General features: G+C 73.9%; 52 protein-coding genes and 1 pseudogene (1 of these 53 running past the window's edge). 25 read left to right on the top strand and 28 right to left on the bottom strand.

The genetic code is table 11. From position 1 onward, the window contains the following. The first annotated feature begins 135 nt into the window (after positions 1–135). On the top strand, positions 136–1,311 hold the full coding sequence (locus tag ABFY03_RS27655; RefSeq protein ID WP_319008776.1) for a trypsin-like serine peptidase: 1,176 nt from the start codon (positions 136–138) through the stop codon (positions 1,309–1,311). Positions 1,312–1,392: 81 nt separating this feature from the next. On the opposite strand, the gene hflX is transcribed toward ABFY03_RS27655, so the two are convergent. The 6 genes from hflX to miaA form a co-directional block, all read right to left on the bottom strand. Next, positions 1,393–2,886, bottom strand: a complete 1,494-nt coding sequence (gene hflX / locus ABFY03_RS27650) for a GTPase HflX (RefSeq protein WP_319008775.1) — start codon at positions 2,884–2,886, stop codon at positions 1,393–1,395. A gap of 144 nt (positions 2,887–3,030) precedes the next feature. Beyond that, positions 3,031–4,572 carry a M1 family metallopeptidase gene (locus ABFY03_RS27645; RefSeq protein WP_346171056.1) on the bottom strand — a complete coding sequence of 514 codons (1,542 nt, stop codon included), beginning with the start codon at positions 4,570–4,572 and terminating at the stop codon, positions 3,031–3,033. A gap of 362 nt (positions 4,573–4,934) precedes the next feature. Continuing rightward, entirely contained in the window at positions 4,935–7,079 is a 2,145-nt protein-coding gene (locus ABFY03_RS27640; protein ID WP_346171055.1) for a RelA/SpoT family protein, read from the bottom strand. A gap of 229 nt (positions 7,080–7,308) precedes the next feature. Continuing rightward, positions 7,309–8,184, bottom strand: coding sequence for a diaminopimelate epimerase (gene dapF, locus ABFY03_RS27635; protein ID WP_319008772.1), 876 nt, complete (start codon positions 8,182–8,184; stop codon positions 7,309–7,311). A 138-nt stretch (positions 8,185–8,322) separates the two neighbouring features. Further along, a complete protein-coding gene (locus ABFY03_RS27630; protein ID WP_031014138.1) occupies positions 8,323–8,775 on the bottom strand; it encodes a hypothetical protein in 453 nt (150 codons plus the stop codon). 108 nt (positions 8,776–8,883) lie between these two features. After that, on the bottom strand, positions 8,884–9,822 hold the full coding sequence (gene miaA, locus ABFY03_RS27625; protein ID WP_319008771.1) for a tRNA (adenosine(37)-N6)-dimethylallyltransferase MiaA: 939 nt from the start codon (positions 9,820–9,822) through the stop codon (positions 8,884–8,886). 182 nt (positions 9,823–10,004) lie between these two features. On the opposite strand from miaA, the gene ABFY03_RS27620 reads away from it, so the two are divergent. Both ABFY03_RS27620 and ABFY03_RS27615 read left to right on the top strand, forming a co-directional pair. Then, complete coding sequence (locus tag ABFY03_RS27620; protein WP_346171054.1) at positions 10,005–10,388, top strand: hypothetical protein; 384 nt, start codon at positions 10,005–10,007, stop codon at positions 10,386–10,388. A 28-nt stretch (positions 10,389–10,416) separates the two neighbouring features. Further along, positions 10,417–10,680: an antitoxin gene (locus ABFY03_RS27615; RefSeq protein WP_319008769.1), complete on the top strand. Its 264-nt coding sequence runs from the start codon at positions 10,417–10,419 to the stop codon at positions 10,678–10,680. A gap of 69 nt (positions 10,681–10,749) precedes the next feature. Here ABFY03_RS27615 and ABFY03_RS27610 read toward each other — a convergent pair whose 3' ends face one another. Then, complete coding sequence (locus ABFY03_RS27610; RefSeq protein WP_319008768.1) at positions 10,750–11,451, bottom strand: class III extradiol dioxygenase subunit B-like domain-containing protein; 702 nt, start codon at positions 11,449–11,451, stop codon at positions 10,750–10,752. Positions 11,452–11,490: 39 nt separating this feature from the next. After that, positions 11,491–13,020 carry a tRNA (N6-isopentenyl adenosine(37)-C2)-methylthiotransferase MiaB gene (gene miaB, locus ABFY03_RS27605; RefSeq protein WP_319008767.1) on the bottom strand — a complete coding sequence of 510 codons (1,530 nt, stop codon included), beginning with the start codon at positions 13,018–13,020 and terminating at the stop codon, positions 11,491–11,493. Between the two features lie 117 nt (positions 13,021–13,137). On the opposite strand from miaB, the gene ABFY03_RS27600 reads away from it, so the two are divergent. From ABFY03_RS27600 to ABFY03_RS27580, 5 genes are all read left to right on the top strand, one after another. Then, positions 13,138–14,166 carry a GlxA family transcriptional regulator gene (locus ABFY03_RS27600; protein WP_346171053.1) on the top strand — a complete coding sequence of 343 codons (1,029 nt, stop codon included), beginning with the start codon at positions 13,138–13,140 and terminating at the stop codon, positions 14,164–14,166. 75 nt (positions 14,167–14,241) lie between these two features. Beyond that, a complete protein-coding gene (locus tag ABFY03_RS27595; RefSeq protein ID WP_319008765.1) occupies positions 14,242–14,862 on the top strand; it encodes a cysteine hydrolase family protein in 621 nt (206 codons plus the stop codon). A 134-nt stretch (positions 14,863–14,996) separates the two neighbouring features. Further along, positions 14,997–15,659, top strand: a complete 663-nt coding sequence (locus ABFY03_RS27590) for a DedA family protein (protein ID WP_346171052.1) — start codon at positions 14,997–14,999, stop codon at positions 15,657–15,659. Positions 15,660–15,669: 10 nt separating this feature from the next. Then, positions 15,670–16,833 (top strand): sensor histidine kinase, encoded by a 1,164-nt coding sequence (locus ABFY03_RS27585; RefSeq protein WP_346171051.1) that lies wholly within the window; start codon positions 15,670–15,672, stop codon positions 16,831–16,833. Then, entirely contained in the window at positions 16,824–17,468 is a 645-nt protein-coding gene (locus ABFY03_RS27580; protein WP_346171050.1) for a response regulator transcription factor, read from the top strand. Before ABFY03_RS27585 ends, ABFY03_RS27580 begins: the two co-directional genes overlap by 10 nt. Before the next feature lie 6 nt (positions 17,469–17,474). Here ABFY03_RS27580 and ABFY03_RS27575 read toward each other — a convergent pair whose 3' ends face one another. After that, positions 17,475–18,644, bottom strand: coding sequence for a four-carbon acid sugar kinase family protein (locus ABFY03_RS27575; RefSeq protein ID WP_346171049.1), 1,170 nt, complete (start codon positions 18,642–18,644; stop codon positions 17,475–17,477). A gap of 616 nt (positions 18,645–19,260) precedes the next feature. On the opposite strand from ABFY03_RS27575, the gene ABFY03_RS27570 reads away from it, so the two are divergent. Then, positions 19,261–20,259: a TAXI family TRAP transporter solute-binding subunit gene (locus ABFY03_RS27570; protein WP_346171048.1), complete on the top strand. Its 999-nt coding sequence runs from the start codon at positions 19,261–19,263 to the stop codon at positions 20,257–20,259. A 16-nt stretch (positions 20,260–20,275) separates the two neighbouring features. Here the strand turns inward: ABFY03_RS27570 and ABFY03_RS27565 are convergent, their stop codons facing one another. Further along, a complete protein-coding gene (locus tag ABFY03_RS27565) occupies positions 20,276–21,673 on the bottom strand; it encodes a sensor histidine kinase (protein ID WP_346171047.1) in 1,398 nt (465 codons plus the stop codon). A gap of 18 nt (positions 21,674–21,691) precedes the next feature. Beyond that, positions 21,692–22,417 (bottom strand): response regulator transcription factor, encoded by a 726-nt coding sequence (locus tag ABFY03_RS27560; protein WP_319008758.1) that lies wholly within the window; start codon positions 22,415–22,417, stop codon positions 21,692–21,694. Between the two features lie 282 nt (positions 22,418–22,699). Here ABFY03_RS27560 and ABFY03_RS27555 point away from each other — a divergent pair, with 282 nt between their 5' ends. The 8 genes and pseudogenes from ABFY03_RS27555 to ABFY03_RS27525 form a co-directional block, all read left to right on the top strand. Further along, entirely contained in the window at positions 22,700–23,485 is a 786-nt protein-coding gene (locus tag ABFY03_RS27555; RefSeq protein ID WP_319008757.1) for an amino acid ABC transporter ATP-binding protein, read from the top strand. Positions 23,486–23,538: 53 nt separating this feature from the next. Continuing rightward, on the top strand, positions 23,539–24,360 hold the full coding sequence (locus ABFY03_RS27550; RefSeq protein ID WP_031014154.1) for a glutamate ABC transporter substrate-binding protein: 822 nt from the start codon (positions 23,539–23,541) through the stop codon (positions 24,358–24,360). Between the two features lie 117 nt (positions 24,361–24,477). After that, the gene (locus ABFY03_RS27545) at positions 24,478–25,152 is read left to right on the top strand and encodes an amino acid ABC transporter permease (RefSeq protein WP_319008756.1); all 675 of its coding nucleotides are present in this window, start codon (positions 24,478–24,480) and stop codon (positions 25,150–25,152) included. After that, positions 25,149–26,039, top strand: coding sequence for an amino acid ABC transporter permease (locus tag ABFY03_RS27540; protein WP_346171046.1), 891 nt, complete (start codon positions 25,149–25,151; stop codon positions 26,037–26,039). The genes ABFY03_RS27545 and ABFY03_RS27540 overlap by 4 nt, the downstream gene beginning before the upstream one ends. 332 nt (positions 26,040–26,371) lie before the next feature. Continuing rightward, positions 26,372–28,120 carry an FAD-dependent monooxygenase gene (locus ABFY03_RS27535; protein ID WP_346171045.1) on the top strand — a complete coding sequence of 583 codons (1,749 nt, stop codon included), beginning with the start codon at positions 26,372–26,374 and terminating at the stop codon, positions 28,118–28,120. 32 nt (positions 28,121–28,152) lie between these two features. Beyond that, positions 28,153–28,239, top strand: a complete 87-nt coding sequence (locus ABFY03_RS37950) for a putative leader peptide (RefSeq protein WP_369293336.1) — start codon at positions 28,153–28,155, stop codon at positions 28,237–28,239. Between the two features lie 140 nt (positions 28,240–28,379). After that, positions 28,380–28,940, top strand: a complete 561-nt coding sequence (locus ABFY03_RS27530) for a cupin domain-containing protein (RefSeq protein ID WP_319008753.1) — start codon at positions 28,380–28,382, stop codon at positions 28,938–28,940. Beyond that, positions 28,931–29,320: pseudogene (locus ABFY03_RS27525) on the top strand (rhodanese-like domain-containing protein); the annotation flags it as partial. The gene ABFY03_RS27530 and the pseudogene ABFY03_RS27525, both read left to right, overlap by 10 nt. Before the next feature lie 101 nt (positions 29,321–29,421). Here ABFY03_RS27525 and recX read toward each other — a convergent pair. The 4 genes from recX to ABFY03_RS27505 all read right to left on the bottom strand — a co-directional run bounded on the left by recX (position 29,422) and on the right by ABFY03_RS27505 (position 32,930). Beyond that, entirely contained in the window at positions 29,422–29,988 is a 567-nt protein-coding gene (recX, locus tag ABFY03_RS27520) for a recombination regulator RecX (protein ID WP_319008752.1), read from the bottom strand. Between the two features lie 4 nt (positions 29,989–29,992). Then, entirely contained in the window at positions 29,993–31,126 is a 1,134-nt protein-coding gene (gene recA, locus ABFY03_RS27515) for a recombinase RecA (RefSeq protein ID WP_319008751.1), read from the bottom strand. Between the two features lie 197 nt (positions 31,127–31,323). Continuing rightward, positions 31,324–31,920 (bottom strand): hypothetical protein, encoded by a 597-nt coding sequence (locus ABFY03_RS27510; protein WP_319008750.1) that lies wholly within the window; start codon positions 31,918–31,920, stop codon positions 31,324–31,326. Positions 31,921–32,156: 236 nt separating this feature from the next. Beyond that, positions 32,157–32,930 carry an SGNH/GDSL hydrolase family protein gene (locus ABFY03_RS27505; RefSeq protein WP_346171044.1) on the bottom strand — a complete coding sequence of 258 codons (774 nt, stop codon included), beginning with the start codon at positions 32,928–32,930 and terminating at the stop codon, positions 32,157–32,159. A gap of 101 nt (positions 32,931–33,031) precedes the next feature. Here ABFY03_RS27505 and ABFY03_RS27500 point away from each other — a divergent pair, with 101 nt between their 5' ends. The 4 genes from ABFY03_RS27500 (at position 33,032) to ABFY03_RS27485 (ending at position 37,235) form a co-directional block, all read left to right on the top strand. Beyond that, positions 33,032–34,237, top strand: a complete 1,206-nt coding sequence (locus ABFY03_RS27500) for a sensor histidine kinase (RefSeq protein WP_346171043.1) — start codon at positions 33,032–33,034, stop codon at positions 34,235–34,237. Beyond that, positions 34,234–34,911: a response regulator transcription factor gene (locus ABFY03_RS27495; RefSeq protein WP_346171042.1), complete on the top strand. Its 678-nt coding sequence runs from the start codon at positions 34,234–34,236 to the stop codon at positions 34,909–34,911. Before ABFY03_RS27500 ends, ABFY03_RS27495 begins: the two co-directional genes overlap by 4 nt. 173 nt (positions 34,912–35,084) lie before the next feature. Further along, positions 35,085–36,371 carry a cytochrome ubiquinol oxidase subunit I gene (locus tag ABFY03_RS27490; protein WP_319008746.1) on the top strand — a complete coding sequence of 429 codons (1,287 nt, stop codon included), beginning with the start codon at positions 35,085–35,087 and terminating at the stop codon, positions 36,369–36,371. 84 nt (positions 36,372–36,455) lie between these two features. Beyond that, positions 36,456–37,235, top strand: coding sequence for a cytochrome d ubiquinol oxidase subunit II (locus ABFY03_RS27485; RefSeq protein WP_319008745.1), 780 nt, complete (start codon positions 36,456–36,458; stop codon positions 37,233–37,235). Positions 37,236–37,259: 24 nt separating this feature from the next. On the opposite strand, the gene ABFY03_RS27480 is transcribed toward ABFY03_RS27485, so the two are convergent. Continuing rightward, a complete protein-coding gene (locus ABFY03_RS27480) occupies positions 37,260–38,399 on the bottom strand; it encodes an AI-2E family transporter (RefSeq protein WP_319008843.1) in 1,140 nt (379 codons plus the stop codon). Positions 38,400–38,629: 230 nt separating this feature from the next. Next, on the bottom strand, positions 38,630–38,824 hold the full coding sequence (locus tag ABFY03_RS27475; protein WP_031015116.1) for a DUF3046 domain-containing protein: 195 nt from the start codon (positions 38,822–38,824) through the stop codon (positions 38,630–38,632). A gap of 79 nt (positions 38,825–38,903) precedes the next feature. Between ABFY03_RS27475 and ABFY03_RS27470 the strand changes: the two genes are divergently transcribed. Then, positions 38,904–39,854 carry a hypothetical protein gene (locus ABFY03_RS27470; RefSeq protein WP_319008744.1) on the top strand — a complete coding sequence of 317 codons (951 nt, stop codon included), beginning with the start codon at positions 38,904–38,906 and terminating at the stop codon, positions 39,852–39,854. A gap of 48 nt (positions 39,855–39,902) precedes the next feature. On the opposite strand, the gene ABFY03_RS27465 is transcribed toward ABFY03_RS27470, so the two are convergent. The 3 genes from ABFY03_RS27465 to ABFY03_RS27455 are packed head-to-tail and all read right to left on the bottom strand — an operon-like array spanning position 39,903 to position 41,942. Then, positions 39,903–40,229 carry an AzlD domain-containing protein gene (locus ABFY03_RS27465; protein WP_346171041.1) on the bottom strand — a complete coding sequence of 109 codons (327 nt, stop codon included), beginning with the start codon at positions 40,227–40,229 and terminating at the stop codon, positions 39,903–39,905. Continuing rightward, positions 40,226–41,011, bottom strand: coding sequence for an AzlC family ABC transporter permease (locus ABFY03_RS27460; RefSeq protein WP_386723581.1), 786 nt, complete (start codon positions 41,009–41,011; stop codon positions 40,226–40,228). Before ABFY03_RS27460 ends, ABFY03_RS27465 begins: the two co-directional genes overlap by 4 nt. 10 nt (positions 41,012–41,021) lie before the next feature. Then, positions 41,022–41,942, bottom strand: a complete 921-nt coding sequence (locus ABFY03_RS27455) for an AraC family transcriptional regulator (protein ID WP_346171040.1) — start codon at positions 41,940–41,942, stop codon at positions 41,022–41,024. 124 nt (positions 41,943–42,066) lie between these two features. On the opposite strand from ABFY03_RS27455, the gene ABFY03_RS27450 reads away from it, so the two are divergent. The 3 genes from ABFY03_RS27450 to ABFY03_RS27440 all read left to right on the top strand — a co-directional run bounded on the left by ABFY03_RS27450 (position 42,067) and on the right by ABFY03_RS27440 (position 48,453). Continuing rightward, positions 42,067–46,749: an Lhr family ATP-dependent helicase gene (locus ABFY03_RS27450; RefSeq protein ID WP_428838195.1), complete on the top strand. Its 4,683-nt coding sequence runs from the start codon at positions 42,067–42,069 to the stop codon at positions 46,747–46,749. A gap of 88 nt (positions 46,750–46,837) precedes the next feature. Next, entirely contained in the window at positions 46,838–47,656 is an 819-nt protein-coding gene (locus ABFY03_RS27445) for an Fpg/Nei family DNA glycosylase (RefSeq protein ID WP_319008740.1), read from the top strand. 32 nt (positions 47,657–47,688) lie between these two features. Then, positions 47,689–48,453, top strand: coding sequence for an SDR family NAD(P)-dependent oxidoreductase (locus ABFY03_RS27440; RefSeq protein ID WP_346171038.1), 765 nt, complete (start codon positions 47,689–47,691; stop codon positions 48,451–48,453). On the opposite strand, the gene ABFY03_RS27435 is transcribed toward ABFY03_RS27440, so the two are convergent. The 8 genes from ABFY03_RS27435 to ABFY03_RS27400 all read right to left on the bottom strand — a co-directional run. Further along, positions 48,401–48,655 (bottom strand): hypothetical protein, encoded by a 255-nt coding sequence (locus ABFY03_RS27435; RefSeq protein ID WP_078868431.1) that lies wholly within the window; start codon positions 48,653–48,655, stop codon positions 48,401–48,403. The two genes, ABFY03_RS27440 and ABFY03_RS27435, sit on opposite strands and share 53 nt — an antisense overlap. 135 nt (positions 48,656–48,790) lie before the next feature. Continuing rightward, positions 48,791–49,261: a Dps family protein gene (locus ABFY03_RS27430; RefSeq protein WP_319008738.1), complete on the bottom strand. Its 471-nt coding sequence runs from the start codon at positions 49,259–49,261 to the stop codon at positions 48,791–48,793. 158 nt (positions 49,262–49,419) lie between these two features. Then, a complete protein-coding gene (locus tag ABFY03_RS27425) occupies positions 49,420–49,803 on the bottom strand; it encodes a helix-turn-helix domain-containing protein (protein WP_030495036.1) in 384 nt (127 codons plus the stop codon). Positions 49,804–49,912: 109 nt separating this feature from the next. After that, a complete protein-coding gene (locus tag ABFY03_RS27420) occupies positions 49,913–50,434 on the bottom strand; it encodes a CinA family protein (RefSeq protein ID WP_319008737.1) in 522 nt (173 codons plus the stop codon). Continuing rightward, the gene (gene pgsA / locus ABFY03_RS27415) at positions 50,431–51,105 is read right to left on the bottom strand and encodes a CDP-diacylglycerol--glycerol-3-phosphate 3-phosphatidyltransferase (RefSeq protein WP_346171037.1); all 675 of its coding nucleotides are present in this window, start codon (positions 51,103–51,105) and stop codon (positions 50,431–50,433) included. Before pgsA ends, ABFY03_RS27420 begins: the two co-directional genes overlap by 4 nt. Continuing rightward, positions 51,102–52,625 carry a 30S ribosomal protein S12 methylthiotransferase RimO gene (gene rimO, locus ABFY03_RS27410; protein WP_346171036.1) on the bottom strand — a complete coding sequence of 508 codons (1,524 nt, stop codon included), beginning with the start codon at positions 52,623–52,625 and terminating at the stop codon, positions 51,102–51,104. Before rimO ends, pgsA begins: the two co-directional genes overlap by 4 nt. Before the next feature lie 82 nt (positions 52,626–52,707). Further along, on the bottom strand, positions 52,708–53,529 hold the full coding sequence (locus ABFY03_RS27405) for a helix-turn-helix domain-containing protein (protein ID WP_319008735.1): 822 nt from the start codon (positions 53,527–53,529) through the stop codon (positions 52,708–52,710). Positions 53,530–53,796: 267 nt separating this feature from the next. Further along, positions 53,797–56,025, bottom strand: partial view of a DNA translocase FtsK gene (locus ABFY03_RS27400; protein ID WP_346171035.1) — the 3' portion only. 588 nt of this gene lie beyond the right edge of the window; only the last 2,229 of its 2,817 coding nucleotides appear in the window; its start codon lies off the right edge, out of view; the stop codon is at positions 53,797–53,799.

Below are 56,025 nucleotides of genomic sequence, written 5' to 3'. Positions count from 1 at the left end.
GAACCGGCGCCGGGGCGCGTACCGTCCCCTCCGGCACCGGCATAGTGGGGGCCGTCGTTCCCGTGTCCGTCCGACACGGGTGCGACCGAACGCTCAGACATGCACCAGTAGATGTAGTCCCAGGGGGATCACGAGATGCGATCGATTCGTCCGCTGCTGATGGCGGCGTCCGCCGTCGCGGCGCTGACGCTCACGACGACGGCCTGCGGCCCTACCGAGGAGAACGCGGGAGACAAGCCCAGTGCGCCGGTGAACGAGAACCCGGTCGACAAGATCAAGATTCCGGAGGACCTGAAGCAGCGGCTGAAGGACCACGGGATCGACATCGACAAGTGGCGCCAGGGCGAGTGGCGGAACTGGGACAAGGACAAGTGGCTTCGTGAGGCGAAGGACTTCGTCAACCCGATCATCGAGGACCTCTGGGACCCGGACCGTATGCGGGACGCCGAGCGTCCCGAGCGGCCGGTCGAGGAGGAGGACATCTCGGGCGACGAGGGTGTCACCGACCCGACGCCCGACCCGGTGAAGGCGAAGCCGGTGCAGGCGAAGTACCACGACAACTCGCCCGCCTCCGGCAAGGTCTTCTTCGACGGGCCCGACGGTTCCATGGTCTGCTCGGCGACCGTGGTGAAGGACCCGGCCCACCCGGGCAAGTCCAACCTGGTGTGGACCGCCGGCCACTGCGTCCACAAGGGCAAGGAGGGCGGCTGGTACCGGAACATCGCCTTCGTCCCGTCCTACAACGACGCCGCGATGGAGACCTCGGCGCTGGAGAAGGCGTCGCGTGAGCAGATCGCCCCGTACGGCGTGTGGTGGGCGGACTGGGTGAAGACCTCCGACGAGTGGATCGCGCAGGGCGCGTCCACCGGCGGCGCGGGCGCCCCGTACGACTTCGCGGTCATCCAGGTGACCCCGGAGAAGGGCGCGTCCGGCAAGTCGCTGGAGGAGACCGTCGGCACGGCCCTGCCGGTCGAGTTCAACGCCCCGGCGGTGCCGAAGATCGCGTCGATGACCGCGACCGGCTACCCGGCGGCGCCGCCGTTCGACGGCCAGAAGATGTTCCAGTGCGCCGACAAGCCGGGCCGGCTGTCGCTGAAGGCGGAGCAGCCGACGATGTACCGCATCGGCTGCACGATGACGGCCGGTTCGTCCGGCGGCGGCTGGGTCGCCCAGGGCCAGGACGGGCAGCCGGCGCTGGTGTCGAACACCTCGATCGGCCCGTCGACGGCCGGCTGGCTGGCGGGTCCCCGACTGGGTCCCGAGGCCAAGGCCATCTTCGACGAGGTCAGCAAGAAGTACGCCGGCCAGTAGGCAGGCGCGCGTGAGCGCGTGCGAACGGCGCCGGCCCCCTCCCGTGATCGGGAGGGGGCCGGCGCCGTGTACGGGTCGTGCTCAGTGCGCGGCGGGGACGTACGGCGCGAGCGCCGCCGCCAGCTCCTCGTGCACCCGGGCCTTGAGCAGGGTGCCCTCCGGGGTGTGCTCCTCGGAGAGCATCTCGCCCTCGGCGTGGACGCGGGAGACGAGACCGCCCTGCGTGTAGGGCAGGAGGACCTCGATCTCCACCTCCGGACGGGGCAGCTCGCGGTCGATCAGGGCGAGCAGTTCCTCGATGCCGGCGCCCGAGCGGGCGGAGACGGCCATGGAGTGCTTCTCGACGCGGAGCAGTCGCTGGAGGACCAGCGGGTCGGCCGCGTCGGCCTTGTTGACGATCACGATCTCCGGCACGTTCACCGCGCCGACGTCGCGGAAGACCTCGCGCACGGCGGCCAGCTGCTCCTCCGGGGCGGGGTGCGAGCCGTCCACCACGTGCAGGATGAGGTCGGCGTCGGCGACCTCCTCCATGGTGGAGCGGAACGCCTCGACCAGGTGGTGCGGCAGGTGCCGGACGAAGCCGACGGTGTCGGCCAGGGTGTAGACCCGGCCGGACGGCGTCTCGGCCCGGCGGACGGTCGGGTCCAGGGTGGCGAACAGCGCGTTCTCCACCAGGACGCCGGCGCCCGTGAGGCGGTTGAGCAGGGAGGACTTGCCGGCGTTGGTGTAGCCGGCGATGGCGACGGACGGCACCTTGTTGCGGCGCCGCTCCTGCCGCTTGACGTCGCGCCCGGTCTTCATCTCCGCGATCTCCCGGCGCATCTTCGCCATCTTCTCGCGGATGCGGCGCCGGTCGGTCTCGATCTTGGTCTCACCGGGACCACGGGTGGCCATGCCGCCACCGCCGCCGCCACCCATCTGCCGGGAGAGCGACTGACCCCAGCCGCGCAGGCGCGGCAGCATGTACTGCATCTGCGCGAGGGCGACCTGCGCCTTGCCCTCTCGGGACTTGGCGTGCTGGGCGAAGATGTCGAGGATCAGGGCGGTCCGGTCGACCACCTTGACCTTGACGACGTCTTCGAGGGCGATGAGCTGGCCGGGGCTGAGCTCGCCGTCGCAGACGACGGTGTCGGCACCGGTCTCGATGACGATGTCCCGCAGCTCCTGGGCCTTGCCGGAACCGATGAAGGTGGCCGGGTCGGGCTTGTCGCGGCGCTGGATCACGCCGTCGAGGACGAGGGCGCCCGCCGTCTCGGCGAGGGCCGCGAGCTCCGCGAGGGAGTTCTCGGCGTCCTGCACGGTCCCCGAGGTCCAGACGCCGACGAGCACGACGCGCTCCAGGCGCAGCTGCCGGTACTCGACCTCGGTGACGTCCTCGAGCTCGGTGGAGAGGCCGGCGACGCGGCGGAGCGCCGCGCGCTCGGAGCGGTCGAACTGCTCGCCGTCCCGCTCTCCGTCGATCTCGTGGCTCCAGGCGACGTCCTCTTCCATCAGGGCATCGGCCCGAAGGCTCTCGGTGCGGCGCGACTGCGCGAAGCTCTGCTCGTCCTGGGAAGGGGAAGAAGAGGAGGTCATTGGATCCTTACGTCGGTTGGAACGATGGTGTCGGGTACAACGTGCGGCGGCTCCGGAAGATTCCCTCGCGGGATCCGCCGGCCGGCCGCGTCGCCGACCTGAAAATGGTGACACGGCCGCCGGGCGCCCGTCACCCGGGTTTCCTCAGTGCTTCGCGTCCGCCGGTGGGAGGCTGCGCCAGTCCGGGTGGCCGGGCATCGGCGGGGTCTTCTCGCCGTAGAGCCAGGCGGTGAAGAAGGCGTCGAGCTCCCGTCCGGAGACCTGTTCCGCGAGGGCCCTGAAGTCGGCGGTGGAGGCGACGCCGTCCCGGTGGTCGGCGACCCAGCGCCGCTGCAGGCGGTCGAAGGCCTCGGTGCCGATCTCGTGCCGGAGGGCGTAGAGGACGAGCGCGCTGCCGTCGTACACGACGGGGCGGAAGAGGCTGATCTTGGCGCCGGGGGCGGGCGGGCGGGGGGCCGCGGGCGGTCCCCCGGCGGCGCGCCAGCCGTCGGAGGCGGCGTACGCGGCCTTCATGCGCTTCTCCAGGGACTTGCCGGCCTTCTCGTCGGCGTACAGCGCCTCGTACCAGCTGGCGTGTCCCTCGTTGAGCCACAGGTCGGACCAGGCGCGCGGCGAGACGCTGTCGCCGAACCAGTGGTGGGCGAGCTCGTGGACCATGACCGCGTCGACGTACCACTCGGGGAAGCGGGGGTCGGTGAAGAGCCGCCGTTCGAAGAGGGAGAGGGTCTGGGTCTCCAGCTCGAAGCCGGTGGTGGCGTCGGCGACCAGCACGCCGTAGGTCTCGAAGGGGTACGGGCCGACCTTGCCCTCCATCCACTCCAGGTGGCCGGGGGTGCGGCGCAGCCAGGGCTCCAGCGTCTCGCGGTCCTGGGTGCGGATCACGTCCCGGACGGGGAGGCCGTGCGGGCCGGTGCGGTGCAGGACGGTGGAGCGGCCGATGGAGACCTGGGCGAGTTCGGTGGCCATCGGGTGGTGGTGGCGGTAGGTCCAGGTCGTGGTGGCGCCGTGGTCGGCGCGGCCGGCGGGCAGGCCGTTGGCGACGGCGGTCAGCTCGCGCGGGGCGGTGATCCGGAAGGTGAAGGCGGCCTTGTCGGAGGGGTGGTCGTTGGAGGGGAAGACGCGGTGGGCGGCGTCGGCCTGGTTGGCCATGGCGAGGCCGTCGGAGGTGCGGACCCAGCCGCCGTTCTCGGCGGGGCCGCGCGGGTCGCTGGTGTGGTGGACGGTGACGGTGACGGGTTCTCCGGCGTCGATCGGGACGGCGGGGGTGATGACGAGGTCCTCGCCGCTGGTCTCGTACGCGGCGGGCAGGTCGTCGACGGTGACGGCGGAGACCGTGCCGTGGGTGAAGTCGAGGTGGAGCCGGTCGAGGTCGGCGGTGGCGAGGGCGTCGACGCGGGTGACGGCGGTGAGCGGCTCGGTGTTCACCCCGGAGTAGGTGAGGGCGATGTCGTAGGCGAGGACGTCGTAGCCGGGGTTGCCGAGGTGCGGGAAGAGCGGGTCGCCGATGCCGAGCGGGGCCGGGGCGGGCAGGGCGGCGGCGATGAGGCCGGCGGAGGCGGCGACGAGGACGGCGGCCCGGCGCCAGGGCCGGCGGGCCGGCCGCGCGGAGACGCCCAGGGGCGGGGCGGCGGGCGGGGTGACGTCGGTGGTGGGGGCCGGGCGGAGGGGCCGGGAAGTGAGCGGCATGGGCCAGGGCTACCAGTGCCCCGCCCCGCGCCCAGCGCCGACGCGCGCACCCGCCACCCGAAGGAGTCACGCGCCCCCGCGCCCGCCGGGCGCGCCCCGGCCGTCCCCGCGCCGCCCGCACGCGCGCGTGCCCGCACCCCGCTCCTCCGCGCCCCTTCCCGGCGCCCCTCACCCGCGCCGCGCCCCACCGCGCCGCCCTGCGCGCCCCGCGCCGCCGCCGGCTCGTCCGCACGGGCGCGTGCGGGCACGCCTCTCCTCCGCCCCCCCTTCCCGGCGCCCCTCACCCGCGCCGCGCCCCACGGCGCCGCCCTGCGCGCCCCGCGCCCGCACGCACGCGCGCGTGCTTCGTCCCGGCCCGCGTCTCAGAGCCGGTGTGTGCGGCCCACGTCGTAGACGCCGGGGACGTCGCGCATGGCCCGCATCAGCTGGGGGAGCTCGGCGGCGTCGGCGAGCTGGAGGGTGTACGTGTGGCGGACGCGCTGCTCGCTCGGTGGCTCGACGGTGGCGGAGACGACCTCGGCGCCGGCGGTGGCGATGGCCTCGGTGAGGTCGGCGAGCAGACCCGGCCGGCCGAACGATTCGGCGACCAGGGTGACCCGGCAGTGGGCGGCCTCGCCCCAGCGGACGGGAACGGAGGTCCGGCCGAGCCGCCGCATGACGTCCACGGCGGGACAGCCGGTGCGGTGGGCGGTGACGGAGCCGCCCCGGACCCGGAAGCCGGTGATCGCGTCGGGCGGTACGGGGGTGCAGCAGCCGGCCGGGCGGACCGGGGCCGGCGGGCCGCCGTCGAGGTCGGCGTGGAGCTCCGCGCCGGAGCTGCGGTCGGCGGCGACGCTCAGCGGCGGGCGGGGGGCGGCGGCGGGCTGGTGGGCGGCCTCCGGGTGGGCCTGGAGCCAGCGGGTGATCGCGATCCGGGCGGCGGGGGTGCGGGCGTGGTCCAGCCAGGCCGGGGAGGGCCCGGAGCCGGCGTCCTGGGCGAGGAGCAGCTGCACGGTGTCGCCGTCGGAGAGGACGGTGCTCAGGGGGGTGAGCCGGCCGTTGACCCGGGCGCCGAGGCAGGCGTGGGCGGCCTCGCCGTGCTGGGCGTAGGCGGCGTCGACGCAGGTGGCGCCGGCGGGCAGGCCCAGTGTGCCGCCGTCGGCCCGGAAGACGGTGATCTCGTGGTCCTCGGCGAGGTCGGCGCGGAGCGAGCTCCAGAAGGTGTCGGGGTCGGGGGCGGACTCCTGCCAGTCGAGGAGGCGGGCGAGCCAGCCGGGCCGGGTGGGGTCGGTCCGCTCGCCGTCCTCGGCGGGCTCGGGACCTTCGGCGGGCTCGACGGGGTCGGGCGCGGTGCCGTGCGGGCTGCCGAGGGCGACGACCCCGGCCTCGGCGACCTTGTGCATGCGGTGGGTGCGGATGAGGACCTCGGCGACGCCTCCGTCGGGGGCGGCGATCGCGGTGTGCAGCGACTGGTACAGGTTGAACTTGGGGGCCGCGATGAAGTCCTTGAACTCCGAGATCAGCGGGGTGAAGCAGGTGTGGAGCTCGCCGAGGACCGCGTAGCAGTCGGCGTCCTCGGCGACGAGGACGAGGAGCCGCCCGAAGTCGCAGCCGCGCAGGTCGCCGCGCTTGAGCCGGACGCGGTGGACGGAGACGAAGTGGCGCGGCCGGACGAGGACTTCGGCGGCGATGTCCGCCTCGCGCAGGACGGCGGCGACCTGGTCGGCGACGGCGGCGAGCGCGTCCGGGGAGCCGGAGCCGGTGGCGTCGGCGATGAGCGCGCGGGTGGCCTCGTACTCCTCGGGGTGGAGGATGGCGAAGACCAGGTCCTCCAGTTCGGTCTTGAGGGCCTGGACGCCGAGCCGTTCGGCGAGCGGGATGAGCACGTCGCGGGTGACCTTGGCGATGCGGGCCTGTTTCTCGGGCCGCATCACGCCGAGGGTGCGCATGTTGTGGAGCCGGTCGGCGAGTTTGATCGACATGACCCGGACGTCGTTGCCGGTGGCGACGAGCATCTTGCGGAAGGTCTCGGGCTCGGCGGCGGCCCCGTAGTCGATCTTCTCCACCTTGGTGACGCCGTCGACGAGGTACGCGACCTCGTCGCCGAACTCCCGGCGCACCTGATCCAGCGTCACCTCGGTGTCCTCGACGGTGTCGTGGAGGAGGGAGGCGGTCAGGGTGACGGTCTCCGCGCCGAGTTCGGCGAGGATCAGGGTGACGGCGAGCGGATGCGTGATGTACGGCTCGCCGCTCTTGCGGAACTGTCCCCGGTGCGAGGTCTCGGCGAGCACGTACGCCCGGCGCAGCACCGACAGGTCGGCCTCGGGATGGTGGGCCCTGTGCGCCTCGGCGACGTGGCTGATGGCGTCGGGCAGCCGGTCGCGCGGGGCGGGGCCCGCGGTGGCGCCGAGCAGGGCGGCCCGGCCGAGCCTCCGCAGATCCAGCCGGGCGCGTCCGCGCCTGCGGACGCCCGTGTCGGTGGCTGCGGCCTCGGCCGCGCTCACGGGGTTCGTGGCCTCTGCGCTCATGGGGCACCTCCGGCGACGTCGACCGGCGGTGGACGGGCGGGGAGAGCCCGGGGGGCCGGTGCTTGATGCTACCGACCCCACCACGTGGCGCAGTCACGCTCTCGCCCAGCGTGAATCGGATCACCCATTCGAGCGACACGAGAGTCGTTGACTGTTTCGATTACGCCCTCCGGAGAGGCCCGCCGGGGGCCCTGGACGCGCCCGGGGAGCGCCCGCCCCGGGCCCGCTCTCAGCCTTGGGCGAGCCAGGAGGGCTCAAGGGTGCCCTCGGCGACGATGACGGCCGGTCCGGTCATCTCGATCTCCCCGTCGGGGTGCTCGGTGATGACGAGGGTGCCGCCGAGGACGTCGACGGTGTACGTGACGGGGGCGCCGGTCTCGGCCGGGTCCGCGCCGTCGCGGCGGGCGGCGGCGACGGCGACGGCGCAGGCGCCGGTGCCGCAGGAGCGGGTCTCGGCGGCGCCGCGCTCGTGGACCCGCATGGCGACGTGGCGCGGGCCCCGGTCGGCGACGAACTCGATGTTGACCCCGTCCGGGTAGACGGAGGCGGGCTCGTACGGCGGCTCGTCGTACAGCGTGCCCGCGTGCGCGAGGTCCTCGACGAAGGCGACGGCGTGCGGATTGCCCATGTTCACGTTCCGCGCGGGCCAGCTGCGCCCGTCGACGGCGACCGTGACGCCCTCGTCGGAGAGGACGGCCCGGCCCATGGAGACGGTGACGGAGCCGTCCTTGTCGAGGTGGACGCGCTTGACCCCGCCGCGGGTGGCGACGGCGACCTCGCCGGCCGTGACGTGACCGGCGTGCTCCAGGTAGCGGGCGAAGACCCGGACCCCGTTGCCGCACATCTCGGCGACCGAGCCGTCCGCGTTCCGGTAGTCCATGAACCACTCGGCCTCGTCGGCCATGGCGCGGGCCTCGGGGTGGGCGGCGCTGCGCACGACGTGCAGCACGCCGTCGCCGCCGAGACCGGCGCGGCGGTCGCAGAGCCGGGCGACGAGCGCGGGGGGCAGGTCGATCTCGTTCTCCGCGTCGGGGACGATCACGAAGTCGTTCTCGGTGCCGTGGCCCTTGAGATAGCGGAGCGGGGTGGTCTGCGTGCTGGTCACGAGATCAACTGTACGGTGCCGCCCCGACAGCCGTTCCGGTTGTCCACAGGGCGGGCCGGAAGGGGCCCGGGCGGTGCCGGCCGGGCGCGGCTCGGCGGAGCAGGCCGGGGGCGGCTCAGCGCTGCCGGGCAGGGTGGCTCAGCGGAGCCGGGCGACCCGCCAGACCGCGAGCGCGACGAGGGCCGCGATGGTGGTCACGTACAGGGCGAGGACCCGCCAGTCCGGCCGCTCGCCGGAGCCGCGCTTCGGCAGCCCCGGCCAGGTGTAGCCGACCTTGCGGGCGGCCATCATGCCCCAGCCGGCGGCGCAGAAGCTGATGAGCAGGCCGAGCATGGCCACGACCGCGCCGCCGTCGCCGGAGCCGAAGGCAAGCGGGAAGGCGAACATCAGGGAGCCGACGGCGGCGAGCCCGACGATCGGCGCGAGCTGCCAGATCCTCAGCAGGCGCCGCGGGCGCAGCTCGACCTCCACCTCGCCCGCGTCGACCTCGACCGCCGAGCCCTCGGCGTCGTCGGGCCCGTCGGGCGTCAGCCCCGGGGCAGCCCCGGGCACCGACTCGTGCTGTTCTCTGTCGCGAGGGCCGGCCTCCATCGCCACGCGCCCTCCCCACTCGGACTCCACTTGGTCGATCGATGCTCGATGATGGCACGCTCGCGACCGCCGAAATGACGGGCAGGGCGTCCCGATGCCATCACGTGATCAGGCTGTAACCGCTCGTTCGACCAACGACAGCGCCTCCCGCGGGAGTTCCCCGCGGTGATCGGCGGCCCCGCTGAGCCAGTGGACCCGCGGGTCGCGGCGGAACCACGAGTCCTGGCGGCGGGCGAAGCGCTTGGTGGCGCGGACGGTCTCGGCGCGCGCCTCGTCCTCGGTGCACTCCCCCGCGAGCGCCGCGAGCACCTGCTGGTAGCCGAGCGCGCGGGAGGCGGTGCGCCCCTCGCGCAGCCCGAGCGCCTCCAGGGCGCGGACCTCGTCGACGAGCCCGGCCTCCCACATCCGGTCCACGCGCGTGGTGATGCGCTCGTCGAGTTCGGGGCGGGCCACGTCGACGCCGATCTGGACGGTGTCGTAGACCGACTCGTGGCCGGGAAGGTTGGCGGTGAAGGGCTTGCCGGTGATCTCGATGACCTCCAGGGCGCGCACGATCCGGCGTCCGTTGCTGGGGAGGATCGCGCGGGCCGCCTCGGGGTCGGCGGCGGCCAGCCGGGCGTGCAGGACGCCGGAGCCGCGTTCGTCGAGCTCCGCCTCCAGCCGGGCCCGGACCTCGGGGTCGGTGCCGGGGAACTCCAGGGCGTCCACGGCGCCGCGCACGTACAGGCCGGAGCCGCCGACGAGGACGGGGGTACGGCCCTCGGCGAGCAGCCGGTCGATCTCGGCGCGGGCGAGCCGCTGGTACTCGGCGACGCTGGCGGCCTCGGTGACGTCCCAGATGTCGAGGAGGTGGTGCGGGATCCCGCCCCGCTCCTCGGGCGTCAGTTTGGCGGTTCCGATGTCCATCCCGCGGTAGAGCTGCATCGAGTCGGCGTTGACGACCTCGCCGCCGAGCTGCTGGGCCAGGAAGACTCCCAGATCGGACTTTCCGGCCGCCGTGGGGCCGACGACGGCGATGACCCGCGGTGCGGGAGCTGCGCTTCTCACCGTCCCAGTCTCGCAAACCTCGGGAGGGGTCCCCGAACGAGCGACGTGACAGGAGGGCGTGGGGCTCGTTGCCCGAGCGTGGTTCCGGCCGACGTTCCGTGGTGTTCCGGCCACGTTCGGGCCGTGTTCCGGCCGCCGCTTCCCCACGCGGCACCCCCTGACGAGTAGGCTGAGGAGTGAATATGGGCGTTTTCGCTATGTTTCGCCGGAAGAGGAAGGGCACGGCGGAGGACGTGGCCGAGGTGTCCGCGGAGGCAGCGGCGACCGAGCCCGGTGTGACGGAGGAGTCCGGCGCGGCGGAGACCGCCGAGGCGGACGAACCGGTCACGCGGGTGCCCGTCGCGGGAGTGACCGCCCCGGCGGACTCCGCGCCGGAGGCGTCCGCCGACGCGGCCGTCGCCGGGACGGACGGTGCCGAGGCGGTGTCCGCCGCGCCGACGGAGTCCGAGGAGGACGCTCCGGAGGCGGCCGGGTCCGTCGCGGAGGTGGTGGAGATCCCGCGGCAGCAGTCGGCCGGCACCGCCGCCGACGCGGACAGCGAGACCGGCGAAGCCGCCCGCACGTAGGCAGGACACGGACACGGAGAGGTGCCCCATGGGTCTCCTGGATTCACTGAAGGCGAAGCTGGGCCCGGCCAAGCACAAGGTCGCGGACCTCGCGCAACAGCACGGGGACAAGATCGACCACGGCCTGGACAAGGCCGCGAGGATGGTCGACGAGAAGACCAAGGGCAAGTACAGCGACAAGATCCAGTCCGGCACCGGCAAGGCCAAGGACGCCCTCGACCGGATCCAGCACAAGGACGACGGCACGCCCGGCGGCGACGGCACGCCTCCGCCCCCGCCCCCGGCGGGCTGAGTCGCGCGCGAAGGGGCGGTGGCCGCGGAGGAGTGCTCCGCGGCCACCGCCCCTTCGGGCGCTCCGGGCTCAGGACCAGACGGCGACCAGGTACGCGACGCCGTACGGGGCGTCCTCGTGCAGGAGGCGGCCGGCCAGACCGGCGCCTTCGGCGGCGCCCGCGAGGACCTGCCAGGGGGCGCGTCCGGCCGCCTTCAGCTCGTACGCGAGCGCGGCGTCGAGGGCGAGGACGCCGGGCACGTCGGCGGAGCCCAGGACGCGGGCGGCCTCGGCGTCGAAGCCGGCGGCGCGCTCGTCGAGGTAGCCGGGGGCCTTCACGGTCCGGCAGGCGCTTCCGTCGCCCAGGACGAGCAGGGCGACCCGCTCGTCCGCGGCGGCCAGCCGCCGCCCGGTCTCCGCGCACTCCTCGGCGGTGGCCCGCTCGCCGATCCCGAGCCCCTCGACGGGCACGTCGGAGCGGGTACGGGAGAGCAGCCAGGCGCCCACGGCGAGCGAGGCCGGCAGCGGGCGGCCCCCGGGGCCCTCGCCGAGCCGCGCGGTCAGGTCGACGCCGAATCCGGCGAAGGAGCCGGCCGCACCGGCCGGGAAGGCGCCCCGGGCGCCCTCCGGGGCCGGTCCGACGACGACCAGCCGGTCGGGCCGGGCGGCGGCGAGCACCCCGAGGGCGTCCGCGCAGTGCTCCCGCACGGCCTCCAGCTCGGGGGCGGCGCCGCGGGCGACCTCGGGCACGAGGAGCGGCGGGCAGGGGCACACGGCTGCGGCGACAAGCATGATCCGCAGCCTACTGCCCCGTCGGCGCGGAGCGCGGTGTCAGTGGCCGACGCCGCAGGCCGGGGCCTCGGCCGCCGGGAGCGGCTCGGGGACGCCGATCTTCGGCAGGCCCAGCAGCACGCCGGCCGGCTTGGCGGCGGCCGCGGCGGTGCGCTTCTCCCAGGCGTCGCCCGCGCGGGTGCGGCGGACGGCGGTGGTCGGGCCCTCGGCGAGGAGGTGGTGCGGGGCGGCGTAGGTGATCTCGACGGTCACCACGTCGCCGGGGCGGACGTCCTCGTCGGGCTTGGTGAAGTGGACGAGCCGGTTGTCGGGGGCGCGGCCGGAGAGGCGGTGGGTGGTGCCGTCCTTGCGGCCCTCGCCCTCGGCGACCATGACCTCCAGGGTGCGGCCGACCTGCTTCTTGTTCTCGTCCCAGGAGATCTCCTCCTGGAGGGCGACCAGGCGCTCGTAGCGGGCCTGCACGACCTCCTTGGGGATCTGGCCGTCCATCTCGGCGGCCGGGGTGCCGGGGCGCTTGGAGTACTGGAAGGTGAAGGCGTTCGCGAAGCGGGCCTCGCGGACCACGTGCATGGTCTGCTCGAAGTCTTCCTCGGTCTCGCCGGGGAAGCCCACGATGATGTCGGTGGAGATGGCGGCGTGCGGGATCGCGGCGCGCACCTTCTCGATGATGCCGAGGAAGCGCTCCTGGCGGTACGAGCGGCGCATGGCCCTGAGGACCGTGTCCGAGCCGGACTGGAGCGGCATGTGCAGCTGCGGCATCACGTTCGGCGTCTCGGCCATGGCGGCGATGACGTCGTCGGTGAAGTCGCGCGGGTGCGGGGAGGTGAAGCGGACCCGCTCCAGGCCCTCGACGGCGCCGCAGGCGCGCAGCAGCTTGCTGAACGCCTCGCGGTCGCCGAGGTCGGAGCCGTAGGCGTTGACGTTCTGCCCGAGCAGGGTGATCTCGGAGACGCCCTCGGCGACCAGCGCCTCGATCTCGGCGAGGATGTCGCCGGGGCGGCGGTCCTCCTCCTTGCCGCGCAGGGCGGGGACGATGCAGAAGGTGCAGGTGTTGTTGCAGCCGACCGAGATCGAGACCCAGGCCGCGTACGCCGACTCGCGGCGGGTCGGCAGGGTGGAGGGGAACGCCTCCAGCGACTCGGCGATCTCGACCTGCGCCTCCTGCTGCACGCGGGCGCGCTCCAGCAGCACCGGCAGCTTGCCGATGTTGTGGGTGCCGAAGACGACGTCGACCCAGGGGGCCCGCTTGACGATGGTGTCGCGGTCCTTCTGGGCGAGGCAGCCGCCGACGGCGATCTGCATGCCGGGGCGCGCGGTCTTCATGGGGGCGAGGTGGCCGAGGTTGCCGTACAGCTTGTTGTCCGCGTTCTCGCGGACCGCGCAGGTGTTGAAGACGACGACGTCGGCGCCGTCGGCCTCCTTGGGCGCGCGGACGTAGCCCGCCTCCTCCAGCAGACCGGAGAGCCGCTCGGAGTCGTGGACGTTCATCTGACACCCGTAGGTGCGAATGTCGTAGGTCTTCGGTCCTTCGATGCCCACTGTGAGACTCCGGTCGCTGCTGCTGGTCATGCCTTCAAGAGTATTCAAGAGTAGGCGCTCTCCAGCGGGCTCCGTCCGGCCCCGGTGTCCGGATGTGACAGGGAATCGTCATTGCCGTCATGCGGCGGTGCGGGCGAGGGTGTGGGCATGACCGAGACGTACTCCCCCGCGAGCCCCAACGGGCACCCCGTCCACCGGGTCGTCGTCGCGGTCTTCCCCGACGTGGACCTGCTCGACGTCACCGGGCCGGCCGAGGTGTTCGCGCTGGCCAACCGGGAGGCGGGCGGCGACCGCTACCGGGTGCGGCTGGCCGCGCCCGGCGGCGCCGGGGAGGTGCGGACCTCGGCCGGGGTGCGGCTGCTCGCGGACCTCGGCTTCGACGAGGTCGGCGCGGACGTCGACACCCTCCTGGTGCCGGGGGCGGTGGACCCGGCTCCGGACGGCGGGGTCGTCGCCCGGCTCGATCCGGAGGTGGTGCGGTGGGTGCGGGAGACCGCCCCGCACGCCCGCCGGGTGGCGTCGGTCTGCGTCGGCGCGCACGTCCTGGCGGCGGCCGGCCTCCTCGACGGCCGGACCGCGACGACCCACTGGTCGACGGCCGCGCAGCTGGCCGCCGCGCATCCGGAGGTCGCCGTCGACCCCGATCCGATCTTCGTACGGTCGGACCGGGGCCGGCTCTGGACGGGGGCCGGGATCAGCGCCTGCCTCGACCTCTCGCTCGCCCTGGTGGCCGAGGACCTGGGCGAGGAGACCGCGCTCGCGGTCGCCCGGCAGCTCGTGATGTACCTGAAGCGGCAGGGCGGGCAGAGCCAGTTCTCGGTGCCGCTGAGCCGTCCGGCGGCCGGCCGGCGGGACATCGACGAGCTGCGGCTCTGGATCGCGGACCACCTCGACGGCGACCTGTCCACGGAGCGGCTGGCCGGCCGGATGTGCCTGAGCGAGCGGCACTTCGCCCGGGTCTTCACACAGGAGACGGGGTCGAGCCCCGCCGCCTACGTGGAGGCGGCCCGGATCGAGGTGGCCCGGCGCCATCTGGAGACCTCGGACGCACCGCTCGCGGAGGTCGCGGCGCGGGCGGGGCTCGGCTCGGTGGAGACCCTGCACCGGGCGTTCCGGCGGCAGCTCGCGACCACGCCGGCGGCGTATCGGCGCCGGTTCCGCACCGGGACCGGCTGAACCTCCCTCTTCCCCCCTGGGCGGGCGGCTTCGCCCTGCCCTGAAACACTCCGTTTCCTCACGAAAGGCACCGAGATGTCCCTCTCTCCCTCCACCCCCCTGCGCTCCCTCTCCGGTCTGTCCGACGAGCCGGCCCGGCTCTCCGAGGCGGTCCTGGTCCTCATCGACCTCCAGAACACCTACCGCTCCGGGGTGATGGCGCTGGAGGGCGCCGAGGAGGCCGTCGCCGAGGCCGCGCGGCTCCTCGCCCGCGCCCGGGCGGCCGGCACCCCGGTCGTCCACGTCCAGCACGACAGCGGCGAGGGCTCCCCGTACGACCTCACCGCCCACGTCGGCGCGATCAGCGACGAGGTGGCCCCGGCCGAGGGCGAGCCGGTCGTGGTGAAGAACTTCCCGAACGCCTTCCACGCCACCGACCTGGAGAAGGTCCTCACCGGCCTCGGCTTCGCGGCGGGCAGCGGGAAGGACCTGGTCCTCGCCGGGTTCATGACCCACATGTGCGTCAACTACACGGCCCAGGCCGCGTTCAACCTCGGCTACCGGCCGACCGTCGTCGCCGAGGCGACCGCGACCCGCGCGCTCACCGCGCCGGACGGCACGGTGGTGCCCGCGGCCGAGCTCAAGCGGGCCGCGCTGACCGGACTGACCGACGTGTTCGCGGTCGTGGTGCCGACGGCCGCGGACCTGCCGGCCTGAGCCGCCGGCCCCTGCGGTTTTCCGCAGGGGCGCCGGACGGGAACGCGCATACCGGCTCCGGGCAGCGGTTCCTAGCGTGGGGAGGGTCCCCCGGCGGGTCCGCCGGGGGACCTTCCCACAGCCATGGAGGGCTCATGACGCCGTTCCCGACCGCTCTCGCCCAGGAGCCCGCCGGCGGCATCGCCGGCTGGGCCGCCGGCCTCGTCGACGCGCTCGGCGGGCCGGGCGCCGGGGCCGCCATCGCGCTGGAGAACCTCTTCCCGCCGCTGCCGAGCGAGGTGATCCTGCCGCTGACCGGCTTCGCCGCCGGACAGGGCGTGCTGAGCCTCGCCTCGGCCCTGTTCTGGACGACGCTCGGCTCGGTGGTGGGCGCGCTGGCCCTGTACGGGATCGGCGCGCTCTTCGGCCGGGACCGGATGTACGCGCTGTGGGGGCGGCTGCCGCTGGTGAAGGTCGCGGACCTGGAGCGGACCGAGGCGTGGTTCCGGCGGCACGGCACCAAGGCGGTCCTGCTGGGCCGGATGGTGCCGATCTTCCGCAGCCTGATCTCGGTGCCCGCCGGGGTGGAGCGGATGCCGGTGCCGCTCTTCCTCCTCCTCACCACCGTGGGCAGCCTCGTGTGGAACAGCGTCCTGGTCCTCGCCGGCTACGCCCTCGGCGACCGCTGGGAGCTGGTCGAGTCGTACGTGGGGGTGGCCTCGAAGGCCGTCGTCGTCCTGGTCCTCGCGGCGGCCGCGACCTGGCTGACCGTACGCCTCCGGGGGCGCGGGGCGGAGCCCCGTCACCGGCGCGCCTAGGGTGGACGGCGTGGAACGGGACGGTGGCGGGGGGCGGTTCGGGGGGCGCCGGGCGGCGGGGGTGGTGGCCGGGTGTCTGACCGCGCCGGCCGGGCTGCTGTACCTCCTGGTGGCCGGGGTCGCGCTCGGCGGCTTCCTGTTGTGGCCGCGGACGCGGGCGTACGCCCTGGACCTCCTCGGCTCCGGCGCCCGGCGGCTCGTGGAGGTGGAGCGGAGGCGGCGGACCCGCTTCTTCGGCGACCGGTTCCCCGAGGCGTACGAAGGACGGGGCGGGGGCGGCGCCGTCCGCTACCTGGCCGCCCGGTCCTGGGCCGGGCTCGTCTGCGCGGTCGTGCTGGCGCTGCTCGGCTTCGGCCTGGTGCTCGCGGTGCTGCTGGTCGGCGGTGTGGTGCGCGGGGCCTTCGGACCGGCTGAGCTGCTGGCGCAGCTCGTCCTCGGGGGCGTCCTGCTCTTCCTCGGCCTCCAGGGCCTGTTCGCGCTGACCGCGCTCGACGCCCGGCTGGCGCGGGAGCACTTCGGGCCCTCGGAGCGGGAGCTGCTGCGGCGCCGGATCGACGAGCTGTCGGTCAGCCGGGCGGCCGTCGTGCGGGCCGTGGACGCGGAGCGGCGGCGGATCGAGCGGGACCTGCACGACGGGGTGCAGCAGCGGCTCGTGGCGCTCGCCATGCTGATCGGGCGGGCCCGCCGGGGCGGCGCGCGGGACCCGGAGCGGGCGGCCGAGCTGCTGGGGCAGGCGCACCGGGAGGCCCGGGAGGTGCTGGCCGAACTCCGCGAGGTGGCCTGGCGGGCGTACCCGTCGGCGCTGGACAGCCTCGGCCTGGAGGAGGCGCTCGGCGGGGTGGCGCAGCGGTGCGCGCTGCCGCTGCGGATCGCCTACGAGGTGGCGGGGCCGCTCCCCCGCCCGGTGGAGACGGCCGCGTACTTCGTCGTCTCCGAGGCCGTCACCAACGCGGCCAAGCACGCGGACGCCACGGCCGTCTCGGTACGGGTCACCGGGGCGCCCGGCGGCCCGCTCACCGTACGGATCGAGGACGACGGCCGGGGCGGCGCGGATCCGGCGGGCGGCGGCCTGACCGGGCTGCGCGGGCGGGTCGCCGCGCTCGACGGCGTCCTGCGGATCGACAGCCCCCTCGGGGGACCCACCACCATCGTCGCGGAGCTGCCGTGCGTGTGATCCTGGCCGAGGACTCGACCCTGCTGCGGGAGGGGGTCGCCCGTCTGCTCGCGGAGGAGGGGCACGAGGTCGCCGGCGCGTTCGGCGACGCGGAGACGCTGGTCGCCGAGGCGGAGGCGCTCCACCCCGACGTGGTCGTGGTGGACATCCGGATGCCGCCGACGCACACCGACGAGGGCCTGCGGGCGGCCGTCGAGATTCGCGAACGGCTGCCCGGGACGGGCGTCCTGGTGCTGTCGCAGCACGTCGAGCGGAGTTACGCGGCCCGGCTCCTCGCGGGCGGCGCCGAGCGGGTCGGCTATCTGCTGAAGGACCGGGTGGCGCAGGTCGAGGAGTTCCTGGACGCGCTGGAGCGGATCCACGCGGGCGGGGCGGCGCTCGACCCGGAGGTCGTCCGACAGCTCGTGGTCCGCAGCGCGCACGCCGATCCCCTGGCCCGGCTGACCCCGCGCGAGCGGGAGGTGCTCCAGGTGCTGGCGGAGGGATACACGAACGCGGCGATCGCGCGTCGGCTGCACCTGTCGCTGAGCGCGGTGGAGAAGCACCTCAACGCGGTCTTCGACAAGCTGGAGCTGCGCGGGACCGAGGGCCACAGCCCCCGGATCCTCGCGGTCCTGCGGTATCTGGAGGCGTAGCCCCCCTCAGGCGGGACCGCCGGTGAGGAGGGCGTGCAGGCGCAGCAGGGTGCGGTCGTCGCCGAAGCCGCCCGCCTTGATGACGACGGGGACCGGGGAGAGGCCGGCGGGGCCGGCGAGGGTGCCGCGGGCGATGCCGGGCTCGGGTTCGTCGTGGAGGTCGATGCCGTGGGCGCCGAGCGCGCGCAGCACCGCCTCGGCGGTCTCGCCGCCGGTGAGCACCAGCCCGTCGAAGGGGGCGCGGTCGGCGAGGGCGGCCACGGACGCGGCGAGCCGGCGGGTCAACTCGGCCGGATCCGCGCGGCGTTCGTGGGGCGTGTGGAGGATGCGTACGGGGGTGTCGGCGGCCCGCAGCCGATCGGCGGCGTCGGCGCTGACCGCGCCGGGCGCGGCGGCGAGCAGGTCGAGCTGGCGGCGGGTGGCGGGGTTGGCGCTGCCGACGGCGACCAGGGGGCGGGCGGCGGGCGGGAGTTCGCCGGTCTCGGCGGAGGGGTCCGGGTGGGCGTGGTGGCGGGCGAGGGCGGCGGCCAGGCCGGGCGAGCCGACCCACAGCACGGCCCGGTGGTCGGGGACGGCGGCGACGATCCGGTCCAGGTCGGCGTCGGTGACGGCGGAGCAGACGAACAGCCCGCCGTCCGCGAGGAGTTCGGGGAGGAGCTCCGTCCGGTCGGGGCCGACGAGCACGGCGTCCGGGAGGATCCGGGCGAGGTCGGCGGTCCGGACCGGGTGGGCGGGGTCGCGGGCGAACTCGCTCTCGTCGACCCGTACGCCGCGCACGTGCTGGACGCCGGCGAGCGTGGTGCGGCCCTCGGCGGGGAAGGCCGGGGCGATCACCACGGCCGGTCGCCCGGAGCCCTCGCGCGCGGCGTGGACCTCGGCGGCGACGTGCCCGCGCAGGGTCGAGTCGACGGTCTTGAGGAGCAGCCCCGCCCCGGCCAGGGCGCGGGCCGCCTCGCGGGTGCGGTCGCCGGCCGCGGCCGCGTCCAGGAGCCGGCTGCCGAGGTCCACGGCGAGGACCCCGTCCTCCTGCCCGTGGCCGGCGAGCGGGCTGCCGGAGAGCAGGACCCGGGCCCGGTGGCCGGCCCGGCGGAACGGCGCCGCGCCGTCCCCGGCGCTGGTCAGGTCGTCGGCGAGGACGGCGACGCGGGGCGGGGTGACGGGCGCGGCGGAGTGCATCGGCGGCTTCCTCGGGGTCGTACGGGTGCGGGTACCGGTCCCCACCCTCACGTGCCCGGGCCCGCCCGGTCCAGCGGGAACGGGCCACGGGCACGGCCGATACCGCCGTGGGACAGGGCGTGGGTCGGCGGCTCGGCAGGGGGCCAGGGGCGGGCAGGGGGAACTGCCCTCAAGATCACCGAGCGGGACCGACGCTAACCGCCGGGACCCCGCCGCCCCGGCAGGACACACGGCACGACCCCCCTCCGAACCCCCGCTCACCACTTCGGCGCAGCGCACCCACCGGCTCACGCCGACCCGGCGGTCCGCGCTCACGGCGGTCTGGCGGACCGCGGCTCACGCCGCCCCGGCGGATCCCGTGGTCCGCCTACGCCGGCCCGGTGGTCCCTCGCTCGCGGCGGCCGCGCGGTCCCCTCGCTCTCCACGGTCCCCTCGCTCTCCACGGTCCCGTCCTCGCTCACGGTGGCCCCCGTGCCACCCGCAGCCACCCGCCCCGCCGCCGGCGGACACGCAGAGCCACGGAGGGCCACCCGCCGCGGTCGGGCAGCGGACGTCACAGGCTTCTGCGCCCGGTCGCCCTGGTCAGGGGCGTGGGCCACCTGGCAGGATCGCTGGCATGGTCCCCTCGCTCGCCCGCGCCGCCCGCCGCCGCGTCCTCGCGCTCGCGGCCGCGCTGCTCGCGCTGGGCGGGGTGCTGCTGTGGTGGCTGGCGCCCTTCGGGACCTCGACGCCCAGCGGCTCGGTCACGTTCAGCACCGGCGTCCGCTCCGGGGTGTACCAGCACTACGGCGAGCTGCTGAAGCAGGCCATGGCCGAGGACCTCCCCGACGTGTCGATCACCCTCAAGGACAGCGAGGGCTCCCAGCAGAACCTGGCGCGGGTGGCCTCCGGCGAGGCCGACTTCACGGTCGCGACCGCCGACGCCGTGGCGCAGTACATCCGCGACCGCAGGCCGGGCTTCGAGCGGCTGCGCGGCTGCGCCCGGCTGTACGACGACTACATCCAGCTGGTGGTCCGCAAGGGCTCGTCGGTCCAGAAGGTCTCCGATCTGCGCGGGCTGCGGGTCGGCGTCGGCCAGGACGGCTCGGGCGTCCGGCTGATAGCGGACCGGGTCCTCGCCGCGGCCGGGATCACGCCGTCCCGGGACGTGACCGCGGTGCCGGTCGGCATCGACGCCATGCCGGAGATGCTGGAGAAGGGCGACCTGGACGCCTTCTTCTGGTCCGGCGGGCTGCCGACCACGGCCGTGCAGAAGCTGTCCGAGCGGACCCCGGTCCGGCTGATCCCGATGGACGCCCCGCTCGTGGACGCGCTGCGGGACGTGGGCTCGTCCACCCGGCACTACCGCTCCGCGACGATCCCGGCCGACGCCTACCAGGCCGCGCAGGACGGGCAGCCGGTGCAGACGCTGGCGGTGGCGAACCTGATGGTGACGACTGCCGACGCCGATCCGGACCTGGTCGAGGGGTTCACCCGCTCGGTGATCGACAGCCGGGACGCCATCGGCAGCCAGGTGCACCCGGCACAGCTGGTGGACCTGCGGACGGCCGTCTACACGGAGCCCCTGCCCCTCCACGACGGCGCCCGCCGCTACTACCGCTCGGTCAAGCCCTGAGCCGTACGCCCCGGCGTCACGCGTCGGTGGGCGCGCACCGCGGCACCGTGACCGTCACCCGCAGCCCGTGCGGCTCGTTCGGGGCGAAGGCGATCCCGCCGCCGGTGGCGGTGAGCAGCACCCGGGCGATGGAGAGGCCGAGGCCCGAGCCCTTGACGTTCTGATGGCGCCCGGAGCGCCAGAAGCGGTCGCCGACCCGGCTCAGCTCGTCCTCGGTGAGGCCGGGGCCGAGGTCGGCGACGACGACCTCGACGCTGTCGCGCCCCGGGAGGACCCGTACGGTGACCTGCTCGCCCTCCGGCGTGAACTTGAGCGCGTTGTCGACGACCGCGTCCAGCGCGCTGGACAGGGCCACCGGGTCCGCCCAGCCGGTGACCGCCCCGCACTCCCCGACCAGGCGGACGCCCTTCCCGTCGGCGACCGGCCGCCAGGAGGCGATCCGCTCGGCGGTGAGGGCGCCGACGTCGGTGAGCCGGAGGTCGGCGTCGGCGTGCTCGGCGAGGGCCAGGTCGAGCAGGTCGTCGAGGACCTGCGCGAGCCGCTTGCCCTCGGTGCGCACGGAGGCGATCTCCTCGTTCCCCTCGGGGAGTTCGAGGGCGAGCAGCTCGATCCGGAACAGCAGCGCGGCGAGCGGGTTGCGGAGCTGGTGGGAGGCGTCGGCGACGAACGCCCGCTGCTGTTCGAGGGATTCCTCGACGTGGTCGGCCATCTCGTTGAAGGACCGGGCGAGGCGCCGCAGTTCGGGCGGTCCGCCGGCTTCGGCGACCCGTGAGTTCATCCGGCCGGTGGCGATGTCGTGGGTGACGCCGTCGAGGACCCGTACCGGACGGAGCACCCAGCCGGTGAGGCGGACGGCGGCGCCGACCGCGAGCAGCATGGCGGCGGCCTCGCCGGCGAAGATCACCAGCCAGCCGCGCAGGATGCGGGCGCGGAGGTCGCCGGTGGGCGAGTCGGTGACGACGACGGCGATGACGTCCCCGTCGCGGACGACCGGGGAGGCGATGGTGAGGCGGGCGTCCGGCTGCCAGGGCCAGACCTGCGGCGGGTCGTGGCTGCGGCGGCCGAGCAGGGCCTCGTTGAAGGCGCGGCGGCCCTCGCCCTCGTACGGGACGACCCAGCCCTCGGGGGCGGCGGCCATGGCGCGGTTGTCGCGGTAGAAGATGCCGGCCCGGATGCCGTACACGTCGTGGTAGCTGGCGAGCTCGCCGCTGAGGGTGGTGCGGCGGTCGTCCCGGACGGTGGCGGGGTCGTCGACGAACTGGGCGAGGGCGGCGAAGCGGGCGGCGTCGTCGAGCCGGTCGACGACGACCCGCTGCTGCTGGGCGGCGGCGAGGCTGGCGGCGAGCGGGAAGCCGAGGGCGAGGAGGACCCCGGCCATCAGGACGATGAGCAGGGGGAGGAGTCGGGTGCGCACGGGCGGGGCGGCCGGGGGTTACGCGGCCGGGGCGACCAGGCGGTAGCCGACGCCCCGCACGGTCTCGATCAGGGCGGGCATGCGCAGCTTGGAGCGGAGCGAGGCGACGTGCACCTCCAGGGTGCGGCCGGTCCCCTCCCAACTGGTCTGCCAGACCTCGGAGATGATCTGTTCGCGGCGGAAGACGACGCCGGGCCGCTGGGCGAGCAGGGCGAGCAGGTCGAATTCCTTGCGGGTGAGGGCGACGGGCTCGCCGTCGACGCTGACGCGCCGGGTGGGCAGCTCGACGGCGACGGAGCCGAGGTGCAGCACGGCGGCCTCGGCGGCGGAGCCCGTACCGCCGGCGCCGTCGTCGGGGGCGCCGGGTCCGGTGGTGCGCCGGGAGACGGCGTGGATGCGGGCGAGCAGTTCCCCGGTGTCGTAGGGCTTGACGACGTAGTCGTCGGCGCCGAGATTGAGGCCGTGGATCCGGGAGCGCACGTCGGCACGGGCGGTGACCATGATCACCGGGGTGGCGGTGAGCTTCCGGATGCGGGCGCAGACCTGGTAGCCGTCCTGGTCGGGGAGGCCGAGGTCGAGCAGGATCACCCCGTACGAGGGCCGCTCGCCCTGCGCGGTGGGGAGGACGGCCTGGAGGGCCTCCTCGCCGTTGCGGGCGTGGGTGACGGCGAAGCCGTGCTTGGCGAGGATCGCGGAGAGGGCCGCGGCGACGTGGTCGTCGTCCTCGACGAGCAGCAGTCGCATGGTCTTCTCCTCTCGTTCGCCGGGGTGCCGGGAGCGTGTGCCGGGGTGCCCCGGATCGGGGCACGAACGCCCATGAACGCCGATCACCGACGTCACAGTCAAGTGTCCCCCGGCGGACCGCCCGCTTCCGTTATTCACCCGGTACGGCGCCGCAGGTCACCTTCACCCAGGGTGGCCGCCCGTGGCCTTATCGTTATCCTCAATTTCCGCTCAGATGTGATGACGGTCATCCGAACGTGTCTCTAGTGTCCTCCCAACCGAGGAGGACGGAGCAAGAGGCCGATGAGCGGAGTGGCAGTGTCCAAGGACCACGAGGACTCCCCCCGGGCCCAGGAGGATCTGGTCGTCCTGTCCGGAGTGAACAAGCACTTCGGCGCGCTGCACGTGCTGCAGGACATCGACCTCACGATCGGCCGCGGTGAAGTCGTCGTCGTCATCGGGCCGTCGGGTTCGGGCAAGTCGACGCTGTGCCGCACGATCAACCGCCTGGAGACGATCGACGCCGGGACGATCACGATCGACGGCAAGCCGCTGCCCGCGGAGGGCAGGGAGCTGGCCCGGCTGCGGTCGGACGTCGGCATGGTCTTCCAGTCCTTCAATCTCTTCGCGCACAAGACCGTGCTCGAGAACGTGATGCTGGGTCAGATCAAGGTCCGCCGCACGGAGAAGAAGGAGGCGGAGGCCAAGGCCCGCGCCCTCCTGGAGCGGGTGGGCGTGGCCGCGCAGGCCGAGAAGTACCCGGCGCAGCTCTCCGGTGGGCAGCAGCAGCGCGTGGCGATCGCCCGCGCGCTCGCCATGGACCCGAAGGTGATGCTCTTCGACGAGCCGACCTCGGCCCTGGACCCCGAGATGATCAACGAGGTCCTGGAGGTCATGCAGCAGCTGGCCCGGGAGGGCATGACGATGGTGGTCGTGACGCACGAGATGGGCTTCGCCCGCTCCGCCGCCGACCGGGTCGTCTTCATGGCCGACGGCAGGATCGTCGAACAGGCCACTCCCGAGGAGTTCTTCAGCAACCCGCGCAGCGACCGGGCGAAGGACTTCCTCTCCAAAATCCTGCACCACTGAGCGAGTCGACGACCTAGTCTTCGCAACTCACGCCTACCCAAGGGAACTTCACCATGAAGCTTCGCAACGCCTCCGCGGCCGCCGCTGCCGCCGTCGTCCTCGCCCTGACCGCCACCGCCTGCGGCACCGGCTCGGACTCCGGCAGCAACGGCGACAAGATCACCATCGGCATCAAGTTCGACCAGCCGGGTCTCGGCCTGAAGACCCCGGACGGCTCGTACGCGGGCTTCGACGTCGACGTCGCCAAGTACGTCGCCAAGGAGCTCGGCTTCGCCGAGGACAAGATCAACTGGAAGCAGGCCCCGTCGGCCGAGCGCGAGAACCTCATCAAGAACGGCGACGTGAAGTTCGTCGTGGCGAGCTACTCGATCAACGAGAAGCGCCTGAAGGAGGTCGACTTCGCCGGCCCGTACTTCCTGACCCACCAGGACCTGCTGGTCCGCGCCGACGACACCTCGATCACCAAGGTCGAGGACCTCAACACCAAGAAGCTCTGCTCGGTCACCGGCTCGACCTCCGCGCAGAACGTCAAGGAGAAGCTGGCCCCGAAGGCCGACCTCCAGCAGCTCGGCGGCTACTCCGAGTGCCTGACCGGCCTGGAGAACAAGGCCGTCGACGCCCTCACCACGGACGCCTCCATCCTCGCGGGCTACGCCTCGCAGAAGGAGCACCAGGGCAAGTTCAAGCTCGTGGGCCTCTCCATGAGCGACGAGAACTACGGCATCGGCCTCAAGAAGGGCGACTCCGAGCTCAAGGGCAAGATCAACAAGGCCCTGGAGAAGATGGTGTCCGACGGCACCTGGGACAAGCTCGTGAAGCAGCACTTCGGCCCCTCGGGCTACAAGAACGAGCCGGCCCCGAAGATCGCGGGCTGACCGAGCGCGCCGCCGTGACGGCCGCCCCCGCGGGGCGCGGCCGTCACGGCGCCACCGGCCGCTGCCGACGCACCGGCCGTCCCACCGACCGACCACCAGGGGAGAGCGCGGGGCATCGTGTTCGACTTTCTTGATTCCGGGCAGTACGACCTGCTCGGCGCCTTCTGGGTGACGGCGCAGCTCGCCCTCTACTCGGCGATCGGCTCGCTGATCTGGGGCACCGCACTGGTCGCCATGCGGGTCAGCCCGGTGCCGCTGATGCGCGGCTTCGGCACGGCGTACGTCAACCTCGTCCGCAACACTCCGCTGACCGTGGTCATCGTGGCCTGCTCCTTCGGCCTCAACCAGACCCTCCAGATCACGCTCGGCGGCGAGAACTTCGAGGAGATCGGCTTCCGCCTCGCGATCCTCGGTCTCACCGCCTACACCGGCACCTTCGTCTGCGAGGCGCTGCGCTCCGGCATCAACACCGTCCCGGCGGGCCAGGCGGAGGCCGCCCGCGCGCTGGGCATGAGCTTCACCCAGGTGCTGACCCTGGTGATCCTCCCGCAGGCGTTCCGCGCGGCGATCACCCCGCTCGCCAACGTGCTCATCGCCCTCACCAAGAACACCACGGTGGCGGCGGCCATCAGCGCCGCCGAGGCCGCGTTCCTGATGAAGGAGATGATCGAGAACGAGGCCGACGCCCTCTTCGTGGTCTTCGGGATCTTCGCCTTCGGCTTCATCCTCCTCACCCTCCCCACCGGCCTGTTCCTCGGCTGGGCGGCCAAGCGACTGGCGGTGAAGCGATGAACTCCGTCCTCTACGACGTCCCCGGCCCCAAGGCCAGGCGGCGCAACGTCGTCTACACGATCGTCTTCCTCGCCGTCCTGGCGCTGGTGGCGTACTGGGTGCTCTCCGCCCTCGCCGACAAGAACCAGCTGGCGGCCGAGAAGTGGAGCCCGTTCGTCACCGACTCCCAGGTGTGGACGACGTATCTGCTCCCCGGCCTGACCGAGACCCTGAAGGCCGCCGCGCTCTCCATCCTGATCGCGCTGCCGCTCGGCGCGGCCCTGGGCATCGGCCGGCTCTCCGACCACCGCTGGGTACGCGTCCCGGTCGGCGCGGTCGTCGAGTTCTTCCGCGCCATCCCGGTGCTGCTGCTGATGATGTTCTCCAGCGCCGTGTACGCCGCCTACACGCCCGTCAGCTCCGACCTCCGCCCCCTGTACGCGGTCGTCACCGGCCTGGTGCTCTACAACGCCTCCGTCATCGCCGAGGTCGTCCGCGCCGGTGTCCTCTCGCTCCCCCGGGGCCAGGGCGACGCGGCCGTCGCGCTCGGCATGCGGAAGGGCCAGACCATGCTGTACGTGCTGCTGCCGCAGGCCGTCACGGTCATGCTCCCCGCCCTGGTCAGCCAGCTCGTCGTCATCGTGAAGGACACCGCGCTCGGCGGCGCGCTGCTCGGCTTCGGCGAACTCCTCAGCCAGAACCGGCAGATCACCGCCAACTACGGCGCCAACACGATCGCCGCCTTCACCGTCATCGCCCTGATCTACATCGCGGTCAACGCCCTCCTCACCTACCTCGCCGCCCGGCTGGAGAAGCGACTCCGCCAGGGCCGCAAGGCGGCGGCGGCGAAGGACACGGCCCCGATCGTGAACGTCGAGATGGGCGGGGCGAGCACCGGCGGCCTCTGACCGGCGCCCGCGCCTCACGACCACCACCCCGACCGGCCCGGTTTCCCCCAAGTTCCGCGCCCGTCCACTTCCGGCCCCGTCGCCCTCCCCCGGACCGCCTGCATCCGGGGCAAGCGGCGGGGCCGGAGGTACAGGTGGGACGGGAAGCGGTACGCGAGGCACCCGCCGCGCCCGGAAACGGACCCGGCCGGACATCAGCCGCACCACGCCCACCGCGTCACTTGACGCAAAACACCCTGACTGGGTTGCATACGGTCTGTGATCAAGCACCGGGCTCGTGCCACACTCTGCTGTGCTGCCCCCATGACTTTCCGGCCTTTTGGAGCCGCGCCGTGGACCCGGTGATCATCGTGGGCGCGGGGCCGGTCGGCCTCGCGCTCTCCCTCGCGCTCGCCGCGCAGGGCGTGCCCAGCGTCGTCCTCGACGAGACCTCCGGCAAGGAGGAGCCGCGCCCCGCGCGGACCGTCGTGCTGCGCGCCGACATGGCCGCCCTGGTCGAGCGCCTGGGCTGCGCCACCGTCCGCGACGAGGGGCTGCGCTGGGTCGGCTGGCGCGGGATGCAGCGCCGCCGGCAGCCCCGCCAGATCGCCTTCGACCTGGGGCTCGGCGGTACCGAGGAGTGGTCCGAGGACCCGGACTCGCCCGCCGCGCCGGCCGCCCCCCTGCACATCCCGCAGCACGCGCTCGCCCGCGGCCTGCGCGACGCCATCGCCCGCGAACCGCTCGTCCGGCTCGTCACCGACGCCCGGCTGGACGGCATCGAGCAGGACCGCTCGGGGGTCGTCGCCCACACCCGCGGCCCGGAGGGCACCTGGTGGCGCGGCAGCCATCTCGTCGGCTGCGACGGCGCCCGCTCCACCGTCCGCAAGCTGCTCGGCGTGCGCTTCCCCGGCCGCACCGCGGTCGAACGCCACGCGGTCGCCGCCCTGCGCACCGAACTCCCCTGGCCCGGCGAGGCCGTGCTGCACCGTCAGCCCCCGTGGCGCGGGGTCGGCGACGAGATCAGCGCCCGCCCGCTGCCGGACGGCGTCTGGCGGATCGACTGGCTGCTGCCGCCGCGCGGCGAACTCGTCACCCCGGACGCCCTGGTGGCCCGGATCCGCGAGACCCTGGCCGGCTGGTGCGACGGCACCACGCCCCCGTACGAGCTGCTCGACACCGGCGTCCACACCCTGCACCACCGGCTCGCCCGCCGCTGGCGCGTCGACCGGGTGCTGCTCGCCGGGGACGCGGCCCATCTGCTGGGCGCGATCGGCACCCAGGGCCTCGACGAGGGCCTCCGGGACGTCGACAACCTCGCCTGGAAGCTCGCCCTCACCTGGCACCGCGCGGCGCCGGACGCCCTCCTGGACAGCTACCAGAGCGAGCGCCGGACCGCGGTCGCCGCCCGTCTCCGCACCGCCGACCAGGCCCTGCCCGCGCTGCGCGGCGGCGGGGGGCTGCGCGCCTATCTGCCGGGCGCGCTGCGCGGCCACGACGCCCTGCTCACCGACGGGCACCTGGGCCGGGGCCCGCTGGGCGCCTCCCCGGCCTACCCGCACTCGCCGCTCGCGGCGCCGTTCAGCGACGGCATGATCCCGGTGGGCACCCCGCTCGGCGCCCCCGTCGAGGACGTCCGGGTGACGGCCCCCGACGACACGACGGTACGGCTCCGGGACCGCCTCGGGCAGTCCCGGCTCCTGGTCCTGCTGGTCGCCCCCGGCTCCGGGGTGTGGGAGCGCCGGCACTGGCGGACCGCCGGCCTGATGCCCCGTCTGGAGGAGGCAGCCGAGGCGCTGCCGATGACGGCGGAGGTCCTGGTGACCGACGCCTACCCGGGTGCGCCCGCCCACGCCGTCCTGCTGATCCGCCCCGACGGACACCTGGTCGCCGCCTTCGCCGGCGTCCACCCGGAGGAACTGCGCGCGGCGGCGGAGGCCGCCCGCGGCAACGCCCCGGACGACACCGCCCCCGCCTCCCCCGTCAAGGCCCTCCCGGCCGGGACGACGGACGCCGAGCGGACCCCTGCCGCCGTCTCCGCCGACGTCCCGGCACCGGCCGAGGCGTCCCTGGGACACGACCGGACCGCGGACGTCCATTGATTCACGCGGGCGCGCGTGGTGTACTCCGGAACGTGACCGACACCGATGTACGCCTGTGGCGGAGGGTCCACATGGACCTGATCCGCTACGCGGGCTGCGTGTGTCGCCCGTCCCTCTGAACTCGCTTCCCTTTCCCCCGCGCGCCCTCCCGGCCCTGCCCGGCCCTGCCTGCCCCGGCCCTCCGTGGCCTCGGCCGGCCGACGGCCTTCCGCCGGTCTGCCCTCGCGGCGCGCACCCAGCGATTCCAGGACGGTCACCCGTGCCCGCGTCTTCTGTCACCCCCTCCCCCGCCACCCCTCCCCCTGCCCCCACCCGCCCGGCAGCCGCCCCTCCGACGGCCGCCGAACTGCTGGACTTCGCCCGCCGCACCGCCGCCGACCAGGCCCTCGTCGAATCCCTGCCGCTCGATCCCGAGGGCCGTACCTGGGTGCGCCTGGACGGGCCCGGCGGCAGCGAGGCCTGGCTCATCGGCTGGCCGCCCGGCACCGGCACCGGCTGGCACGACCACGCCGAGTCGTTCGGCGCCTTCGCCACCGCCCGCGGCAGCCTCACCGAGCACTCGCTCGCCGTCCGTCTCCCGGCGGGCGGCTGGAAGACCCTGGAGCTGGCCGAGGGGCTCGACCGCTCCCGCCGGCTCGACGCGGGCACCGGCCGCGCCTTCGGCCGGGACCACCTCCACGAGGTGCTGAACCTCTCCCCCGACACCCACGCCGTGTCGGTGCACGCCTACTACCCGCCGCTCCCGCTGATCCGGCGCTTCAGCCGGACGGGCGCGGTGCTCCGCCTGGAGCAGGTCGAGCGCCCGGAGGACTGGCAGTGAGCGGGGAACGCGTCGGCATCGACGAGCTGCTGGAGCGGGTGCGGTCCGGCCTGGACCGGGTCGACGCCCGCACCGCGTACGAGGAGTACGAGGCGGGTGCGGCGCTCCTGGTCGACACCCGCTACGCGGCCCTGCGCGACCGGGACGGACTGGTCCCCGGCGCACTGGTCGTGGAGCGGAACGAGCTGGAGTGGCGGCTCGATCCGCTGGGCAGCCACCGGTCCCCCCGGGCGACCGGTCACGACCTGCGGGTGGTGGTCTTCTGCAACGAGGGCTACGCCTCCTCGCTGGCGGCGGAGTCCCTTCGTCGCCTGGGCCTGCACCGGGCGACGGACCTGATCGGCGGCTTCCAGGCGTGGAAGGCGGCAGGCCTCCCGGTCCTCCTCCCGGCCACGGCTCCGGCTCCGGCCCCGCCCGCGGCTGCTCCGGCTCCGGCCCCAGCCTCGGCTCCGGCTCCGCTTCCGGCCGCCCCTGGGGAGGTCTAGTAGCCCTCCTCCAGCCCGTCCGTGGACTCGCCCTCCTCCTCCAGTGCCTGGCGGACCACCCGCAGGGCCATGCCCTCCGGGTATCCCTTGCGGGCGAGCATGCCCGCAAGCCGTCTGAGCCGGCGGTCGCGGTCGAGACCGCGGGTGGAGCGGAGCTTGCGCGCCACCAGCTCCCGGGCCGTGGCCTCCTCCTGTTCGGAGTCCAGCTGCCCGACGGCCTCCTGAACGAGGCCGGGGTCGATCCCCTTGGTGCGCAGCTCGCGGGCGAGGGCCCGGCGGGCGAGGCCCCGGCCGTGGTGCCGGGACTCCACCCAGGCGCCCGCGAAGGCGGCGTCGTCGATGAGGCCGACGTCCTCGAAGCGGGCGAGGACCTCCTCGGCGACGTCGTCGGGGATCTCCCGCTTGCGCAGCGCATCGGCCAGCTGCTTGCGCGTGCGGGGGTTTCCGGTGAGCAGGCGCAGGCAGATCGCCCGCGCCCGCTCCGCCGGATCCTGGGGTGACAGCTCCTTCTCGGCCCTCGACGAGTCGGGGCTGTCACCCGGCCATTCGGTGCGACCGGTCACCGGTTCAGCTCTTGGCCGCGGTGGCCTTGGTCGCCTTGACGGCCTTGGCCGCCGTGGCCGGGGCGGCCTTGGCGTCGTCCGCGCCGGCCGTGTCCGCCGCACCCGCCGCGGCGGTGTCCGCGTCGGCCTTCGCGGCGTCGGGACGGACGCCGACGCCCAGCTTCTCCTTGATCTTCTTCTCGATCTCGTTGGCGAGGTCGGGGTTGTCCTTCAGGAAGTTGCGGGCGTTCTCCTTGCCCTGGCCGAGCTGGTCGCCCTCGTACGTGTACCAGGCGCCGGCCTTGCGGACGAAGCCGTGCTCCACGCCCATGTCGATCAGGCCGCCCTCGCGGCTGATGCCCTGGCCGTAGAGGATGTCGAACTCGGCCTGCTTGAACGGGGGCGCGACCTTGTTCTTGACGACCTTGACGCGGGTGCGGTTGCCGACCGCCTCCGTGCCGTCCTTGAGGGTCTCGATGCGGCGGATGTCGAGGCGCACCGAGGCGTAGAACTTCAGCGCGCGGCCACCGGTCGTGGTCTCCGGCGAGCCGAACATCACACCGATCTTCTCGCGGAGCTGGTTGATGAAGATCGCGGTGGTCTTGGACTGGTTGAGGGCGCTGGTGATCTTCCGGAGGGCCTGGCTCATCAGTCGGGCCTGGAGACCCACGTGGGAGTCGCCCATCTCGCCCTCGATCTCCGCGCGCGGGACGAGCGCCGCGACGGAGTCGATGACGATGAGGTCGAGGGCGCCGGAGCGGACCAGCATGTCGACGATCTCGAGGGCCTGCTCGCCGTTGTCCGGCTGGGACAGGATGAGGTTGTCGATGTCGACGCCGAGCTTCTTGGCGTACTCGGGGTCGAGGGCGTGCTCGGCGTCGACGAAGGCGACCTGTCCGCCGGCCTTCTGCGCGTTGGCCACGGCGTGCAGGGTCAGGGTCGTCTTACCGGAGGACTCCGGGCCGTAGATCTCCACGACACGGCCACGCGGCAGACCGCCGACGCCGAGGGCGACGTCGAGCGCGGTCGAGCCGGTGGAGATCACCTCGATCGGCTCCTGGGTGCGGTCGCCCATGCGCATCACGGCGCCCTTGCCGAATTGGCGTTCAATCTGTGCGAGCGCGGCGTCGAGCGCCTTCTCGCGGTCGGTTCCTGCCATGGGTTCCACCCGGTTTGCTTGAGTCGATCGCTTCATGTGAAAGACGCTAACCCCTGCCACTGACAATGGGCTCTCGCGTCTCTCCGACCTGTGGACAACTCGCCGAGATGCCCGCGATTCCAAGGGCCGGAACCTTCATAAGAATAGATGTTCGATTTTCGTGTCAAGCGCGCCACGCGCTCCCTGTGGACAACGTCCTAGTCGCCGTCCTCGTCCCATCCCGGGTCGAGTCCCAGCCCCGGCTCCCACCCCGCCTCCGCCTCCCGGTCGGCACGGTTGAGCGTCTCGCCGATCATGCGGGTGGCGAAGTCGACGTCGCCGGCGATCCGGTTGATGTGCTCGGCCAGCAGCAGCGCGGTGGCCTCCAGGGCGGTCATCTCCTCCTTGGTCCAGTCCCCGTACTGGCGGCGCCAGAGGCTGGGGCTCAGGCCGGTGCCGGCCGCGATCACCAGGCCGGCCATGGTGGGGATCGCCTCGGGCCTGACGCTCCGGGGCATCATGCGCAGCGTGGTCACCAGACTGGGGAGCACGTACTCGATGACGTCCCGCTCGTGCTCCTCGTGGACCCTGCGCAGCCACTTCATGAACATGAAGACGAGCGTGCAGGCGCCGTCCAGCAGGTCGTGGACGCCCCGCAGATCCAGGGACGCGGTGTACTGGTCGAGCAGCCGCTGCTGTTCGGGGTCGCTCCCGGTCCTGCCGTCGTGGACGGCCTTGAGCCGGGAGTCGATCACCATCAGCGCCCCGTCCACGTCTCCGGCGGGGGCGTAGCGGGGGTCGCAGGACGATGACACAGGCTTCCTCCTCGTAGGACCGCGTGGGCACGGTCAGTCCGTACGGTAGGAGGCTCATCGGACGGGTTCCCGCGGTTCGCCGGAAACGGCCTACAGACGACTGAACCGGACCCGGTGCGTTGACCCGTGGAGCACGTCCGGACGCGCTCCGGCGCGCTCGCCGGCGAAGCGCGCGCCGGTGGCCGGCGCCGGGGTCCGCCTGCCCCACCGGCCGGTGGCCGTACCCCCGGTCCCGCCTACCCCACCGGCAGGAGGTCCGGGCGCTTGGCGACCCGCCCGTCGCCGGAGGAACGGCCGCGCACGCGGCGCGCGATCCAGGGGCCGAGGAAGGCTCCGGCCCAGACGAGCTCGCCCGCGGCGGCGCGCAGTCCCGTGGGGACCGGCCGGGGCGGCAGCGGCCGGGTCCAGCCGTCGTCGCTCCCGGGCAGCGCGAGCGCGTCGGCGACCGCGGCCGCGATCCGCGCGTGCCCGAGCGGCGAGGCGTGCAGCCGGTCCGCGCTCCAGAGCCGGGCGTCGGTGACCACGTCGTGGTCGGCGGTCTCGGCGACGGTCACGCCGTGCCGCCGCGCGGCCTCCCGGATCCGGTCGTTGAGGGCGTGGACGCGGGGCGCGAGGGGGCGGGCCAGCGGGGTGATCCGGCCGACGTCGGGGAAGGTGAGGGTCGCCACCCGGGCGCCCTGAGCGGTCAGGGCCGCGAAGACGGCGTCCAGGTGGCCGGCCGTCTCGTCGGCGTCGAAGCCCGGCCGCAGGAGGTCGTTCACCCCGGCGACGACGGTGGCCAGGTCCGGCCGGAGCGCGAGGGCCGCGGGGAGCTGCTCCGCGCGCACCGCGCCGGCCAGGCGCCCGCGCACGGCGAGGTTGGCGTACCGGAGACCCGGCTCCGTGCGGGCGAGGTGCTCGGCGAGCCGGTCGGCCCAGCCGCGCAGCCCGGTGCGGTCGTCGCCGTCGCCGACACCCTCGGTCTGGCTGTCGCCGAGTGCCACGTACCGCCGGTATCCGTGCGCGTCCATCGATCGGCCGCCTTCCCCTGCCCCACTGGCCACCTATTCAACTTTTTTAGTATAGAGGGATCGGGCGGTCGGCGGCACCCGTCCCGCCTATCCTTCGACCCATGCGCCTCCCGCCCCGGACCGCCGACGCCCTGATCGCCGGCCTCGTCCTCCTCCTGGTGACGGTCTGGACGCTGATCTCCGGGTGGCAGGTGCACGAGTCCGCCCCGCGCGCCGCGCTCGGCTGGGTCCTCGTGGTCGTCGGCTGCGGCGCGCTCGCCCTCCGGCGGACCTGGCCGGTCGCCGTCGCCGTCGTCACCCTCCTCGCGTGCGTCGTCTACTACCCGCTCTCCGAGCAGGACGGGCCGCTCATGATCGCCTTCGCCCTCGCGCTGTACACCACGGCCGCCGAGGGCCGCTTCGCCGCCGCGGTCGCGCTCGCCGCGGCCACCCTGCTCGCCGTCGGCCTCGGCGAGGTCCGCCAGGAGCCGGGCCACCGCCAGATCGACGAGGCCGCGCTCGCCATGCTCGCCGGCTGGCTGATCAGCCTGGTCGCGGTGGGCCGCGCCCAGCGCACCCGGATCGCGTACCTCCACGAGGTGGAGCAGCGGGCCCTGGCGGCCGAGCGCGAGCAGGAGGCCCGCGCCCGGCAGAGCGCCACCGAGGAGCGGCTGCGCATCGCCCGCGAACTCCACGACGTCCTCGGCCACACCGTCTCCCTCATCAACGTGCAGTCCGGCGCCGCCCTGCACCGGCTGGCCAAGCACCCCGACACCGAGACCGCGCTCGCCACCGCCACCGAGGCCCTGACCGCGGTCCGCACCACCAGCAAGGACGCCCTGCGGGAGCTCCGCGCCACCCTCGGCGTGCTGCGCGGCGCCGACGAGGCGGCGCCGACCGCGCCGCCCGCCTCCGGCCTCGCGCTCCTCGGCGACCTGGCGACCCGGGCCCGCTCCGCCGGCCTCGACGTCCGCACCAGGGTCAACGGCACGCCCGTCCCGCTGCCGCCGCCCGTGGACCTCGCCGCGTACCGCATCGTGCAGGAGTCGCTCACCAACGTGACCCGCCACTCGGCCGCCTCGACCGTCACCGTCACCCTCGACTGGGAGGCGGCGACGGTACGGATCCGGATCGCGGACGACGGCGGGACCGCGCGGCCCGGCCCCGACGACCGGGCCGGGGCGGCCGGCGGCAGCGGCGTCCGGGGCATGACCGAACGGGCCCGCGCCCTCGGCGGCACGCTCACCGCCGGCCCGGCCGACGGCGGTTTCCTCGTCGACGCCCGGCTCCCCACGACCGTCACCCCGCAGGAAGGGAAGCAGCGATGATCCGCGTCGTGCTCGCCGACGACCAGACCCTCGTCCGGGCCGGCTTCCGGTCGATCCTCTCCGACGAGGAGGACATCGAGGTCGTCGGCGAGGCGGGGGACGGCGAGCAGGCCGTCGCCCTCGCCGACGGACTCCGCCCGGACGTCGTCCTCATGGACATCCGCATGCCGGTCCTCGACGGCCTGGAGGCCACCCGCCGCATCACCGCCGACCCCCGCCTCGACGGCGTGAAGGTCGTCATCCTCACCACCTTCGACGAGGACGAGCACGTGTACGGGGCGCTGCGCGCCGGCGCCTCCGGCTTCCTCGTCAAGGACACGGAGCCGATGGAACTGCTGCACGCGGTACGGGTCGTGGCGCGGGGCGACGCCCTCATCGCCCCGGCCGTGACCCGCAGGCTCATCGCCGAGTTCGCCGGCCGCGCAGACCCGGCGGGCCGCCGCCCCGACCCGGCGCCGCGCCTGGAGGCCCTCACCGACCGGGAGCGGGAGGTCCTGGGCCTGGTCGGAGCCGGCCTGTCCAACGACGAGATCGCCGGCCGGCTCGTCCTCTCCCCCGCGACGGCCAAGACCCACGTCAGCCGGATCATGACCAAGCTGGAGGTCCGGGACCGGGCCCAGCTCGTCGTCCTCGCCTACGAATCAGGGATGATCACCCCCGGCTGGCTGGCCTGACGCCCCGGCCGGGCCCGCCGCCTCGGGGCCTCCCCTAAGGGTCCCGGGCGGCCCCGATCAACTTTCGTGGTACGCCGGGCCCGCCGCGCACCACCGAAGGCGTACAGAACCGGCCGTCGATTGTCACCCCAGGTCAGATGTGGCGAGGGGGCCCGCCCGCGCATGCTGGCGGAGTGCATCAGGACGTACTCGATCTCGCGCGGCTCCAGTTCGGCCTCACCGCCGCGGGCCACTTCCTCTTCGTCGCCCTCACGCTGGGCCTCGGGACGATCGTGGCCGTCCTCCAGACCCGCGCCACCCTCACCCGGCGCCCGGAGGACGCCCGCCAGGTCCGCTTCTGGGGCCAGCTGTACGTGATCAACTACGCGGTCGGGATCGTCACCGGCCTCGTCATGGAGTTCCAGTTCGGCATGGCCTGGAGCGGCCTCACCCACGAGGCGGGCAACATACTCGGCGCGTCCCTGGCCGTGGAGACCCTCGTCGCGTTCTTCGTCGAGTCCACCTTCCTCGGCCTGTGGATCTTCGGCTGGCACCGGCTCGGCCGCTGGGCCCACCTGGCGACGATCTGGGTCGTGGTGCTGACCGCCTACCTCTCCGCGTACTGGATCCTCGTCTCCAACGGCTTCCTCAACCATCCGGTGGGGTACGGCTCCGAGGGCGGCGAGCTCGTCCTGACCGACCCGGCCGCCGTCCTCACCAACCCGGCCGCGCTCCTCCCGCTCGCCCACGTCCTGGCGGGAGCCCTGCTCACCGCGGGCTTCTTCATGGCCGGGGTGAGCGCCTACCACCTCTTCCGGCGGACGGCGGAGGCGGACTTCTTCCGGCGGAGCCTGCGGACCGGGGTCTACGTCGCGGCGCCGGCGCTGATGGCGGCGGCGGTCAGCGGCGGGCTCCAGTTCGCGTCCCTGGCCTCCTTCCAGCCGATGAAGGCGGCCGTCTTCCGGGGGCAGGCCGCCGAGATCGCCCGGGTGCAGGCCGAGCTGACGACCCGCTTCGGCCCCGGGGACCACATACCCTCCGAGGGGCTGACCCGGGGCGGCGGTCTGGTGATGCTGATCAGCTTCGGGCTGATGCTGTACCTCTGCTTCGCCGGGGTGATCCTCGCCGCCTTCCGGAAGGCCGTGCTGAGGTTCCGGCTGTGGCACCTGGTCCTCATGGCCTCCGTGCCGCTGCCGTACCTCGCCATGACCGGCGGCTGGGTCTTCCGTGAGGCGGGCCGCCAGCCCTGGGTGGTGTACGGCCTGCTCAGGACCGAGGACGCCGTCTCGGACCTCTCCCCCGGCACGATGCGGCTCTCCCTGACCGTGTTCGCCGCGCTCTTCCTGCTGCTCGCCGTCCTGAACTTCTGGCTGCTGGCCCGGCACGCCCGCCGCGGCCCGGTCGAGACCGGTCTCGGCCGGGACGAGCGCGTCCGGGAGGACTCCCCGCCCGTCCCCACCGCACCCCTGCCCCGCTACTGACCCCGTCGCCCCGACACCGACTCCCGCCTTCGGCACCGGCACCGCACGCCGGTCCGCACCGCCCGACCCGGCCCGAGGAGAACCGTGGAAACCCTGGCCGTCGCCCTGCTCGCCTTCTGCGCCACCGGCTGGTTCGTGCTCGCCGGCACCGACATCGGCAGCGGCATGCTGCTGCCCTGGCTCGGCCGCGGCGACTCCGAACGCAGACTCGTTGTTGCCTCCTTCGCCCCCTTCTTCCTGGGGAACGAGGTGTGGCTGGTCGCCACCGCCGGTGTCCTCGTCGGCTGCTTCCCCGCGCTGGAGGGCGAGCTGCTGAGCGGCCAGGCGCCGGTCCTGGTGGCGCTCCTGGCCGGCTGGATCGTGCGGGACGCGGGCCTGTGGTCGCGGGGCCGGGGCCCGGGGGCCCGCTGGCGCGCGGCCTGCGACGCCGCGGTGACGGCCGGCAGCTGGGCGGTCGCCCTCGCCTGGGGACTGCTGCTCGCGGCCCTCCTCACCGGCAGACCGTACGAGCCCGCCACCGGCCCCGTCGCCGTCGTGGCCGCGGCGGCGGTCGCCGCCCTGTTCGCGGCGCACGGCCTCGGCTTCGCCTCGCTGCGGCTCACCGGCGCCCCGTACCAGCGGGCCCGGCGGCTGGTCGGCCGGGCCGCCCGGCCCTGGCATCCGCTCGCGCTCACCGCCGTCCTGCTGGGCGGGCTGCCGCTGTGGGCGGGATCGGCCCTGCCACTGGCCGAACAGGCGGCGGCGCCCGGGACGCTGGCCCTGCTGGTCCCGGCCCTGGCCGTCGTCACCCCGCTGCTCGCGGCCGTCCAGGGATGGATCTGGTACGCCTTCCGGGGCCGCGTCACCGGCCCCTCGTACCTGTGACCCCGCCGCGGACGAGCGGCGGCGTCACCCGTCCTCCTCGGAGCTCCCCGTGCTCTCCTTCTTGGAGTGGAGGGCCTTCTGGAGCCGCGCCACGACCGCCTCGCCGTACCTGCGGTGGCCGTGCACCCGGGGGTCGTCCGTGACGTCGTACCGCTTCACGTACGCCCCGAGGAACGCCTGGAGGGTGGCCACGGCCGGGATGGCGATCAGCGCGCCGACGGCGCCGAGCAGGGCCGTGCCCGCGATCACCGAGCCGAAGGCCACCGCGGGGTGGATGTCGACCGTCTTGGAGGTGAGCTTCGGCTGGAGGATGTAGTTCTCGAACTGCTGGTAGACCACGACGAAGCCGAGCACCCACAGCGCGTACCAGGGGTTCACGGTGAAGGCGATCAGCATCGGCAGCGCACCGGCCAGGTAGGTGCCGATGGTGGGGATGAACTGGGAGACCAGACCGACCCAGACCGCGAGGGCCGGCGCGTAGGGCATGTCGAGGATCTCGAAGAGCACGAAGTGCGCGACGCCGGAGATCAGGGCCATCAGGCCGCGCGAGTAGAGGTAGCCGCCTGTCTTGTCGACCGCGATCTCCCAGGCGCGCAGCACCTCGGCCTGGCGGGCGGGCGGCAGGACGGAGCAGAGCGCGCGGCGCAGGCGGGGCCCGTCGGCGGCGAAGTAGAAGGCGAAGAGGAAGATCGTCAGCAGCCGGAAGAGCCCGCCGAGGACGGTCGCGGAGACGTCGAGGACACCGGTGGCGCTGTTCTGCACGTACTTCTGCAGCCAGTCCGACTTGAGCACGCTGTCCTGGACCTCGACCCGGGAGAGGTCGGTGCGGAAGGTCTGGTTGATCCAGTTGATCAGCGAGTCGAGGTACTTGGGGAAGTTCTCGACCATGTCGACGATCTGGCCGGCGAGCATCGAGCCGAGCAGCACGACGAAGCCGATGCCGACGACGAGGACGCCGAAGAAGACGAGGAAGGTGGCGAGCCCCCGGCGCATTCCGCGTGCCGCCATGCGGCCGACGGCCGGTTCGATGGCGAGCGCCAGGAAGAAGGCGAGGAGGATGTTGACGAGCAGGCCGACGAGCTGGTGGAAGGCCCAGTCGCCGAGGAGGAAGCAGGCGTAGAGGGCGAGCGCGAGGACCATCGCGCGCGGCAGCCAGCGGGGCATGTGCGCCCCGGAGGCCGAGGTGGTGGGGACGGCCTCGGCGGGCGGCTGCCCGCCGGAGGCGGCGACGGCGCCCGGCGACGCGTCGGCGTCGGGCGCCGCGGTCCGGGCGGCGGGCGCCGCCGGTGTCTGCTGGGTGGTCATCTCGGTTTCGTCAGTCGGGGCCACCCCGCCAGTCTCGCGCACCCGGCGGACATTCCGACCGGGCCCGGCGGATCGCCGGCGGCCGCCGCTCAGCGCTTCTCGGCGGGTACGTCCATGGCGGCGCAGACCACCCGCCACACGTCCTTCGCCTCCCAGCCGGCGTTCAGCGCCTCGTGGACGGTCCGGCCGCCCAGCTCGGACAGCACGTGGTCGCGGGCGAAGGAGTCCGCGTACCCGGAGCCGAAGTGGTCGGCCATCCGCTCCCAGAAAATCGTCAACCGCATGACCCCAGTATCCCGCTCCCAAGAGTGCAGCCAGCCCGCTGGGGCTTGCCACCACGCGGTTCCGCCCTACGGTCGGAGCATGGCCGAAAAACCCCTCTCCTCCCCGACCTCCCCTCCGGCGGCCCCCGGTTCGCCGCTGGCCCGCGCCGAGCGGTTCGTCTGGCTGACGGCCCGGGTGCTGGAACAGCGCCGTTTCGCCTACCACTTCCTGCGCGGCGGCGCGGATCCGGTGGAGGCGGCCCTGACCGCGTACCTCGACGAGGACGGCGGTTACGGCCACGGACTCGAACCGGATCTGCGGGGCCCGGTGAGCCAGCCGCTGCACACCGCCCACGCCCTGCGGGTCCTCGACTCGATCGGGCGCTGCGGCGGGCTGCGGGTGGAGCGGATCTGCCGCTATCTGACGGCGGTCTCCACGCACGAGGGAGCGCTGCCGGCGATCCATCCCTCGCAGCGCGGCTATCCGTCGGCGCCGTTCGTGCCCGTCGTGGACGACCCGCCCGGGGAGCTGCTCTCGACGGGCCCGGTGGTGGGCACTCTCCACCGCAACCAGGTCTGGCACGCCTGGCTGTTCCGGGCCACCGAGTTCTGCTGGGCGGCGGTGGAGTCGCTGGAGAAGTCCCATCCGTACGAGGTACAGGCGGCCGTCGCCTTCCTCGACTCGGCGCCGGACCGGCCGCGGGCCGAGGCGGCGGCCGACCGGCTCGGGCGGCTGGTGCGCGAGCAGCGGCTCGCGGTGCTGGACCCGGACCGGCCGGAGGACTTCCCGGTGGCCGACGGGTACGCGCCGGGCGAGCACCACTACCCGCACGACTACGCGCGCGTGCCGGACTCGCTCGCCCGGGGCTGGTTCACCGACGAGGAGCTGTCCCGCTCGCTGGACTTCCTCGCGGCGGAGCAGGCCGAGGACGGGGGCTGGCCGATCCGCTGGCGGGCCTGGGCGCCGGGCTCGGCCCTGGAGTGGCGGCCGATCGTCACCATCGAGGCGCTGCGCACCCTGCGCGCGTACGGGCGTCCACTGGACGGCTGACCCGGGCCACGCGCGCGTGGCCCGGGCCGCTCGTACGGGGGGGGCGGTTCAGCCGCCCAGGGCGCGTACCCCCGCGGTGACGGCCACGGCGGCGCCGACCACGACCAGGAAGGGCGCGCGCAGGACGAGCGCGAGCGCGGCGGCGCCGACGCCGGCGGCCCGGGCGTCCAGGGTGAGCATGGTGCCCGTGGCGAAGGTCTGCTGGGCGGTGAGCGCCGCGAGCAGGGCGACGGGGAGGAGCGCGGCGAGCCGCTGGACGAGCGGCCGCTCCAGGGTCTGGGCCGGCACGAGCAGGCCGGCCAGTTTGACCAGGTAGCAGCCGGCGACGGTGAGGCCGATGGCGATCCAGACCTGGGTGCTGTTCAGGGCGTTCATCGAGCGGCCTCCTCGTCCGGTTCCGGCTCCCGCTGTGCCCGGCGGCCCTGGAACCAGAGGACGGCCGGGGCGGCGAGCGCCGCGACGAGGACGGGGACACCGGCCGGCAGCACGGGCAGCAGTCCCAGGCCGAGGACGACGGCGATCCCGGCGGTGGCCCGCTCGGTCGCCGACCTCAGCATCGGGGCGAGCAGGGCGAGGAAGACGGCCGGCCCGGCGGCGTCGAGACCCCAGGCGGCGGTGTCGCCGATGGCCTCGGCGCCGAGCGCCCCGAGCAGGGTGGTGAGGTTCCACAGGGCGTACAGGGTGAGCCCGGTGACGGTGAAGCCGATCCGGGCGGACCTGCGGTCCGGCTGGGCCAGCGCGACGGCGGTGGTCTCGTCGATGACCCACTGGGCGGCGAACGGCTTCACGGACCTCGGCAGGGCGAGGAGCTGGGAAAGGCGCAGTCCGTAGAAGGCGTTGCGGGTGCCGAGGAAGAAGGCGCCCGCGGCGGCCGTGAACGGGTTCCCGCCGCCGGCGAGGGCGCCGACGAGGGCGAACTGCGAGGCGCCCGTGAAGACGAGCAGGCTGAGCACGCAGGTCTGGAGGAGGGTGAGCCCGGCCCCGGCCGAGGTCACGCCGAAGGCGAAGCCGGAGAGCCCGACGGCGACGCCGACGCCGAGCGCGTCCCTGACCACGGCGGCGTCGGGCTTCCGGCCGCCGGCGGCGGCCCCGGCCGTGCCGGCGGGAGGGTCGTCACGTAGGTCCCGCGTGGCGGGGTGTGCTGTCTGTTCTGCCACGCGCCCGACGTTACGGAGCGGCCGGCGGCGCGTCTTGTACGTTCTTGCGCGGCTCGTCCTCGCGCTTCACGTTCCCGCGCGGCCCGTTCTCGCGCGGTACGGGCCCGCGCCCCAGGCCGCGGGCCCGCTGGTAGGCGCCGGGCGGGACGCCGACGCTCCGGGTGAAGTGCCGGTTCAGATGGGGCTGGTCCGTGAAGCCGACGGCGACCGCGGCCTCGGCGGGTGCCGTGCCGGCGTCCAGCAGCCGCCGGGCCCGGCGCACCCGCGCGTCGGTGAGCCAGGTGTGCGGGGGCATGCCGTACGCGGCGCGGAACGCCCTCAGCAGGGCGAACGGGCTGGTGCCGAGGTCGGCGGCCAGCCGCTCCAGGGTGGGCGGCTCGGCCATCCGCTCCTCCAGCACGGCACGCGCCCGGGCCGCGTCCCGGGCCCCCGCGCTCCGCGGCGCCAGCGGGCGCAGCCGGCCGCCGTGACTGCGCAGCATCCGCGCCGTCACCAGCCGCAGCAGACTGTCGGCGGCCAGCGCGTTGCCCTCCTCCGCGGCCCGGTGCACGCCGATGACGAGCTGGGCGGCGTACGGGTCGTCGACGACGGGCTGGGTGAAGCCGACCGGGCCGCGGACGGCGATGACGTCGGCGGCGATGGACCGGATGAGCTCCGCGTCCGGGTAGAGGGTGCGGTAGGTCCAGCCCTCGGGGATGCCCGCGTGACCGGTGTGCGGGGTGTCCGGGTTCACCAGGGCTATCTGGCCCGGTCCGGCGTGGACGAGGTCGTTCTTGTAGTGGAAGGCCTCGACGCCCTCGGTGATCGCCGCGTAGACGAAGGTCTCGTGGGTGTGCCGGGAGAAGGTCTTCTCTATGTAGTGGGCGTGCAGCAGGTCCACTCCCGGCAGCTCGGCGTACTGCCAGTACCGTGCCCGCTCACCCCTCGCCATGCCTCCATTCTGCGTCCGCCCCGGCCCGTGCCACGACCGGGGCTCCCCCCACAAGGGTGAGGCCCGCCGCCGGACGGGCCGGGTTCTCCACAGGTCACGGCGGTTGTCGGTGGCGGGGTGCACGATGGGGGGCATGGCCACGTCGTCCGCGCTCGAAGACTTCTCCCCGGCCACCCGAGGGTGGTTCACCGGGGCGTTCACCGCGCCCACCGCCGCCCAGGAGGGCGCCTGGCGGGCCATCGGCGCGGGCTCCGACGTGCTCGTCGTGGCACCGACCGGCTCGGGCAAGACCCTGGCCGCCTTCCTCGCCTCACTGGACCGGCTGGCGTCCTCGCCCGTGCCCGCCGAGCCGAAGAAGCGCTGCCGCGTGCTCTACGTCTCCCCGCTGAAGGCGCTCGCGGTCGACGTGGAGCGGAACCTCCGCTCGCCCCTGACCGGCATCCGCCAGGAGTCCGTCCGTCTCGGGCTGCCGGAGCCGGAGGTGCGGGTCGGCATCCGCTCCGGCGACACCCCGGCCGCCGAGCGCCGCGCGCTCGCCACCAAGCCGCCGGACATCCTGATCACCACCCCCGAGTCCCTCTTCCTGATGCTGACCTCCGCCACCCGGGACGCCCTGGCCGGGGTGGAGACGGTCATCCTGGACGAGGTCCACGCGGTCGCGGGCACCAAGCGCGGCGCGCACCTCGCGCTCACCCTGGAGCGGCTCGACGAGCTGCTGCCCCGCCCCGCGCGCCGGATCGGCCTGTCGGCCACGGTCCGCCCGGTCGACGAGGTCGCCCGCTTCCTCTCCCCCGGCCGCCAGGTGGAGATCGTGCAGCCGCCGTCGGGCAAGGAGTTCGACCTCTCCGTCGTCGTGCCCGTGGAGGACATGGGCGAGCTGGGCGGCTCCCCCGCCTCCGAGGGCAAGGACGGCGGGGACAAGCCGTCGATCTGGCCGCACGTCGAGGAGCGGATCGCCGACCTCGTCCAGGCCCACCGCTCCACGATCGTCTTCGCCAACTCCCGGCGCCTCGCCGAGCGGCTCTGCAACCGGCTGAACGAGATCGCCTACGAGCGGGCGACCGGGGAGCCCGCCCCGGAAGGCGCCCCGCCAGCGGAGATCATGGCCCAGTCCGGCGCCGCGAAGGGCGCGCCGCCGCTGCTCGCCCGCGCCCACCACGGATCGGTCTCCAAGGAGCAGCGCGCCCAGGTCGAGGAGGACCTCAAGGCGGGGCGGCTGCCCGCCGTGGTCGCCACCTCCAGCCTGGAGCTCGGCATCGACATGGGCGCCGTCGACCTGGTGGTGCAGGTCGAGTCGCCGCCCTCCGTGGCCTCCGGCCTCCAGCGCGTCGGCCGCGCGGGGCACCAGGTCGGCGCGGTCTCCACGGGCGTGGTCTTCCCGAAGTACCGCGGCGACCTGGTGCAGGCCGCCGTGGTCACCGAGCGGATGCGGTCCGGCTCCATCGAGTCGCTGCGGATCCCCGCCAATCCGCTGGACGTGCTGGCGCAGCAGCTGGTCGCGATGGTCGCCCTGGACACCTGGCAGGTGGACGACCTGCTGACGGTGGTCCGCCGGGCCGCGCCCTTCGCCTCCCTGCCGGAATCGGCGTTCACGGGCGTGCTGGACATGCTCGCGGGCCGCTACCCCTCGGACGCCTTCGCCGAGCTGCGCCCGCGCGTGGTGTGGGACCGGGTCGCCGGCACGGTCACCGGCCGCCCCGGCGCGCAGCGGCTCGCGGTCACCTCCGGTGGCACGATCCCGGACCGGGGCCTGTTCGGCGTGTTCCTGGCCGGGGCCGACCCGAAGAAGGGCGGCGGCCGGGTCGGCGAGCTGGACGAGGAGATGGTGTACGAGTCGCGGGTCGGCGACGTCTTCACGCTCGGCACCACGTCCTGGCGGATCGAGGACATCACCCGCGACCGGGTCCTGGTCTCCCCGGCTCCGGGCGTGCCGGGGCGGCTGCCGTTCTGGAAGGGCGACCAGCTGGGCCGCCCGCTGGAGCTGGGCCGGGCGGTGGGCGCGTTCCTGCGCGAGCTGGGCGCGCTCGGCGAGGAGGACGCCCGGCTGCGGCTGATCGCGGCGGGCCTGGACGCCTGGGCGGCGGACAACGTCCTGGCGTATCTGAGGGAGCAGCGCGAGGCGTGCGGCCATGTGCCGGACGACCGCACGATCCTGGTGGAGCGGTTCCGGGACGAGCTGGGCGACTGGCGGGTCGTCGTCCACTCCCCGTTCGGGGCCCAGGTGCACGCGCCGTGGGCGCTGGCGCTGGGGGCCCGGCTCGCCGAGCGGTACGGCATGGACGCGCAGGTGATGCACGCCGACGACGGCATCGTGCTGCGGCTGCCGGACGCCGATCTGATGGGCCTCGACATGGGGCTCGACCTGCTGGACCACGAGCCGGTCGACCCCAGCCGCCACCAGGACACGGTGTACGACGCCGACCAGGCGCCGGTCGGCGCCGCGGACACGCTCTTCGACAAGGGCGAGGTCGCGCAGATCGTCACGGACCAGGTGGGCGGCTCCGCGCTGTTCGCCTCCCGGTTCCGCGAGTGCGCCGCCCGGGCCCTGCTGCTGCCGAAGCGGAACCCGGGGAAGCGGACCCCGCTCTGGCAGCAGCGGCAGCGGGCCGCGCAACTGCTTCAGGTGGCGAGCGAGTTCGGTTCGTTCCCGATCGTCCTGGAGGCCGTCCGCGAGTGCCTCCAGGACGTCTTCGACGTGCCCGGCCTGACCGAGCTGATGGGGGACATCGAGGCCCGCCGGGTCCGCCTCGTCGAGGTCACCACCCCCGAGCCCTCCCCCTTCGCCCGCTCGCTGCTCTTCGGCTACGTGGCGCAGTTCCTGTACGAGGGCGACTCCCCGCTCGCCGAGCGCAGGGCGGCCGCGCTGTCCCTGGACTCCCGGCTGCTCGCGGAGCTGCTCGGCCAGGCGGAGCTGCGGGAGCTGCTCGACCCGGAGGTGCTGACGGAGCTGGAGCGGGAGCTCCAGTGGCTCACCGAGGACCGGCGGATCAAGGACCGCGAGGGCGTCGCCGACCTGCTGCGGGTCCTCGGTCCGCTGACCGACGCGGAGCTGGCCGAGCGCGGCGCCGACGAGGGCTGGGTGCGGGAGCTGGCCCGGTCCCGCCGCGCCATCGCGGTGCGGATCGCGGGCACCGAGCACTGGGCGGCGATCGAGGACGCCGGACGGCTGCGGGACGCGCTCGGCACCGCGCTGCCGGTCGGCGTGCCGGAGGCGTTCACCGAGCCGGTCAAGGACCCGCTCGGCGATCTGCTCGCCCGGTACGCCCGCACCCACGGCCCCTTCACCTCCTCGCAGGCGGCGGCCCGCTTCGGTCTGGGCGCCGCCGTCACCGACGGCGCGCTCCAGCGGCTCGCCGCGGCCGGCCGGGTCGTCCAGGGCGAGTTCCACCCCTCGGGCATCGGCCAGGAGTGGTGCGACGCGGCCGTCCTGCGCCGGCTGCGCCGCCGCTCCCTGGCGGCCCTGCGGCACGAGCTGGAGCCGGTGCCGCCGGCCGCGCTGGCCACCTTCCTGCCCCAGTGGCAGCACCTCGGCGGCAGCAGTCTGCGCGGGATCGACGGCCTGGCCCGGGCGGTCGAGCAGCTCCAGGGCGCGCCGGTGCCGGCCTCGGCCCTGGAGAAGCTGGTCCTGCCGTCCCGGGTCCGGGACTACTCCCCGGCGATGCTGGACGAGCTGACCACCACCGGCGAGGTCGTCTGGGCCGGGGCCGGTTCGCTGCCCGGCAAGGACGGCTGGGTGTCGCTCTACCTGGCGGACGCGGCCCCGCTGCTGCTGCCCCCGCCGCACCCGCTGGAGCTCACGGCGCTCCACGAGTCGGTGCTGACGGCCCTGTCCGGCGGGTACGGGCTGTTCTTCCGGCAGATCGCCGACCAGGTCCGGATCACCACCCACCCGGACGCCACGGACCCGCAGCTCGCCGACGCCCTGTGGGACCTGGCCTGGTCGGGCCGGCTCACCAACGACACCCTGGCGCCCCTGCGCGCCCTCCTCGGCTCGGGCCGCACCGCGGGCTCGACCGCCCACCGGGCGCGGCGCACGGTGCCGCGCGGGCGGTTCGGGGCGCTGGGCGCCACCCGGCCGGCCACGCGTTCGGGCCCGCCCACGGTCTCGGGTCGCTGGGCGCTGCTGCCGCCCGCGGAGCCGGAGCCGACCCACCGGGCGCACGCGCTGGCCCGCACCCTGCTGGACCGGCACGGGGTGGTGACCCGCGGCGCCGTGGCCGCCGAGGGCGTCGAGGGCGGTTTCTCGGCCGTCTACCGGATCCTGTCGGCCTTCGAGGACAGCGGGCAGGCCCGGCGGGGCTATGTGGTGGAGGGGCTGGGCGCGGCCCAGTTCGCGATGGACGGGGCCGTGGACCGGCTGCGGGCGGCGGCGACCGCCCGGGACCGGGGCGCCGAGGGGGGCGCGGGCCCCCGCGCGGTGGTACTGGCCGCCGCCGATCCGGCGAACGCGTACGGGGCGGCGCTGCCGTGGCCGGAGCCGCCGACGGGCGCCGGGCACAAGCCGGGCCGCAAGGCGGGCGCCCTGGTGGTCCTGGTCGACGGCGAGCTGACGCTGTACGTGGAGCGCGGCGGCAAGTCGGTGCTGTCCTGGCCGGCGGAGCCGGACGACCCGGCCCTGACGGCCGCGGCCGGAGCGCTGGCCGAGGCCGCGCGGGCGGGCGCCCTGGGCACGGTCACGGTGGAGCGGATCAACGGCGCGACGGCCCTGACCTCCCCCCTGGCCCGCCCGCTGGAGACCGCCGGCTTCGTGGCCACCCCCCGCGGTCTCCGCCTGAGAGCCCGACAGCCCGACAGCCCGACGGCCTGACGGCCCGCCCCGGAGAACCGCACAGGAGACCTGTCCAGAAGAACCATCCAGGAACACTGTCCAGGAGAACCGCCCAGGAGGACTGCCGATGCCCGAGGGAGACACCGTCTGGCAGGTCGCCCACCGGCTGCACGAGGCGCTGGCCGGGCGGGTGCTGACCCGCGCGGACCTGCGCGTGCCCCGGTTCGCGACGGCCGACCTCACCGGCCGGGCGGTCCTGGACGTCACCCCGCGCGGCAAGCACCTGCTGACCCGGATCGACGGCGGGCTCACCCTCCACTCGCATCTGCGGATGGACGGGGCGTGGAAGGTGTACGCCACCGGGGAGCGCCCGCGCGGCGGCCCCGGGCACCAGATCCGCGCCGTTCTCGGAAACGAGCGGTACACCGCGTACGGCTACCGCCTCCCGGTCCTGGAGCTGATCCGTACCGCCGAGGAGTCGGGGGCGGTGGGGCATCTGGGCCCCGACCTCCTCGGCCCGGACTGGGACCCGGAGGAGGCGGTGCGCCGTCTCCTCGCCGATCCGTCCCGGTCGCTGGGCGAGGCCCTGCTCGACCAGCGCAACCTCGCCGGCATCGGGAACGTGTACAAGTCGGAGCTGGCGTTCCTGGCGGCCGTCAGCCCGTGGCTCCCGGTCGGCGAGCTGGCGCCCGACATCCCGCCCCGCCTGGTGGCGACCGCGCACCGCCTGCTGGAGGCGAACAAGGACCGTCCGGACCGGCGCACCACGACGACCCGCCGCCCCGGCACCCCGCTGCACGTCTACGGCCGCGAGGGCCGCCCCTGTCTGCGCTGCGGAGCCGCCGTCCGCAAGGCGGAGCTGGGCGACCGGGTCACGTACTGGTGCCCAGCCTGCCAGCCCGGCCCCGGAGACGCGTCCACGGATCCCCGGCCACGGAGTAATTGACGATCCGTCAGATCCGGTCGTACCGTCCCGTCATGAGCCTCTCGGCGTACGACCTCACCGGCCGCACCGCGTTCGTGACGGGCGCCGCGAGCGGCATCGGCCGCGCGAGCGCCGTCCTCCTCGCCCGCGCGGGCGCGACCCTCCACCTGGCGGACCGCGACGAGCCGGGCCTGAAGGAGACGGCCGCCCTGATCGCCCGGGAGGGCGGCACCGCTCACGTCCACCCCCTCGACGTGACCGACCGGTCCGCGCTCGCCGCCGCCGTGGCGGCGGCCGGCCCCCTCCACGTGATGGCGGCGGTCGCCGGGATCATGCACACCAGTCCCGTCCTGGAGACCCGCGCCGAGGACCTCGACCGCGTCTTCGCCGTGAACTTCAAGGGCGTGCTCCACGCCTGCCAGGAGGCGGCCCGTTCGATGATCGCCGCCGGCACCCGGGGGTCGATCGTCACCATGGCCTCGGGCGCGATGGACACCGCGAGCCCCGGCCTGCTCTGCTACAGCGTCACCAAGGCCGCCGTCGTCCAGCTCACCAAGACGCTCGCCGTCGAGGCGGGCCCGTACGGCATCCGGGTCAACGCGGTCGCTCCCGGCTGGGTGCGCACCCCCATGACGGACCGACACGAGCCGGCCGCCCAGGAGCAGGCCGAGGCCGCGATGGTCCGTCACTCCCCGCTGCGACGCGTCGGCGAGCCCGAGGACGTCGCCCACGCGGTCCTCCATCTCGCCTGCGACGCCTCCGCGTTCACGACGGGTCAGATCCTGCGGCCGAACGGCGGCGTCGCCATGCCCTGGTGAGCCGCGCGGGCCGGGACGAGGCGGCCACGTGCACCGGCAGCAGGCTCAGCCCCCAGCCGCCGGCCGCCACAGCCCCCTCGACCGCTCCGGACTCTCCCGGAACCAGCAGCAGGCGCAGCACCGCCCACCACCAGAGCCCCCCGACCACCAGCCCGACCGCGATCAGCGTGAGCGTCACCAGCGGAACCCGTCGCCGTACCATGGCCGCCTCCTGCGCTCGACGCTAGACCGGCAGGATCACCCGGCGGGAGGGCGCACCGGAGTCAGCCCCGGCGCGCACCCCGCGCACGATCCGGCGGACGCCTCCGCGCGCCGCGCTTCCCGCCACCCCGGCCGCCTAGGCGCTCTCCGCCTGGAACATCCAGCTGTGCTTCTCCAGGTCCGCGGTGAGACCGATGAGGATGTCCTGGCTGACGGGATCGGGGTCGGCGGTGGCCTCCACGCGTTCCCGCATCCGGGTGATGACCGCGTCCAGCGAGGCCACCAGGATCCGCACGGCCTCCGCGTCCTTGATCCAGCCGTCCGGCACCGTGCCGATCGCACTGGTGGAGGCCACCGTCGCCGCACGCCCGTCCGGGTTGACCCCGATCGCCGAGGCCCGCTCGGCCACCGTGTCGGAGTGCGTCCGGGCGGTGTCCACCACCTCGTCGAGCTGCAGATGGACGGAACGGAAGCGCGGTCCGACGACGTTCCAGTGCACCTGCTTGGCGACCAGCGCCAGGTCCAGGAGGTCGACCAGGGCGCCCTGGAGGGCGTTGCCGACCGTCTTGAGGTCGGCGTCGGACAGCGGGCTCTTCACGACAGACATACGGAACTCTCCAACCAGTCGTACGTATCCCCCACCATGGCACGCCTGTCCGGAAACCGACATCTCAAACAAAATGCCCACCATGACACATCGACACGACGAAGCCCCGACCGACACCCCGCGAGGGGGCGTCGACCGGGGCTTCGACCCGTTCGATATCAGGCGGCGACGACGTCCACGGCCTCCGCGGGCGCCTTGATGGTCACCCGCTCGGTGGGCACACCGGCCACCGACGTCACCGACACCGAATTGAGCATCGGACGGACCGGTGCCGGCACCGGTTCGCTCGACGCTGCCGACTCGGCCAGTTCGGCCAGCGACAGTTCGTCGCTCACTTCGCGCATGAGCTCGGACATCCGTACGTCCAGCGCGTCGCAAATGGCGGAGAGCAGCTCGGAGGAAGCCTCCTTCTGCCCCCGCTCCACCTCGGAGAGATAGCCGAGCGAGACTCGGGCGGACGAGGAGACTTCGCGCAGAGTACGGCCCTGGCGCTGGCGCTGCCGACGCAGCACGTCACCCAGCAGGCGACGGAGCAAGATCATCGGTCGCTCCCTCCTCGGACCGCGTAGCCGCATCCTTCACGCCCCACCGTACCGCCTCGCGCCGCGGCCGTGCGGGGAGCGATGTCGTGTTCTCTCTGGGCTGCAAACATCAATTCCCCCCGTTCTGTTCCGTATCCTGTGCCCGCGCATTTTCCGAGAGTTCCGCGTGGAGCAGTTCCAGCACGCTCCGCACGCTCTCTCTACGGATTTCCGCGCGGTCGCCGTTCAATCTCAACGACACCACTTTCCCGGCCGCCGCGCCTGTCGTGGCGGGCCCTGCGACCGCCACGTAGACGGTGCCGACCGGCTGCCCGTCCTGCGGATCGGGCCCCGCGACCCCGGTCGTCGCCATCCCCCAGTCGGCGCCCAGCCGGTCCCGTACACCCCGTGCCATCTGCACCGCGACCTCGGGATCCACCGCCCCGCGCGCGCTCAGCAGGCCGGCGTCCACCCCCAGCAGCTCGTGCTTGAGGGGGGTCGCGTAGGCGGTCACGGAGCCCCGGAAACTCCGGGAAGCCCCCGGCACCCCGGTCAGCTCGGCGGCCACCAGACCGCCGGTCAGCGACTCGGCGGCGGCCAGCGTGTGGCCCCGCTCCACGAGCAGGGCGAGCACCCGGGCCGCCTCGCTCATCGCGCCGACGTCTCCGCGCGGGCGGCGGCCCGCTCGGCCGCGAGTCCCCGGCGCCTCAGGACGACCGCCTGTCGCACATAATCCAGACCGGTGACGACGGTCAGCACGACCGCCACCGCCATCACCCAGAAGCGCAGCGTCGCCAGCGGGCCGGTGAGCACCAGCACGTACATGCCGACCGCCGTGCCCTGGGCGAGCGTCTTCATCTTGCCGCCGCGGCTGGCCGGGATGACCCCGTGCCGGATCACCCAGAAGCGCATCAGCGTGATCCCCAGCTCGCGCGCCAGGATCACCGCCGTCACCCACCAGAGCAGGTCGCCGAGGCCGGACAGGCAGATCAGCCCGGCCGCCATGATCGCCTTGTCGGCGATCGGGTCGGCGATCTTCCCGAAGTCGGTGACCAGGTTGTACGTGCGGGCCAGATGTCCGTCGAAGACGTCCGTGATCATGGCTACGGCGAACGCCGCCCACGCCCAGGCCCGCCAGACCGGGTCGTGCCCGCCGTCCTGGAGGAGCAGCACCACGAAGCCCGGCACGAGGACGAGCCGGATCATGGTGAGGATGTTGGCGATGTTCCACACGCTGACGGGGTTCACGGCCGCCGTGCCCAGCTTGCCGCGGGGCGCGGGCCTTCCGGTCCCGCCCGTCGCGGATGCCGGGACTCCGGTCATCTGCCCACCTCCTCGGCAACGGGGGTCTGGGGGTCGCCCCCCAGCACGTCGCAGTACTCCGCCACGAGGTCGACGCCCTCGGTGCCCACGACCTTCGCCCTGACCATAAGGCCCGGAGCCAGGTCCAGGCCCGCGCCACCACCGTCGGTGAGCAGGACCTGCCCGTCCGTCTCGGGGGCCTGGTGGGCGGCGCGGCCGATCCAGCCGTCCTCCTCGTCCTCGGACTCCACCAGCACCTCCAGCATCTCTCCGATGCGCTCCTCGGCGCGCTGCGCCGTGAGCTCCTCGGCGAGCCGGGAGAGGTGGGCGAGACGGGCGTCCACGACCTCCTGGTCGAGCTTGTCCGCGTAGGTGGCGGCCTCGGTGCCGTCCTCGTCGGAGTAGCCGAAGACGCCGATGGCGTCGAGCCGGGCGTGGGTGATGAAGCGTTCCAGCTCGGCGAAGTCGGCCTCGGTCTCGCCGGGGAAGCCCACGATGAAGTTGGAGCGGGCACCGGCCGTCGGGGCCTTGGAGCGGATGGTCTCCAGAAGCTCCAGGAAGCGGTCGGTGTCGCCGAAGCGGCGCATGGCGCGCAGCACGTCCGGGGCGCTGTGCTGGAACGACAGGTCGAAGTAGGGCGCGACCTTCTCGGTGGAGGTCAGCACGTCGATCAGGCCGGGGCGCATCTCGGCCGGCTGGAGGTAGCTGACCCGGACGCGCTCGATGCCGTCGACGGCGGCGAGCTCGGGCAGCAGGCCCTCCAGGAGGCGGATGTCGCCGAGGTCCTTGCCGTACGAGGTGTTGTTCTCGGAGACCAGCATGATCTCCTTGACGCCCTGCTCGGCGAGCCAGCGGGTCTCGTTGAGCACGTCCGAGGGGCGGCGCGAGACGAAGCTGCCGCGGAAGGACGGGATGGCGCAGAAGGAGCAGCGGCGGTCGCAGCCGGAGGCCAGCTTCACGGAGGCGACGGGGCTGCGGTCCAGGCGGCGGCGGAGCGGGGCGCGCGGGCCGGAGGCGGGCGCGAGGCCCTCCGGCAGGTCGCCGGGGACGTTCTGCGGCTCCTCGGCGGCCCCGTGGCCCGGGAGGGCGACCTCGGCGGCGGCCTGCTGGCGGTCGACCGGGGAGAGCGGGAGGAGCTTGCGCCGGTCACGCGGGGTGTGCGCCTCGACGCTACCGCCGCTGAGGATGGTCTGGAGGCGGTTGGAGATGTCGGCGTAGTCGTCGAAGCCGAGCACGCCGTCGGCCTCGGGGAGGGCCTCGGCCAGCTCCTTGCCGTAGCGCTCGGCCATGCAGCCGACGGCGACGACGGCCTGGGTGCGGCCGTGGTCCTTCAGATCATTGGCTTCGAGGAGGGCGTCGACGGAGTCCTTCTTGGCGGCTTCGACGAAGCCGCAGGTGTTGACGACGGCGACGTCCGCTTCCTCGGCGTTCTCGACGAGCTCCCAGCCGTCCGCTGCCAAGCGGCCTGCGAGCTCCTCCGAGTCCACCTCGTTACGGGCGCAGCCGAGAGTGACAAGGGCGACGGTACGGCGTTCGGGCATGGACTCAAGACTACTTCGTCCCGGACGTGACCCCGTCGCTCAGGGTTCACCTGCGCGACGGAGGTCACACCGGACGCACCGGTCAGCCGGCCTCGGGGTCGCCCTTGGTGTAGCTGAGCCGCTCCACCTGGCCGTCCTCGAACTTCTCGGAGACCTTCTTGCCGTTCACGTAGAGCTCGATCGCGCCGGCGTTGCCGAGGACGAGATCGACCTGCTCGTCGTCCTGGAAGGTCTTCGTGTCGCCCTCCTGGAGGAAGCCGTCGAAGAGCATCTTGCCGTCGGAGGCCTTGGCCGAGATCCAGCTCTTGCCGTCGGCGGTGAGCTTGACCGTGACCTTGTCGGCCGGGACGGCCGCGATGGCGCTCTCGGTCGGCTTCGGGGCGGGCTTGACCGGCTTGGGCTTGGCGGCCGAGGTCGCCTTCTCCGGGGCGGGCGCCGGACCGCCCTCGGCGGCCGTGGTCCCCTTCGGCTGCTCGGCGCCGTTGAACATGGTGAAGCCGACGAAGCCGACGACGGCGACGATCGCCGCGACCATGGCCGCGGTCCAGTTGGGCCGCCGGGGCTCGGGGCGGATACGTTCCGCCTCGAAGAGCGGGGCGGCGGGGGTGGGCGCGGGACGGCCGCCGTGGTCGGCGTCGTACCGCTCGATCAGCGGCGCCGGATCGAGCCCGACGGCACGCGCGAGCGTGCGGATGTGACCGCGCGCGTAGACGTCGCCGCCGCAGCGCGAGAAGTCGTCCTCCTCGATGCCGTGCACGATCGGGATCCGGACACGGGTGGAGGCGCTGACCTCTTCGACGCTGAGGCCGGCGGCGATGCGGGCCTGCTGAAGGGTGCGACCGATCGGTTCCCGGTCGTCTGACGGGAACGTCCGGTCGTCTTCGGGGGAGTTGCCGATGGACACGAGAGCGCCTTTCGAGCGTGTAGCCACCTGCTGGACGTTCAGTCTATGGGTGGTACGAAAGGGTGGGGCAACCGGGCGGGTGCGGTTTGTACGCCATGAGGTTGTACTTCGCGGCTGGTACTTCGCGAGGACGGGACATCCTGCTGTCCCTCCGTCCAACTTGACGTACGGCCAGGGGAAACGGTTGCCCCCGGTTCCCTTACGAGTGAGTCTCGGCCCGGTCTCGAACGGATACCCCGCCCCTACCGCCCCACGCCTTCCGTCCGGTCACTCCGCCGACTCGCCGCGGATCACCGCGAGCACCCCGTCCAGCTCGTCCGGCTTGACGAGGACGTCCCGCGCCTTGGAGCCCTCGCTCGGGCCCACGATGTTCCGCGACTCCATCAGGTCCATCAGCCGGCCGGCCTTCGCGAAGCCCACCCGGAGCTTCCGCTGGAGCATCGAGGTCGAGCCGAACTGCGTCGAGACGACCAGCTCGGCCGCCTGGCACAGCAGGTCGAGGTCGTCGCCGATCTCCTCGTCGATCTCCTTCTTCTGCTTGGTGCCGACGGTGACGTCGTCCCGGAAGACCGGCGTCATCTGGTCCTTGCAGTGCTGCACGACGGCCGCGACCTCGGCCTCGGTGACGAAGGCGCCCTGCATGCGGGTCGGCTTGTTCGCGCCCATCGGCAGGAACAGGCCGTCGCCCTTGCCGATGAGCTTCTCGGCGCCCGGCTGGTCGAGGATGACCCGGCTGTCGGCGAGCGAGGAGGTGGCGAAGGCGAGCCGGGACGGCACGTTCGCCTTGATCAGACCGGTGACCACGTCCACCGAAGGCCGCTGGGTGGCGAGCACCAGGTGGATGCCGGCCGCGCGGGCCAACTGGGTGATGCGGACGATGGCGTCCTCGACGTCCCGGGGCGCGACCATCATCAGGTCGGCGAGCTCGTCGACGATCACCAGCAGGTACGGATACGTCTTGAGCTCGCGCTCGCTGCCGGGCGGCAGCTGCACCTTGCCGTCCCGGATGGCCTGGTTGAAGTCGTCGATGTGCCGGAAGCCGAAGGCGGCCAGGTCGTCGTAGCGCAGGTCCATCTCGCGCACCACCCACTGGAGGGCCTCGGCGGCCCGCTTGGGGTTGGTGATGATCGGGGTGATCAGGTGCGGGATGCCCTCGTAGGCGGTCAGCTCGACCCGCTTGGGGTCGACGAGCACCATCCGGACGTCCTCCGGGGTCGCCCTTATCATCACCGAGGTGATCAGGCAGTTGATGCACGAGGACTTGCCGGAGCCGGTGGCGCCGGCGACCAGGACGTGCGGCATCTTCGCCAGGTTGGCCATCACGTAGCCGCCCTCGACGTCCTTGCCCAGCGCGACCAGCATCGGGTGCTCGTCGCCGGCCGCGTCCGCGAGCCGCAGCACGTCCCCGAGGTTGACCATCTCGCGGTCGCTGTTGGGGATCTCGATGCCGACCGCGGACTTGCCGGGGATCGGCGAGATGATCCGCACGTCCGGCGAGGCCACCGCGTAGGCGATGTTCTTCGTCAGGGCGGTGATCTTCTCGACCTTGACGGCGGGCCCGAGCTCGACCTCGTACCGGGTGACCGTCGGACCACGGGTGAAGCCGGTGACGGCCGCGTCCACCTTGAACTCGACGAAGACGTTGGTCAGCGCGTCGACGACGGCGTCGTTCGCCGCCGACCGGGTCTTCCCCGGCCCACCCCGCTCCAGCAGGTCGAGCGAGGGCAGCGCGTAGGTGATGTCGCCGGAGAGCTGGAGCTGTTCGGCCCGCGGCGGCAGGTCCGTCGGCTCCGGCGCCGGCTTGGTCAGATCGGGTACGGGACCGCCCACCGGCCGCTTCTCGCCGCCCCGCGCGGTCGGCACGTTCGGCGGCGACTTCGGCAGCGGCGGTACGGGCCCGGTGGCCTCGTCCGTCGCCCCGCCGGCCCCCGCGAGCGCCGCGTCCCGCTCGGCGGTCACGTCCCGGGTCAGGTCGGCGACCAGCGGCGACGGCGGCATCCCGTTCAGCACCGCGCCGTCCAGCGCGGCCGCCGCCGCGGCGGCCACGTCCACCGGGTCCAGGCCGTGGTCGCGCTCGGGCACCGCCGACCGGGGCCGGGCGGTGCGGCCGCGCCGGTCCAGCGCCTCCGCCTCCGCCCGGTCCACGTCGTACGGATCGGCCGGGCCGCTGCGGCGCCGGGCCGGCCGGGCGGCGCGCGGCGGCGCCTCCCGCCATTCCTCCTCGTACGGCTCCCCCTCCGCGTACTCCTCGGCGGTCTCCTCGTACGCGGGCTCGACGAGTCCGAGCCGGACGCCGAGGGCGCGCAGCCGCTGCGGGATCGCGTTGACCGGGGTGGCGGTGACGACGAGCAGCCCGAAGAGGGTGAGCAGCACCAGCAGGGGGACGGCCAGCGCCTCCCCCATCATGAAGACCAGCGGCTGCGACGAGGCCCAGCCGATCAGCCCGCCCGCGTCCTGCATGGCCTCGGAGCCCGCGTCCCGGCCCGGCGCGCCGCA

This window comes from Streptomyces roseofulvus (assembly GCF_039534915.1).
Lineage (GTDB): Bacteria > Actinomycetota > Actinomycetes > Streptomycetales > Streptomycetaceae > Streptomyces > Streptomyces roseofulvus.
This window is presented reverse-complemented; position numbering and strand designations above follow the sequence as displayed.

Coding starts and splice junctions, on each gene's coding strand:
- ABFY03_RS27655 (WP_319008776.1), top strand. CDS start 136: ATGCGATCGATTCGTCCGCTGCTGATGGCGGCGTCCGCCGTCGCGGCG.
- hflX (WP_319008775.1), bottom strand. CDS start 2,886: ATGACCTCCTCTTCTTCCCCTTCCCAGGACGAGCAGAGCTTCGCGCAG.
- ABFY03_RS27645 (WP_346171056.1), bottom strand. CDS start 4,572: ATGCCGCTCACTTCCCGGCCCCTCCGCCCGGCCCCCACCACCGACGTC.
- ABFY03_RS27640 (WP_346171055.1), bottom strand. CDS start 7,079: ATGAGCGCAGAGGCCACGAACCCCGTGAGCGCGGCCGAGGCCGCAGCC.
- ABFY03_RS27630 (WP_031014138.1), bottom strand. CDS start 8,775: ATGGAGGCCGGCCCTCGCGACAGAGAACAGCACGAGTCGGTGCCCGGG.
- ABFY03_RS27620 (WP_346171054.1), top strand. CDS start 10,005: ATGGGCGTTTTCGCTATGTTTCGCCGGAAGAGGAAGGGCACGGCGGAG.
- ABFY03_RS27615 (WP_319008769.1), top strand. CDS start 10,417: ATGGGTCTCCTGGATTCACTGAAGGCGAAGCTGGGCCCGGCCAAGCAC.
- ABFY03_RS27610 (WP_319008768.1), bottom strand. CDS start 11,451: ATGCTTGTCGCCGCAGCCGTGTGCCCCTGCCCGCCGCTCCTCGTGCCC.
- miaB (WP_319008767.1), bottom strand. CDS start 13,020: ATGACCAGCAGCAGCGACCGGAGTCTCACAGTGGGCATCGAAGGACCG.
- ABFY03_RS27600 (WP_346171053.1), top strand. CDS start 13,138: ATGACCGAGACGTACTCCCCCGCGAGCCCCAACGGGCACCCCGTCCAC.
- ABFY03_RS27595 (WP_319008765.1), top strand. CDS start 14,242: ATGTCCCTCTCTCCCTCCACCCCCCTGCGCTCCCTCTCCGGTCTGTCC.
- ABFY03_RS27590 (WP_346171052.1), top strand. CDS start 14,997: ATGACGCCGTTCCCGACCGCTCTCGCCCAGGAGCCCGCCGGCGGCATC.
- ABFY03_RS27575 (WP_346171049.1), bottom strand. CDS start 18,644: ATGCACTCCGCCGCGCCCGTCACCCCGCCCCGCGTCGCCGTCCTCGCC.
- ABFY03_RS27570 (WP_346171048.1), top strand. CDS start 19,261: ATGGTCCCCTCGCTCGCCCGCGCCGCCCGCCGCCGCGTCCTCGCGCTC.
- ABFY03_RS27560 (WP_319008758.1), bottom strand. CDS start 22,417: ATGCGACTGCTGCTCGTCGAGGACGACGACCACGTCGCCGCGGCCCTC.
- ABFY03_RS27555 (WP_319008757.1), top strand. CDS start 22,700: ATGAGCGGAGTGGCAGTGTCCAAGGACCACGAGGACTCCCCCCGGGCC.
- ABFY03_RS27550 (WP_031014154.1), top strand. CDS start 23,539: ATGAAGCTTCGCAACGCCTCCGCGGCCGCCGCTGCCGCCGTCGTCCTC.
- ABFY03_RS27540 (WP_346171046.1), top strand. CDS start 25,149: ATGAACTCCGTCCTCTACGACGTCCCCGGCCCCAAGGCCAGGCGGCGC.
- recA (WP_319008751.1), bottom strand. CDS start 31,126: ATGGCAGGAACCGACCGCGAGAAGGCGCTCGACGCCGCGCTCGCACAG.
- ABFY03_RS27505 (WP_346171044.1), bottom strand. CDS start 32,930: ATGGACGCGCACGGATACCGGCGGTACGTGGCACTCGGCGACAGCCAG.
- ABFY03_RS27500 (WP_346171043.1), top strand. CDS start 33,032: ATGCGCCTCCCGCCCCGGACCGCCGACGCCCTGATCGCCGGCCTCGTC.
- ABFY03_RS27495 (WP_346171042.1), top strand. CDS start 34,234: ATGATCCGCGTCGTGCTCGCCGACGACCAGACCCTCGTCCGGGCCGGC.
- ABFY03_RS27480 (WP_319008843.1), bottom strand. CDS start 38,399: ATGCCCCGCTGGCTGCCGCGCGCGATGGTCCTCGCGCTCGCCCTCTAC.
- ABFY03_RS27475 (WP_031015116.1), bottom strand. CDS start 38,824: ATGCGGTTGACGATTTTCTGGGAGCGGATGGCCGACCACTTCGGCTCC.
- ABFY03_RS27470 (WP_319008744.1), top strand. CDS start 38,904: ATGGCCGAAAAACCCCTCTCCTCCCCGACCTCCCCTCCGGCGGCCCCC.
- ABFY03_RS27465 (WP_346171041.1), bottom strand. CDS start 40,229: ATGAACGCCCTGAACAGCACCCAGGTCTGGATCGCCATCGGCCTCACC.
- ABFY03_RS27455 (WP_346171040.1), bottom strand. CDS start 41,942: ATGGCGAGGGGTGAGCGGGCACGGTACTGGCAGTACGCCGAGCTGCCG.
- ABFY03_RS27450 (WP_428838195.1), top strand. CDS start 42,067: ATGGGGGGCATGGCCACGTCGTCCGCGCTCGAAGACTTCTCCCCGGCC.
- ABFY03_RS27445 (WP_319008740.1), top strand. CDS start 46,838: ATGCCCGAGGGAGACACCGTCTGGCAGGTCGCCCACCGGCTGCACGAG.
- ABFY03_RS27440 (WP_346171038.1), top strand. CDS start 47,689: ATGAGCCTCTCGGCGTACGACCTCACCGGCCGCACCGCGTTCGTGACG.
- ABFY03_RS27435 (WP_078868431.1), bottom strand. CDS start 48,655: ATGGTACGGCGACGGGTTCCGCTGGTGACGCTCACGCTGATCGCGGTC.
- ABFY03_RS27430 (WP_319008738.1), bottom strand. CDS start 49,261: ATGTCTGTCGTGAAGAGCCCGCTGTCCGACGCCGACCTCAAGACGGTC.
- ABFY03_RS27425 (WP_030495036.1), bottom strand. CDS start 49,803: ATGATCTTGCTCCGTCGCCTGCTGGGTGACGTGCTGCGTCGGCAGCGC.
- ABFY03_RS27420 (WP_319008737.1), bottom strand. CDS start 50,434: ATGAGCGAGGCGGCCCGGGTGCTCGCCCTGCTCGTGGAGCGGGGCCAC.
- pgsA (WP_346171037.1), bottom strand. CDS start 51,105: ATGACCGGAGTCCCGGCATCCGCGACGGGCGGGACCGGAAGGCCCGCG.
- rimO (WP_346171036.1), bottom strand. CDS start 52,625: ATGCCCGAACGCCGTACCGTCGCCCTTGTCACTCTCGGCTGCGCCCGT.